The sequence below is a fragment of the Anabaena cylindrica UHCC 0172 genome (assembly GCF_034931625.1).
Classification (GTDB): domain Bacteria; phylum Cyanobacteriota; class Cyanobacteriia; order Cyanobacteriales; family Nostocaceae; genus Anabaena; species Anabaena cylindrica_A.
The window spans coordinates 1-57,671 of the sequence record NZ_JAYGGY010000094.1 but is presented as its reverse complement, the minus strand read 5'-3'; the positions used below and the strand labels follow the sequence as shown (position 1 = coordinate 57,671).

54 protein-coding genes, 1 tRNA gene and 2 pseudogenes (1 of these 57 running past the window's edge) are annotated in these 57,671 nt (G+C 36.9%); 17 read left to right on the top strand and 40 right to left on the bottom strand.

All coding sequences use genetic code 11. The features are described from left to right. Together VB713_RS21085 and VB713_RS21080 are read right to left on the bottom strand one after the other, a co-directional pair. Nucleotides 1-675 carry the 5' portion of a class I SAM-dependent methyltransferase gene (locus VB713_RS21085; RefSeq protein WP_323313461.1) on the bottom strand. The gene continues 537 nt to the left of window position 1, outside the view, so the window shows 675 of its 1,212 coding nt (coding positions 1-675); the start codon lies at nt 673-675; its stop codon lies beyond the left edge, outside the window. A 94-nt stretch (nt 676-769) separates the two neighbouring features. After that, entirely contained in the window at nt 770-2,053 is a 1,284-nt protein-coding gene (locus VB713_RS21080; RefSeq protein ID WP_323313460.1) for a dicarboxylate/amino acid:cation symporter, read from the bottom strand. 457 nt (nt 2,054-2,510) lie between these two features. On the opposite strand from VB713_RS21080, the gene VB713_RS21075 reads away from it, so the two are divergent. The 3 genes from VB713_RS21075 (at nt 2,511) to VB713_RS21065 (ending at nt 5,953) form a co-directional block, all read left to right on the top strand. Then, a complete protein-coding gene (locus VB713_RS21075; protein WP_323313459.1) occupies nt 2,511-4,052 on the top strand; it encodes an MBOAT family protein in 1,542 nt (513 codons plus the stop codon). 9 nt (nt 4,053-4,061) lie between these two features. After that, on the top strand, nt 4,062-5,060 hold the full coding sequence (locus VB713_RS21070) for a hypothetical protein (protein WP_323313458.1): 999 nt from the start codon (nt 4,062-4,064) through the stop codon (nt 5,058-5,060). Between the two features lie 119 nt (nt 5,061-5,179). After that, nucleotides 5,180-5,953, top strand: coding sequence for a phosphatase PAP2 family protein (locus VB713_RS21065; protein WP_323313457.1), 774 nt, complete (start codon nt 5,180-5,182; stop codon nt 5,951-5,953). 305 nt (nt 5,954-6,258) lie between these two features. Here VB713_RS21065 and VB713_RS21060 read toward each other — a convergent pair whose 3' ends face one another. After that, nucleotides 6,259-8,508: an AAA-like domain-containing protein gene (locus VB713_RS21060; RefSeq protein ID WP_323313456.1), complete on the bottom strand. Its 2,250-nt coding sequence runs from the start codon at nt 8,506-8,508 to the stop codon at nt 6,259-6,261. Between the two features lie 274 nt (nt 8,509-8,782). Here VB713_RS21060 and VB713_RS21055 point away from each other — a divergent pair, with 274 nt between their 5' ends. From VB713_RS21055 to VB713_RS21040, 4 genes are all read left to right on the top strand, one after another. Next, complete coding sequence (locus VB713_RS21055) at nt 8,783-9,754, top strand: sigma-70 family RNA polymerase sigma factor (protein WP_323313455.1); 972 nt, start codon at nt 8,783-8,785, stop codon at nt 9,752-9,754. A gap of 317 nt (nt 9,755-10,071) precedes the next feature. Beyond that, entirely contained in the window at nt 10,072-10,950 is an 879-nt protein-coding gene (locus VB713_RS21050; protein WP_323313454.1) for a hypothetical protein, read from the top strand. 55 nt (nt 10,951-11,005) lie between these two features. Further along, nucleotides 11,006-11,314: a hypothetical protein gene (locus tag VB713_RS21045; protein WP_323313453.1), complete on the top strand. Its 309-nt coding sequence runs from the start codon at nt 11,006-11,008 to the stop codon at nt 11,312-11,314. Continuing rightward, nucleotides 11,293-11,442 (top strand): hypothetical protein, encoded by a 150-nt coding sequence (locus tag VB713_RS21040; RefSeq protein ID WP_323313452.1) that lies wholly within the window; start codon nt 11,293-11,295, stop codon nt 11,440-11,442. Before VB713_RS21045 ends, VB713_RS21040 begins: the two co-directional genes overlap by 22 nt. 59 nt (nt 11,443-11,501) lie before the next feature. Here the strand turns inward: VB713_RS21040 and VB713_RS21035 are convergent, their stop codons facing one another. The 3 genes from VB713_RS21035 to VB713_RS21025 are packed head-to-tail and all read right to left on the bottom strand — an operon-like array spanning nt 11,502 to nt 12,140. Next, the gene (locus VB713_RS21035; protein WP_323313469.1) at nt 11,502-11,642 is read right to left on the bottom strand and encodes a hypothetical protein; all 141 of its coding nucleotides are present in this window, start codon (nt 11,640-11,642) and stop codon (nt 11,502-11,504) included. 34 nt (nt 11,643-11,676) lie between these two features. After that, the gene (locus tag VB713_RS21030; protein WP_323313451.1) at nt 11,677-11,886 is read right to left on the bottom strand and encodes a type II toxin-antitoxin system VapC family toxin; all 210 of its coding nucleotides are present in this window, start codon (nt 11,884-11,886) and stop codon (nt 11,677-11,679) included. After that, nucleotides 11,883-12,140 carry a prevent-host-death protein gene (locus VB713_RS21025; RefSeq protein WP_323313450.1) on the bottom strand — a complete coding sequence of 86 codons (258 nt, stop codon included), beginning with the start codon at nt 12,138-12,140 and terminating at the stop codon, nt 11,883-11,885. Before VB713_RS21025 ends, VB713_RS21030 begins: the two co-directional genes overlap by 4 nt. 81 nt (nt 12,141-12,221) lie before the next feature. Between VB713_RS21025 and VB713_RS21020 the strand changes: the two genes are divergently transcribed. After that, nucleotides 12,222-12,413 carry a hypothetical protein gene (locus VB713_RS21020; RefSeq protein ID WP_323313449.1) on the top strand — a complete coding sequence of 64 codons (192 nt, stop codon included), beginning with the start codon at nt 12,222-12,224 and terminating at the stop codon, nt 12,411-12,413. Nucleotides 12,414-12,435: 22 nt separating this feature from the next. On the opposite strand, the gene VB713_RS21015 is transcribed toward VB713_RS21020, so the two are convergent. The 4 genes and pseudogenes from VB713_RS21015 to VB713_RS21000 form a co-directional block, all read right to left on the bottom strand. After that, nucleotides 12,436-13,038, bottom strand: coding sequence for a hypothetical protein (locus VB713_RS21015; RefSeq protein ID WP_096666057.1), 603 nt, complete (start codon nt 13,036-13,038; stop codon nt 12,436-12,438). Nucleotides 13,039-13,254: 216 nt separating this feature from the next. Continuing rightward, nucleotides 13,255-13,518 (bottom strand): hypothetical protein, encoded by a 264-nt coding sequence (locus tag VB713_RS21010; RefSeq protein WP_323313448.1) that lies wholly within the window; start codon nt 13,516-13,518, stop codon nt 13,255-13,257. 297 nt (nt 13,519-13,815) lie between these two features. Beyond that, nucleotides 13,816-14,811 (bottom strand): annotated as a pseudogene (locus VB713_RS21005) (DUF2887 domain-containing protein). A gap of 39 nt (nt 14,812-14,850) precedes the next feature. Then, a complete protein-coding gene (locus VB713_RS21000) occupies nt 14,851-14,997 on the bottom strand; it encodes a hypothetical protein (protein ID WP_323313447.1) in 147 nt (48 codons plus the stop codon). Between the two features lie 375 nt (nt 14,998-15,372). On the opposite strand from VB713_RS21000, the gene VB713_RS20995 reads away from it, so the two are divergent. Next, the gene (locus VB713_RS20995) at nt 15,373-15,969 is read left to right on the top strand and encodes an RNA polymerase sigma factor (RefSeq protein WP_323313446.1); all 597 of its coding nucleotides are present in this window, start codon (nt 15,373-15,375) and stop codon (nt 15,967-15,969) included. A gap of 72 nt (nt 15,970-16,041) precedes the next feature. Here VB713_RS20995 and VB713_RS20990 read toward each other — a convergent pair whose 3' ends face one another. The 15 genes from VB713_RS20990 to VB713_RS20920 all read right to left on the bottom strand — a co-directional run bounded on the left by VB713_RS20990 (nt 16,042) and on the right by VB713_RS20920 (nt 37,882). After that, on the bottom strand, nt 16,042-17,457 hold the full coding sequence (locus VB713_RS20990) for an AAA-like domain-containing protein (RefSeq protein ID WP_323313445.1): 1,416 nt from the start codon (nt 17,455-17,457) through the stop codon (nt 16,042-16,044). Between the two features lie 723 nt (nt 17,458-18,180). After that, nucleotides 18,181-23,934, bottom strand: a complete 5,754-nt coding sequence (locus VB713_RS20985; protein ID WP_323313444.1) for an AAA family ATPase — start codon at nt 23,932-23,934, stop codon at nt 18,181-18,183. Between the two features lie 322 nt (nt 23,935-24,256). After that, the gene (locus VB713_RS20980) at nt 24,257-25,312 is read right to left on the bottom strand and encodes an amidohydrolase family protein (protein ID WP_323313443.1); all 1,056 of its coding nucleotides are present in this window, start codon (nt 25,310-25,312) and stop codon (nt 24,257-24,259) included. 352 nt (nt 25,313-25,664) lie between these two features. After that, a complete protein-coding gene (locus tag VB713_RS20975; protein ID WP_323313442.1) occupies nt 25,665-26,135 on the bottom strand; it encodes a hypothetical protein in 471 nt (156 codons plus the stop codon). 272 nt (nt 26,136-26,407) lie between these two features. Continuing rightward, complete coding sequence (locus tag VB713_RS20970; protein WP_323313441.1) at nt 26,408-27,481, bottom strand: hypothetical protein; 1,074 nt, start codon at nt 27,479-27,481, stop codon at nt 26,408-26,410. 28 nt (nt 27,482-27,509) lie between these two features. Further along, on the bottom strand, nt 27,510-28,595 hold the full coding sequence (locus tag VB713_RS20965; RefSeq protein WP_323313440.1) for an amidohydrolase family protein: 1,086 nt from the start codon (nt 28,593-28,595) through the stop codon (nt 27,510-27,512). Between the two features lie 622 nt (nt 28,596-29,217). After that, nucleotides 29,218-31,521 carry a TOMM precursor leader peptide-binding protein gene (locus VB713_RS20960; protein WP_323313439.1) on the bottom strand — a complete coding sequence of 768 codons (2,304 nt, stop codon included), beginning with the start codon at nt 31,519-31,521 and terminating at the stop codon, nt 29,218-29,220. A gap of 244 nt (nt 31,522-31,765) precedes the next feature. Then, a complete protein-coding gene (locus VB713_RS20955; protein ID WP_323313438.1) occupies nt 31,766-32,305 on the bottom strand; it encodes a GAF domain-containing protein in 540 nt (179 codons plus the stop codon). Between the two features lie 265 nt (nt 32,306-32,570). Further along, a complete protein-coding gene (locus VB713_RS20950) occupies nt 32,571-33,299 on the bottom strand; it encodes an ABC transporter ATP-binding protein (RefSeq protein ID WP_323313437.1) in 729 nt (242 codons plus the stop codon). Nucleotides 33,300-33,490: 191 nt separating this feature from the next. Continuing rightward, nucleotides 33,491-33,718, bottom strand: a complete 228-nt coding sequence (locus VB713_RS20945) for a ferredoxin family protein (RefSeq protein ID WP_323313436.1) — start codon at nt 33,716-33,718, stop codon at nt 33,491-33,493. A gap of 60 nt (nt 33,719-33,778) precedes the next feature. Further along, on the bottom strand, nt 33,779-34,990 hold the full coding sequence (locus VB713_RS20940) for an ATP phosphoribosyltransferase regulatory subunit (protein WP_323313435.1): 1,212 nt from the start codon (nt 34,988-34,990) through the stop codon (nt 33,779-33,781). After that, entirely contained in the window at nt 34,990-35,922 is a 933-nt protein-coding gene (locus VB713_RS20935; RefSeq protein WP_323313434.1) for a J domain-containing protein, read from the bottom strand. The genes VB713_RS20940 and VB713_RS20935 overlap by 1 nt, the downstream gene beginning before the upstream one ends. Before the next feature lie 89 nt (nt 35,923-36,011). Continuing rightward, nucleotides 36,012-36,821, bottom strand: coding sequence for an inositol monophosphatase family protein (locus tag VB713_RS20930; RefSeq protein ID WP_323313433.1), 810 nt, complete (start codon nt 36,819-36,821; stop codon nt 36,012-36,014). Nucleotides 36,822-36,918: 97 nt separating this feature from the next. Next, a complete protein-coding gene (locus VB713_RS20925; protein WP_323313432.1) occupies nt 36,919-37,524 on the bottom strand; it encodes a thermonuclease family protein in 606 nt (201 codons plus the stop codon). Next, nucleotides 37,514-37,882: a 2Fe-2S iron-sulfur cluster-binding protein gene (locus tag VB713_RS20920; RefSeq protein WP_323313431.1), complete on the bottom strand. Its 369-nt coding sequence runs from the start codon at nt 37,880-37,882 to the stop codon at nt 37,514-37,516. Before VB713_RS20920 ends, VB713_RS20925 begins: the two co-directional genes overlap by 11 nt. 105 nt (nt 37,883-37,987) lie before the next feature. Here VB713_RS20920 and VB713_RS20915 point away from each other — a divergent pair. Both VB713_RS20915 and VB713_RS20910 read left to right on the top strand, forming a co-directional pair. Continuing rightward, nucleotides 37,988-38,074 (top strand) — tRNA-Ser (locus VB713_RS20915). 223 nt (nt 38,075-38,297) lie between these two features. After that, nucleotides 38,298-38,702 (top strand): hypothetical protein, encoded by a 405-nt coding sequence (locus VB713_RS20910; RefSeq protein ID WP_323313430.1) that lies wholly within the window; start codon nt 38,298-38,300, stop codon nt 38,700-38,702. 3 nt (nt 38,703-38,705) lie between these two features. On the opposite strand, the gene VB713_RS20905 is transcribed toward VB713_RS20910, so the two are convergent. After that, on the bottom strand, nt 38,706-38,942 hold the full coding sequence (locus tag VB713_RS20905) for a hypothetical protein (RefSeq protein WP_323313429.1): 237 nt from the start codon (nt 38,940-38,942) through the stop codon (nt 38,706-38,708). A gap of 183 nt (nt 38,943-39,125) precedes the next feature. Here VB713_RS20905 and VB713_RS20900 point away from each other — a divergent pair, with 183 nt between their 5' ends. Genes VB713_RS20900 through VB713_RS20890 form a run of 3 tightly spaced genes read left to right on the top strand, consistent with a single transcriptional unit; the run spans nt 39,126 to nt 40,806 of the window. Then, nucleotides 39,126-39,377, top strand: a complete 252-nt coding sequence (locus VB713_RS20900; protein WP_323313428.1) for a DUF4365 domain-containing protein — start codon at nt 39,126-39,128, stop codon at nt 39,375-39,377. Beyond that, nucleotides 39,374-39,628: a DUF4365 domain-containing protein gene (locus VB713_RS20895; RefSeq protein WP_323313427.1), complete on the top strand. Its 255-nt coding sequence runs from the start codon at nt 39,374-39,376 to the stop codon at nt 39,626-39,628. The genes VB713_RS20900 and VB713_RS20895 overlap by 4 nt, the downstream gene beginning before the upstream one ends. Continuing rightward, nucleotides 39,625-40,806 (top strand): hypothetical protein, encoded by a 1,182-nt coding sequence (locus VB713_RS20890; RefSeq protein ID WP_323313426.1) that lies wholly within the window; start codon nt 39,625-39,627, stop codon nt 40,804-40,806. Before VB713_RS20895 ends, VB713_RS20890 begins: the two co-directional genes overlap by 4 nt. Nucleotides 40,807-40,899: 93 nt before the next feature. On the opposite strand, the gene VB713_RS20885 is transcribed toward VB713_RS20890, so the two are convergent. Beyond that, complete coding sequence (locus VB713_RS20885) at nt 40,900-42,093, bottom strand: hypothetical protein (protein ID WP_323313425.1); 1,194 nt, start codon at nt 42,091-42,093, stop codon at nt 40,900-40,902. A 148-nt stretch (nt 42,094-42,241) separates the two neighbouring features. On the opposite strand from VB713_RS20885, the gene VB713_RS20880 reads away from it, so the two are divergent. Both VB713_RS20880 and VB713_RS20875 read left to right on the top strand, forming a co-directional pair. Further along, nucleotides 42,242-42,502: a type II toxin-antitoxin system Phd/YefM family antitoxin gene (locus VB713_RS20880; RefSeq protein WP_168633850.1), complete on the top strand. Its 261-nt coding sequence runs from the start codon at nt 42,242-42,244 to the stop codon at nt 42,500-42,502. A gap of 2 nt (nt 42,503-42,504) precedes the next feature. Beyond that, nucleotides 42,505-42,927 carry a PIN domain-containing protein gene (locus VB713_RS20875; protein WP_323313424.1) on the top strand — a complete coding sequence of 141 codons (423 nt, stop codon included), beginning with the start codon at nt 42,505-42,507 and terminating at the stop codon, nt 42,925-42,927. Nucleotides 42,928-42,965: 38 nt separating this feature from the next. Here VB713_RS20875 and coaBC read toward each other — a convergent pair whose 3' ends face one another. The 8 genes from coaBC to VB713_RS20835 form a co-directional block, all read right to left on the bottom strand. Continuing rightward, a complete protein-coding gene (gene coaBC / locus VB713_RS20870) occupies nt 42,966-44,183 on the bottom strand; it encodes a bifunctional phosphopantothenoylcysteine decarboxylase/phosphopantothenate--cysteine ligase CoaBC (RefSeq protein WP_323313423.1) in 1,218 nt (405 codons plus the stop codon). A 65-nt stretch (nt 44,184-44,248) separates the two neighbouring features. Next, a complete protein-coding gene (locus VB713_RS20865; protein WP_015212616.1) occupies nt 44,249-44,461 on the bottom strand; it encodes a DUF2555 domain-containing protein in 213 nt (70 codons plus the stop codon). Between the two features lie 155 nt (nt 44,462-44,616). Next, nucleotides 44,617-45,243, bottom strand: a complete 627-nt coding sequence (locus tag VB713_RS20860; RefSeq protein ID WP_323313422.1) for an alpha/beta hydrolase — start codon at nt 45,241-45,243, stop codon at nt 44,617-44,619. Between the two features lie 102 nt (nt 45,244-45,345). After that, nucleotides 45,346-48,195: a zinc-dependent metalloprotease gene (locus VB713_RS20855; protein WP_323313421.1), complete on the bottom strand. Its 2,850-nt coding sequence runs from the start codon at nt 48,193-48,195 to the stop codon at nt 45,346-45,348. A 195-nt stretch (nt 48,196-48,390) separates the two neighbouring features. Then, the gene (nblR, locus tag VB713_RS20850; protein WP_323313420.1) at nt 48,391-49,077 is read right to left on the bottom strand and encodes a response regulator transcription factor NblR; all 687 of its coding nucleotides are present in this window, start codon (nt 49,075-49,077) and stop codon (nt 48,391-48,393) included. Nucleotides 49,078-49,534: 457 nt separating this feature from the next. Further along, nucleotides 49,535-50,452 carry an NAD(+) kinase gene (locus VB713_RS20845; RefSeq protein ID WP_323313419.1) on the bottom strand — a complete coding sequence of 306 codons (918 nt, stop codon included), beginning with the start codon at nt 50,450-50,452 and terminating at the stop codon, nt 49,535-49,537. Between the two features lie 83 nt (nt 50,453-50,535). Beyond that, a complete protein-coding gene (locus tag VB713_RS20840) occupies nt 50,536-51,534 on the bottom strand; it encodes an SDR family oxidoreductase (protein WP_323313418.1) in 999 nt (332 codons plus the stop codon). A gap of 159 nt (nt 51,535-51,693) precedes the next feature. After that, on the bottom strand, nt 51,694-51,798 hold the full coding sequence (locus VB713_RS20835; RefSeq protein WP_323313468.1) for a PetM family cytochrome b6-f complex subunit 7: 105 nt from the start codon (nt 51,796-51,798) through the stop codon (nt 51,694-51,696). A gap of 331 nt (nt 51,799-52,129) precedes the next feature. Here VB713_RS20835 and pdxA point away from each other — a divergent pair, with 331 nt between their 5' ends. Beyond that, complete coding sequence (gene pdxA / locus VB713_RS20830) at nt 52,130-53,158, top strand: 4-hydroxythreonine-4-phosphate dehydrogenase PdxA (RefSeq protein ID WP_323313417.1); 1,029 nt, start codon at nt 52,130-52,132, stop codon at nt 53,156-53,158. 37 nt (nt 53,159-53,195) lie between these two features. Here the strand turns inward: pdxA and VB713_RS20825 are convergent, their stop codons facing one another. The 5 genes and pseudogenes from VB713_RS20825 to VB713_RS20805 form a co-directional block, all read right to left on the bottom strand. Then, nucleotides 53,196-54,452 (bottom strand): restriction endonuclease subunit S, encoded by a 1,257-nt coding sequence (locus VB713_RS20825; RefSeq protein WP_323313416.1) that lies wholly within the window; start codon nt 54,450-54,452, stop codon nt 53,196-53,198. Beyond that, nucleotides 54,445-56,076, bottom strand: coding sequence for a class I SAM-dependent DNA methyltransferase (locus tag VB713_RS20820; RefSeq protein WP_323313415.1), 1,632 nt, complete (start codon nt 56,074-56,076; stop codon nt 54,445-54,447). The genes VB713_RS20825 and VB713_RS20820 overlap by 8 nt, the downstream gene beginning before the upstream one ends. Nucleotides 56,077-56,097: 21 nt before the next feature. Beyond that, entirely contained in the window at nt 56,098-56,697 is a 600-nt protein-coding gene (locus tag VB713_RS20815; protein WP_323313414.1) for a Uma2 family endonuclease, read from the bottom strand. Between the two features lie 97 nt (nt 56,698-56,794). Further along, nucleotides 56,795-57,484, bottom strand: coding sequence for a hypothetical protein (locus VB713_RS20810; RefSeq protein WP_323313413.1), 690 nt, complete (start codon nt 57,482-57,484; stop codon nt 56,795-56,797). A 42-nt stretch (nt 57,485-57,526) separates the two neighbouring features. After that, a pseudogene (locus VB713_RS20805) lies at nt 57,527-57,671 on the bottom strand (IS4 family transposase); the annotation flags it as partial.

The following is a 57,671-nucleotide window of genomic DNA, read 5'->3' as shown; positions in this document are numbered from 1 at the left end:
ATTGGCATTTAACTCAATTCCCACCAATTCCAAATATGCTGCTAACTGCGGTGTAGATAATTCCCCTAATACCTCAATAAATCCAGGCAAATCAGGCGTATTCTCCCCATTATCCTCAACAGTTACATAAATCTCCCGCAATTCCCCTGCTTCTATAGTGAACTGATGCACGGGAAAAGCATCCACTAATTCATTAGAAAAAAAGCAGCCTGTAATAGAATTAGCAGCTATTTCTTCCAAATTGAACCATTGCACAGAGAACTCCTGTAACCTTTGCTGCTGTTCTTGCCTTAAACTTGGGGACTTTTCCACAATGATGTATTTCAGCGCCGCAAACAAATCTGGATAGTTTAATTGTATGTAATTCAGAATATGGGATGCTAAAACACCTTTACCTGCTCCCATTTCTACCAAATGAAAAGGCATCGGTTGCCCTAAAATTTCCCACATTTGGCAAAACTGTACAGCCAGTAATTCGCCAAAATCACTCCCTAAACTAGAAGACGTGAAAAAATCACCGCCCCGAAACCCAATATTAACTGCATCACTGGCATAGTAGCCATGTTCTGGGTGATACAGCGCCATATCCATATAGTCTGCAAAAGTAATGCGCCGTTGAGGACTAGTTTGAATGCGTTTAGCTATAGCTGTACACAGTGCGGGATGGGAATCCATAGAATTTGAGATTTAGAGATTGGGTGTAAAAAATTAAGCGTCGATATTCTTCAGGAATGCTGAGTACGATTGTTACTTTTTTACTCAGCACTCGTTACTCACTACTCAGTACTGTTTCTGTAATTAGACGTTTCTTACCATCAAGTAGACAGCTAACAGTCATATCGCCCATGACATTTATAGCAGTGCGACAGCGATCTAAAAACCAATCCACCGTCACCAGCAAAGCTATATATTCAGTAGGCAGACCAACGGAAGTAAATACAAGAGTCATTGTCACTAAACCAGCCTCTGGTATACCCGCTGCACCAACAGAAGCAAAAATAGCTGTGACGACAACTATCAACTGCTGTGGTAGAGAAAGGTGTAAACCCAATACTTGAGCAATAAATAATGCTGACATTGCTTCATAGAGAGCAGTTCCATCATTATTAAAGTTACTGCCAACTAGCGCCCCTAAAGAAGCCGAGGATTCCCGTAAACCAATTTTGTGTAGCAACGCCTCAAAAGTGATTGGTGTGGTTGCTGTTGAGGAAGCAGTGGAAAAGGCTGTTAACAAAGCTTCTGAACCCCCAGCTAAGAAATTTTTAGGAGTTACCCAAGAACCAAATTTCACCCGCAGTAAGTAATAACAGGCTTGTATACTCAAAGCCACTAGCACCGCGATAATGAATGCACCCAGGGATTTAAACGGAGCAAAGCCTTGAAGGGCAACAGTTTTGGCAACGATACCAAAAACGGCTAATGGCACTAAAGTGATAATCCAGTGCAGGATGCGAATAACTGCCTCAAATAATATTGTAATTACTCCCTCTATTGCCTGGTAATATGTTTTGTTTTCCTCTATTTGTTGTGCTTTCAAGGCACGTAGAACTACACCAAAAGCTAAAGAAATAAAAATTAGTTGAATGACATTATTATCAACCAGAGGTCTGAGGATAGAATCTGGAACGATGTCTTGGATTAATCCCCAAGGATCGAGGGTTTTACCAACTACTTCCGTACCAGATGGAGGAGAAATACGACCCCATGAGCCTGGTTGCAGAATGTTGGCGACAAGAAGACCAATGACAATGGCTACAGTTGTATTGGTCAGCAACAGCACTGTCAGACGACGACCGGATCTACCTGGGATATCAGCAGTGAGAAAGGCGTGGAGTACGGCTAACATAATTAGTGGTGTTGCTAAAGCCCGCAGCGCCTTGAGTATTAAGTTACAGGGAATTGCTAAGTTGCTGATGAGAGCAGTATTACTTGCTGCTTGACTACTGAGTAAATTTCCTACAAGTACTGCCAAGACAATTGCCAGAGCAATCTGCAATGCTAACGGAATACGCTTCCACGAAAAAAGGTATTTTTTCTGTATTACTTGACCCATGCTTAGTTTCCCGCAGATAAAGTTTTTGGATTTGACAGAAAAAGTGTTTTTACGCACATCCTTCATTTGTTTCTCTGTTCAAATGCCAACAGTTATCTGATGGCTTACAAATGTTTACACTACACTCCAACCTTTAATTTTTCCTTTACATGGCTTACAGCATTGATTTGATTGCAAATTTACTAGGTTACGGTGTATTATTTAATAACGAAGTTAGTAAAAAGCATTTATCTAAATTCAATACCTTGTCCAAATTAGAAAAAGCCTTGATTTGTTAGGTTGGGTTGTGGAATGTGAACGTTCGCAGAGCGTGGCGTAAGCCATAACCCAACAAATGCGTTGGGTTGCGCTGTCGCTTAACCCAACCTACAGAAAATGGACAAGGTATTGTAAATCATAATCAACTTATCAAAGATACAAATAAATATACTTACCCAAGCAAAAACTGACTAGTTTTATGTTATTTAACTCTTCAATCTTTATTTTCTTATTTCTCCCCATCACACTCTTAATTTTTGCAGGTTTCAGTAGACTAAAATGGCATACAATTTCCAAAGCTTGGTTAGTCTTAACATCATTAGTATTTTATGGATATTGGAATGTATCCTACTTAAAGTTGATTATTTTTTCCATGCTTTTTAATTATACAATAGGTGTTTTAATAGGTAGACAACATCAGACTAATCCAGAAATTTCAGGACAATCATGGAAATCTCCAGCATTGCTTTTATTAGGTATATCTGTAAACTTATTAGGATTAGGATACTACAAATATTCAAGCTTTATTCTTGACAATATAAATGCTTTGATGGGAAGTAAGTTTAGTTTAGGAAATATCTTACTCCCCTTAGCTATATCATTCTTTACTTTTCAGCAGATTGCATATTTAGTTGACTCATATCGTGGTAATACACAAAATTATAATTTATTAGATTATTCATTATTTGTTATCTTTTTTCCTCAACTAATCGCTGGGCCTATTGTTCATCATGGTGATATTGTTCCTCAATTTATCGAGAAAAAAGTTGATAAATTTAATTGGGAAAATATGTCTATCGGGATAACAATTTTTGCATTAGGTTTATTTAAAAAAGTCATTTTCGCAGATACTATATCGGCTTATTCAACACCACTATTTAATGCTGCTGAAGCTGGAACTATACTTTCATTTTATGAGGTTTGGTGTGGATTATTAGCTTATACTTTGCAATTATACTTTGATTTTTCTGGATATTCTGACATGGCAGTTGGTATTGCTAGAATGTTTGGAATTATCTTACCTATTAACTTTAATTCTCCATATCAAGCTGATAGTATTATTGATTTTTGGAGACGTTGGCATATTACTTTATCTAACTTCCTGAGAGATTATCTCTATATACCTCTAGGTGGAAATCGCAAGGGTAATTTGAGAAGGTATTTTAACCTCATGATAACAATGTTGCTGGGAGGTTTATGGCATGGTGCAAACTGGACATTTGTCATCTGGGGAGGTCTACATGGATTTTATCTAGTTATTAATAATGTCTATGTTTCGAGTACAAAATCATTTTTTACACAAGAAAATCAACAAAACAATATAGTACATAAATTATTTAATCGCAGCATTACTTTTTTGGCTGTAATTGTTTCTTGGATATTTTTTCGTTCCGAGTCAATAAATGGAGCAATGAGTATTGTGAAATCAATGTTAGGATTAAATGGTATTTCTGTAAAACTTTCATTTAGCAATATATCTCCTAATAATTTGATAGATTTATCTGGAATTATTTGGTTAATATTGTTGCTATCAATAGTCTGGTTTAGCCCTAATACTCAGCAAATAATGTCAAAATATAAACCTGTTTTAAATATGGATAAATATTCTGAGAAAATTAATTCCATATTTTCATGGAAACCTAATTTGTTTTGGGCTGTTAGCTTAGGATTAATATTGTTTATGTCTCTATCAAAAGTTTTAGAAGCTAATCAATCTGAGTTTTTGTATTTTCAATTTTAATAGTTTTTTATGTATCAACCAAAATTCAAATTATACATCTTGATTTTATTTTTTTGTGTATTGCTAGGTTTATCTCTGCATATAGTATCTGGATTTTATTTAATTGGTAGAAATATTGTTGATGCAGAAAATTGGATTGCAGTTGCACAGAAGCATAAAAAGAATAAGGCTTTATCAATTTCTGGGCAGAAAATAATTATAGTGAGTGGTAGCAATTCACTTTTTGGTATCAGTGCCGAAAAAATTTCTCAATCAACAGGAATACCTACAGTAAATTTAGCAATTCATGCTGGACTTGGGGTTGAATATATTCTCAATGATGTGAAAAAAATCCTTAATAAAAGAGATATTGTTTTACTACCTTTAGAATATAATTTTTATGTGGATAAAAAACAAATAACAAGAATGTATCTTAAACATATTCTATCAAATGATACTGAATATTTCTGGAATAATCTCAATCATTTTCAACAAATCCAACATTTACTACAATTATCAAATTCAGATATATTCAACAGTTTTTTAAGTAAAAATAGTAAGAAAGAAATTTGGGCTAATTTAAAAATTAGGGCATCACAAAAAAAGTGTTACTCAGGATTTCTATTGAATGATTATGGAGATGAATTATGTAATATTAATGTCAAACCATTAAAAAATTTGAAGAATAAATTCGATTTACCTACAGATGATAAATATCAAATTGATCAAATGGGAAGTGTGAGAGATTTTATTATTTGGTGTAAAGATAGACAAATTAAGGTATTACCCTTGTATCCAGTTATGCTAGAAGATGATAAATTTTATCAATCAAAATATAGATCATTTTTCCAAAAAATTCAAAATTTTTATGAAAAAAATGGAGTTTCTATACTCGGAGATCCATATCAAGCTGCTTTATCATATAATCTCATGTTTAATACTACTTATCATCCTAATGATCAAGGTAGAAATGTCAGAACTCAACAGGTTTTATCCCTGATTAAGCCTTATATTCAGAAATCCAATTAAATTGTCTTTTATTAAGAAATCCGTATAGTTACACTTTTTTTATGGTCTATTCCCTATTCTAAAAGAAGTAGAGAATGGAAAACTTGGGTTAAAACCATATATAAATTAGACTTGTAGTTATGAATAAAGCAAAGATGTTTAAGGATAGACGCAAATCACCAATTATTTTTCTTAAAAACCTGCTGTTTTCCCATTGGCGTTCTTTGTTGCTGATGTTGATAGGTGTGTATTTACCTTTGCAGGTTGTGGAAATATTAGCAGTGAAGATTTGGCAAAATGAAAGTGGTTTTCCTTGGGATGTGCCAATTTTGATGGCAATTCATTCTACAGCTAATTCGCGACTAGATATTTTTGCAGTCGTGCTGACGAAATGGGGATCATTCTGGACTGCTTTACCTGTGTTGAGTGCGATCGCACTCCTCTTATTACGCGATCGTAGATGGAGAACCTTTGCTTACTTACTCACTACAGCTTTAGGAAGCCTCCTCATCAACCGCACAGCTAAAGAATTTATGCACCGAGTACGTCCCCAGTTATGGATATCAAAAGCACCTGAATTTGACTATGCCTTTCCCAGTGGTCATGCAATGACAAGTATGACATTGGTAGCAATTTTAGTTATTTTAACTTGGCATCGTCCTTGGCGCTGGCTGGTTCTGACTTTTGGTAGTTTGTACCTCCTAACCATTGCTTGGACGCGTCTTTATCTTGGAGTTCACTTCCCCAGCGATATTCTCGCCGGTTGGATGGTTGCGTTAGCCTGGGCTATTGGTGTCAGTCTCATTATCAAACCGAATTTGCATAAAGTCACTACTATCAATAGCAGCATACAGGTTGAAACTACCTTGCTACCTGAAGAAAAACAGTTAATCGACTCAAAAAAAGAAGAGTAATAACAGCCAGAAAATATTTAACTCAAGTTGCTAGTTATCTAGTTGAGAACGGTAATGGGTCATTGGTCATTGGTCATTAGTGAATAATTTTCTGTTTTAATCCTGTAAATCCTTAAATCCTGGATATCCTGTTCGCGTTCACGTAGTGTGACGTAGGCATAGCGTGGCGTATGACTCCTACGTCGTCACGCAAGCTAGAGCCATATCAGACATTTTCCCTAACTAGCAACTTACGTTATTTACTGTCCGTTCGCTGATTTTGAATGGACAAGCGTGTAGGGGCGGGGATGGGATGCTCCCGTTTGCTATGTCTGGATGTAAAATAATTGCCTATATAATTCACAGCTTGGTATTACTTTATTTTTTAACTGTTTGATCAGTCCCATACTACTTAATTTATAAGTCATGAGCGAATCTAATGATATTGGTTCGTGAGAATTAATAACACTATCTAATGCTTTTGCTAATTCAGGTTGTTCTTGCAATGTTGCTTGATGACGCTGCAAATGAGAGGAATAAATTCCTTTTGATGTAGCTGCTGTATCCAGGAATTGAGTAAAGCTAATGTCCCCTCGACTAAGATGATAAATAGCTATATGTACCAATGCTGGATGTCCTTCCACCATTGCCATCAGTTCTCTAGCTTCCTGGTAGTCAGTCCAGTTGAGTCCGTAAAGTTGAGCTAACTGCTGTACTTGCTCTAGATTGAAACTACTTAACTCTATTGGTAATCCTACATTAAATGGTGATTGCTTTAACTGAAGAGGGACATAAATTTCAGTTGAATGAACAATAATTAACCGTAGCTTTTGCCAAATTGGTTGTCTCTTCGCTTCTTCATACCATGAACGAAAGAGAGGTAAAACATCTTTTGCTACTTGAGGATGTTCAAAAATATAGTTGACTTCATCCACTGCTAAAACGAGAGGAGTATCTATTTGCTTTAAAAGATGATTACGAAAATAAAGGGAGCAACTAATTTTGCTACCGATATCTTCATCCCAATAGTCCTCTAACTTTTGCTCTAACTGAAGTTGACGAGTAACATTGGCGCATAACCAGCGCAAAAAACGATTCAAATCGTTCAAAATTACATCATCAATTTGTTCTAGATTTAAACTCACAGTGCGGTAGCCTTGTTGAGTGGCATAATCCAAAGTTCTCAGTAGTAAAGATGTTTTTCCCATCTCTCTAGGTGCTTTAATTCTGACTAAAGCCCCAGGTTTTCTAATTTCCTCATAAATTTGCGTTTCTACCGCATTTCGTTCTATATAAAAAGGAGAATTAAGGGGAACTGCACCATTTGGATAACAGCGAGAATTGAGAGAGTTATCTAGTTTTCCTATAGACATAGGATTATAGGGGCTAATATCGGAGACAAAGACGGTTGCAGAGATGTCTTTGAGCCTGTTCAACTCTGAATTAGAGGTTTGTATTGTCAGATTTTGATTTACCCAATCCAAGTTAAAGACTTTTGCATAGATTGGGTTCTTAACTGTTAAACTTCCTCTATATTGGGTAACAAGTCCCGACAATCGCAATTCTAGATACTCAGGGGAGTTGTAAGCAGGTATTTTTCCCTCTAGTATAATCTGCTGATATAGCTGTAATAATTGTTGGCTTCTGGGAGTGTTGCGAAGTAAGCGATCGCGAATTGTCCTTAAATGCTCTGGTTCGTCCTGACTTTCCCAATTTTTAATAATTTGATTCTCTACAATTTTCTCCACCCACTGCGATTCTTCGCCCTCTGGAGAAGAATAAAATTCTGTGCTGTTATTGCAGCAATTTACAATTAACCAACACAGTTTTTGAGTTAAAAAAGGTTGTCCGTTAGTCCAAGATAGAACCTCTTTTAAAACTGCTTCTGGGTTGCTGATTTTTCCTATCAATCCCTTGAGTAAAGGCTGACTATCCTGGAGTTTAAATCCTCGAAGTTCAATAGCTCTACCGATATTAAAAGGTGTGGAATAGTGTTTATCTTGAATCAATTCTGAAGGCGTAGCTACTCCCAATAAAGCAAAAGATAATCGCCTATAAGCTGGCTTGACAGATCGACTTTCATAGCAGTGGCGAATCAGGGCGAAAAATTCGTCAGTGGAAAACTTTAAACCCAGGACATTATCAATTTCATCAATAAAAATAACAACTTTTTCTTGAATCTGCGTTAGTAATACCGTTTCGATAAATTCATTTAAGCATTGGATGGGAGATAGATCATCCCGTTCTTTTAACCAACTACGCCGATTTATTTGGAGCTTAAAACCGCTTACCAGTTCTTGAATAATTCCCCCATACCATTGGGAAGCCGTAATTTGTTGGCTACCAATACCGCTTAATTCAATTTCTGTACAAGCAAATCCTTGATTTTGCAATTTATCCATTATCCGCACTCTTAAGCTAGATTTCCCCATCTGTCTAGCGTTGAGGACATAGCAGTACTCAAGTGCTAATAACCCTTCGTAAAGTTCTGTGTCAGCCTGTCGCACCACATAAGTAGGGTCATCAGGTAGCAGACTACCACCTGCTTGATAGGTAGCGTTGAGTTTGGTAAACATTGGGATTTTCAGAGGCTTAAAACCTGGATATGGATTAATTATCACATGGTTTGAGGTTTTTGAATGACTGAATTTAACTGAATTGGCTGAATTTAACCGATTTTTAAGATTCCTGAATTTAACTGAAATACTAATTTGAGAAACCAAGCATTATATGAATCAGATAATACTTACCTCCAAACTGGTCAGTCATGAACTCATCTCCAAGTAGGTGAAAGAGTGATTCTGAGACTGTTTTGTATTAAATTCATCAATTTATGAGTGCATTTTTAAGATGACTATTATTTTTGATTATCAAATAGATTCTGGCGATCGCACGGAAAACACAAGTGTATTTTTCTGGCAGCAATGGCAACTTTATCGAGATAATCTTTATCGTTGCTGCGTCAAATGGATGGGTGGAAACCCAATTGATGCTGAAGATGCGCTCAGTCGGGCGATGCTGAAAGCTTGGGAGAAAGCGCAAAAGTATGAGGGAGAAATTACTAATTTTAAGGCTTGGCTGATGACGCTGACTCATAATCTTTGCGTGGATATTCATCGAGAACGCAGTCGGGGCGCGAATCGAGTTGAGGATATAGAAGGTTACGCATCTAGTGAGGAGCAAGAACTGGTTGCTTTTGAGGATACACCAGAAAGTGCAATGGAGACTGACGAGAAAAAGATTGTGATTCGTCGTGCTATTGATAACTTACCGACAAGGTTGCGCGAGACGTTTATTCTGCACTTTTATCAAGAACTTTCTTATCAAGAAATTGCCCAACTGCAAGATATTTCCTATCAGAATGTCTGCAAGCGGATTTCCCAGGCGCGGAAGATTTTGCAAGAGGAGTTAAAGGGATATTTTATCGGAGAGGAGGAAACGGATAGGTATAAATTTGTTCCAGCGACGGCAACGGAGTCGGAAATAGGGGAAATGTCCGAGGGAAATGGGGGAGTTGAAGAGGAAGCAGGGAATACGGTACTTGCAGTTGCGGTGGAGGAAGTGGAGATTGTTGTGGATGAGGAAGCGCGTGATGTGCAGCAGTCTGAGTGGGTGATGATTGCGGTGACTTCTGAGGGGAAGTTAGAGGTAAAGAGCGATGATGGTTGGTGTGTTGAGGCGGTGTTGTGTAAAAGTCTGATTACAAAAGTTTCAGCTAATACACAATTAGATGAAGAGACTAAATGTCGGATGAATTTATTTCTTATGATAACGCTTTCAAGCGCATCTCCCAAGGACGGAAAATTTTGCGCGAAGACTTGAAAGGGCATTTTTTGGGGGAGGATGGGACTGATACAAACTTATCGGTTACATCAACTTTGCCTGCTAATACAGTGCATTCAGGAGTTAGGAAAAAAATTAACTCAAAAAATTCAAGAATTGGCGATGCTAATCGTCTTAAAGATGGAAAGACGAAAAAGAAAAAGACATCTAATCTCGTCTAACCGCTAAATTACAACTTGACGATTTTATTACATCAGAATCAGGTAAATTATGTCTGAATAAATTATCAAGAATTAGCGACTGGAATCGTCAATAGACTGTAACAAACATCATAATATACCAAGGAGAAAGATATAATGAACACAAAAAAAATAACACAAGAAGAGTTCGAGAAAATTTTGGACACGATGGAAACTTATGCTATTTCCTGTGCTCAAACATGGGGACACCGAAATTTAAAGAATCGTAATCGCTATCAATATATTTTGCCTTCAGATATCAAAGAAAATGCAAAAAATGAAGAAGTTCCTCAAATGGTGAAAGATATTTTTGATGTAGAAGAGTCACAAATGAATGCCGATGATTCTGAAGAAGAAGCAATGTTAACGAAGGTGAGTTATGATTTCATTGAAAGTCCCGCCCCAGATATTGCTAAGTTCAATTGTGAACTTGATGCGGCTGATGAAAAGGCAATAGCAAATTACTCTCAACGTAGAAAACAACGAACAGAAAGGCTTAAGGAAGCAGGTAGAGAGCATCCTCATGCTCGTCATGCAATTGTAGAAGCTAATCGTAAGGTAGACTCTTTCGTGGACAAAATTTCGCACTATCTCGATAATTTTGTAAATACTCTTGCAAATTCTATTACCACATGGGTTTCCTCGGCATTCTTAAAAATTGCTAATACATTTAAGGATGCAGCAAATCAAGTGGTTAACTTCTTCGGGGGTCTTTTTTCTACTACTAGTCTAGTCCTAAAAAATGAGAAAAAGATCCTTTTTGAAAATCCAAATGAGAATTGCTGGGTTTCTCTCTTAGGGATGAGCTTCAATAACTTTACCCTTCAACCAGAGTCTGCTACAAGCAGAAAAGTAAGTTATGTAGCCAATACAGCCACTTGTCTACAAGCAACCTTTGATTATCAAGAACAATGCTATTTGGCTATCAACAGCATTAGTGATTTGAGTAATATAACAAAAATTACTCTCACGGATGTTAAAATAGTCTATTCTTGATCTATATCGGTGTTGCCTGAATGCAGGATGAATTAGCTACTGAAACTATTAATATTTGATTCAAAATCAAGCAAAATCATCCTTAAAAGTCAAGCGATCGCTTTCCTGGTTGCACCCAATAGCCACGCGATCGCATTTCTTCATAGCGACTGTCTTAATTGTCAAGCGATCTCATCATTGTAGGGAGAAGTGCGTAGGCGTAGCCCGTCGTAGACATCACTTTGGGGGTGTAGGAAGTGCGATCGCGAAGCGTGTGCCTTGCACTCAGCGCTCCGTAGGAATCGCTTTTCTTTTTTGGGGATGCGATCGCTTTTTAGTTGAACTTGAGTTGGAGAGGAAAAGGTGCGATCGCCTGATCTTGTAGCGACTGTCTTAATTGTCAAGCGATCGCTTTCCTGGTTGCACATAAAGCCACGCGATCGCTTTTTGGTTGAGATGGAGATGAAGGGGTGCGATCGCCCTACTTATCCCAAAGTGCGATCGCTTTTCTGATTTGTGGAAGGCGATAGCGAAGCGCTCCGTAGGAATCGCTTTTTAGCAGACAAAATAAACTACCATTCAACTTGAACTGAGTAATTAGCAAAAACAGAATCACAACTGATCAGCACAGCATTTTCTCTATTAGCTTGAGCAATCAATAACCGATCAAAAGGATCTTTATGATACAGGGGTAAACTATCTAAAGCTAAAATATGAGCAACAGTAACTGGTAATATTTCGATGTAATTATTTTGTTGAAATAAGAATAATTTCTTCTAAAGTTTTATTTAATGTTAGTTTACCTAACTGCTGTTTAATTTGTATTTCCCAGAGACTAACAACACTCAATAATCTAAGATTATCTTTATTCGTCAATAGCTCTAAGGCTCTTTGAGACAGTTTTGATGGCTGACTATCCCAAAAAATAAAAGTATGTGTATCTAACAGTAATTTCATGGATTTTGCAACCAAAATTCATCGGATAAAGGTTGATCAAAATCATCACTCATGACCATTGCACCTAAATTTAATCCTGGACGTGGAGTCTTTTCCGATTCCCAAACATTTGGCTCAATAGAATTAAGTAGAGTTAATCTAGCAATGGGAGTATTCCCATTAGTAATTACTATTTCTTGGTCATTTTTAATCAAGGAGAGTAATTGACTAACGCTGATTTGTAATTGTTGAATATCCAGTGTTTTGGTTGACATAGTTGTTACTTTGAACATTATATTTGTCTATTATAGCTTCATCTTTCCAAAGCGTAACTTACTTTTCAGATTAAAAGTAGCTTGCTTCCCTGTAGGGATACGGCGATCGCCCTACTTATCCCCAAGAGCGATCGCTTATCTTTCATCAAAGTCATTTTACCGGAATGGGATCGCTTTTCTGATTTGCGGAAGGCGATTCCTGCGGAGCGCTTCGCTATCGCCCCACTTATCCATCAAGCGGTATTTTACCGGAAAGCGATCGCTACTTCCTAACCCAACAACCCCAACGCCTACCTCAGCCATTCTGGGACATCCAAATCAGAAAGCTCAAAATTTGATCAACTGGTGGTACTGGATAATCATTCAAGTCAATGGTTACTGTTTGTCCTTCTAGTTGGAGAAACCGCCAAACCGTACCACTTGTCACCGTTCCGTAAATTGTGGAAATCGGCTGCTGCTTCTGTTGATTAAAGCGTTGTGCTGCTACCATTTCGGCTAAACATTGTCCCAGTCCTGGTTTTAGGTCTTCTTTCTTCGCTTCCACCAAAACCACTGCCGGGGCTTTAATATACAATTGCTCTGGAGAGCGACTAATCAGAAAATCAACATAACCCGTCAAATCAACTTCTGGCTGCACGTTGAACTCTTCGCCGGAAAAGACACTAATTTGTCCATGAAGCTGACGTTTGACTTCTAGTAAAACGGGATTGATAATGCCTTCAGAACGCGCTTTTTCACTACCTACTGCAACTGCCCAAGGTATCGTTTCTTTCAATGTATCTTTGAGCAAAGAACTCGGATTAAATGGGGAAATCTCTGGTAGAAAGCGATCACCTTCAACAATTGTCAGTTGAAAATCATCTACAGCTTTACTCAACGTAAATTTACTATAAGGCATAAAAGTTTTCTCTATAATTGGCAATATTTTGATGTAATTATTTTGTTGAATAAGAATTCAAACAACTAGACTATGATTACGGAAGAAAAAAGTAACCGCTCAATAATCCGGGGTAAATCCTTCGATGACAAGCTTCAAATGGCGTAAGATCGTTCCCCAACAGGTAGTCCGCTCCCATTTATTGAGCGGATACAGAAAAAAGATAAAATATTTGTGTCAATCAACGCTGGCTTCATCACTTCTTCTTCCTAAAAATGCTTGCTGGCGACGGGCGATTATTTCTTCATTGAAGTTAGCAAATCCTTCATCTGACATATCATTCCAACATCCAGCAAACTGCATATTTTTATTAAATGAAGGTTGAGATACTTCTATACCTAAGCGAAAATAATGAATAAAATTATATAATTCTTCTAATTTCTCTGGGGGAACAAGATTTATTTCTGTAATAACTTTTGTGCGTAGGTTTAAAGCATCCATAACAAGTTAATATAGATTGATTGAGTGACAAATAAATTATATCTCACATTCCATTTATTTACAGGATGGCAACGGTCAAATGAACACTTTGTTGCGATCGCTGATCTTTCATCAAAGCCATTTTACCGGAATGCGATAGCGCAAGCGCTGACTTGTCAGTTCTCTTTTTTATGAGGAGAAGTGCAATCGCTTTTTAGTTGAACTTGAGATGAAGGAGTGCGATCGCGGTTGGTAGAGTTTGGGGATGAAGGAGCGATCGCTTTTTTATGAGGAAAAGGTGCGATCGCAAGAGGTTTACTAAATATTTTCCCGATTTAACCAAGCTTGTAAATCAACCAGGCTGCTAAAATCAAGTAATGCTTCACCAAGATTTTCCAACTGTTCCAAAGGCAAAGCTTCAACCTGTTGACGAATATCCTGTGGTAATTCCCCCACCCGTCGATTTAGCAGACGAAGAATAAGAGATTTTTCTCCTTCCTCACGTCCTCGTTGTTCTCCCTCTTGTATCCCCTCTTCCTTAATTTCCCGATAAACCCGCGTTTCTTGAAGTGTAATTCCTAACATCTCTTCTACCTCTATACGAGTTTTATTTTCAAACTTGTACACCATTATCGTTGTGATTAACTCTATTATGGCGCTATTTCCTGCTTGAGATTCTTCTTGTTGATTCGTCGCTAACAAATACCTTGCTTCCTGGGTTGCTTGTTCATCCTCTAGGGTAGTTAACACCATCAAGCCTACCCATACAGGTAATTGGCGAATATTACCCAACTCATCCAAATATATGCGATTTACCTGGGAACTATTGAGTAGATTTTCATAAGGAAGAGTATCACTTTGCTCAATCTTACGGGATGGGTAAATTATCACTAAGTAGGTGGGCATAAATATTTATCGTTGAGACAAGGCAGGAGGCAGAAGGCAGAAGGCAGGAGGGAAGAGGTTTTGAGGCAACTTTACGTTTCGTTACATACTTCTGTTTTTTTTCGCCTACCTACTTAATTGCAAATTACTAAATCTGGCACGATTCCGGTAAAAATATAAGTAAGATTCTGCAAATACCCTTTCATAAAGTAGCTCGTCTTTCTGGAACTGCACTTCACAGAAATAAACAACCCCAGGATTTTTAGTTGTGGGTGGCAGAAATACCCCGTCAATTTCAAATTTTGGTTCTTTCACAGCTACCGAATCAAATCGATATGCATCTGCATTTTCTGGTGGGTTTGTCAACAATTCAAACAATAAATTTGGATATTGTTGAAATAGTTTATAAAAAATCGAATCTCGACGCATGGACGTTTTTACTTGAGGGTTGATTGCACCTCATCAATTTTAAGCTTTTACTGTCTTGATGATCGCGCGATCGCTTGGTTGCACCCAAAGCCACGCGATCGTATCATTGTAGGGAGAAGTGCGTAGGCGTAGCCCGTCGTAGACATCACTTTGGGGATGTAGGAAGTGCGATAGCCGAAGGCTCAAGCTTTGCTTATCGCATTTTTGTGGGGAGAAGGGCGATCGCGCAAAAGCCTGGCAAGTTTCTATTCTTGATTCAGAACTCTGATATCAATTCTGTGTAAAGTTGCGCCAAATAAATACCGTAGAGCGGTTTCATGTCAATCTATACCTGAATTTAACTAAATTAGCTCATTTTAAATGAGTATTATTAATACTGAATTAAACTGAAATACTGATTTTAAAGACAAAGTAGAATATGAATTATGTGAACTTGATATCCAGAAAAGTAAATCATTAACTAATATTCAATTAGTTGAGAAATGATTTTTCATACTGTTTGAGAGAGGGTAGCTTTTATTAGATTTATCAATTTTAAAATGTTTTATCAAGATAAAAGTTATGTTTAATTATCCAGTAGATACTAGATTATTTTTTGGCGATCGTACTGAAAATATAAGTGCATTTTTTTGGTATTTATGGCGACAGAATCAAGATTATCTATATCGTTGCTGTCTCAGGTGGATGAATGGCAATCCTAGTGATGCTGAGGAAGCTTTGAACCGGGCGATGTTCAGAGCGTGGGAAAAGTTACAAAAATACGCAGGGGAAATTACTAATTTTAAGGCTTGGTTGACGCGACTGACTCATAATCTATGTGTAGACATTCATCGAGAGCGAAATCGCGACGTTAATAGAGTTGAGAATATAGAAATTTACGCTGCACTAGAAGAAAAAAATCAGGTTTTTTATTTCAATATATCAGAAAGTGCTTTGGAGACAGAGGAGAAAATGGTTGTAATTCGTGAAGCTATTTATAACTTACCAATCAGATTACGGGAGACTTTTATCCTGCATTTTTATCAGGAATTATCCTATCAAGAGATTGCCCAACAGCAAAATATATCCTATCAAAATGTCTGCAAGCGTATTTCGCAAGCAAGAGCAATTTTACGAGACGAACTGAAGGAATATTTTATTGAGGACACTTTGAACTAAACAGAAGAGATTATCTGTGTGTTGAAGCGCAAATTATGAAAGGCAATCTGCACCGATTTATTTGGAATCGACTTATAATTTATCATTTACCTGATTCCTCATCACATCACTAAAATAACGCCGATATAATTGGCAACGCGGCTCTACTTCGTTGCCAGCAAACTTCACCAAACCCATACTCTGTAACTGATAAGCTGATATCGTTTCTAATCTCGCTGGCTCAGTAGAAGAAATCACTGCTTGAAATGCTGCCATTAATTTTGTTTCCTGTTGCAAACTCAACCAATATTCCCTTAAATGATGACGATAGATACCTGCATCTGTTATGGCTTCTGCTAACAACTGATCAAGGGTAACATTGGGATAACTTTTGATATGAGAAAATGCCTGTTCCAACAGATAAGGATGACCACCTACTAATTGCATTAAAGGGTCTATTAAGAATTCGTCTCCAGCTAATCCATATTGTCGAGCAAATTCCTGTACCTGCTCTCTTGTTAATTCTGGCAGTTCAATGGGCAATCCCACGTTAAAAGGAGATTGATTAATATTCAGGCGGATATAAACATCGGTAGAATGTGCGATCGCTAATCGCAACTTTTTCCAATTGACACGGCTTCTGGCTTTCTCATACCAAGAGCGCAACAACCCAAAAAAGTCTTCGTAAACTTCAGGATAGGGGAAAAGTGCATCCACATCGTCTAAGTAGAGAACGAGAGGATTGTCATTAGCAGCCAAGAGGTACTCTTCTAAATAAGTTGTGCAACTTACCTTCGCACCCATGCCTTCTTCATCCCAACATTCATCTAACTGATTAGGTAGCTTGAGTTCTCGGCTAAGATTGAGGCAGAACCAGCGTAAAAATTTATTTAGATTGGTGAGATGAGTTTTTCGATCCGCCATCTTTAAACTTAAACTAACTGTACGATAGCCCTGCCTTGTCACTTTAGCCAATACCCGTTCCATGAGTGAGGTTTTACCCATTAACTTAGGTGCTTTAATCCGAATCAGGGAACCTGGTTGCAACAGAGTTTCATGGCAAAGAAATTCAATTGAAGATCGCTCCACATACAATTCAGAAGGCGGAAAATCTTGTTTAACTTGATAGGTCGGAGATGGTAATTCTTTTAGTCTACTATTGTGATGTTTACCGTTAGTAGCCATTAATTCGGGTTTTGATAAAAAAGATTCAGATGCAAATTGTTTATTCCAACATTGCTTTTCCCAATGTCGTTTTAATGCTTCTTTAAAATTACTTTTTCTGACTTTTTCGCCTAAGGCATCTGTGAGCAGTTTCCAAAGCTTGGGAGCAATATCTTGACTAATATAACTGGTTGCATACTGGTTTTTGGCTGCAATTTGATCATATTCTTCTCGTTCCCAAGCTCCTTTAATGACAATTATTTCAACATCAGTTAAGTTTCTATAAAATGTTTTTAAAACAGCTTGATTAGCGATTTTTATGGCATCATCTAAATTAAAATTCATAACAATATGGCGTAAAAGCTTTTATTTATGCATATTTATTCGATTAAATTTTATCCTGATCCAATACTTGTCGGTTAAGCTCAAAAAAATGAAATTACATAGGTTGGGTTGTTTGCGTTAGCGTTGCATATTCGCAAAGCTTGCTGCAAGCATACACATAGTGTGCCAGAGTCATAACCCAACATTTACAAGCATTTGTTGGGTTGAGGAACGAAACCTCACCTCACCTACAAAAATTCTTAACCCAATATTGTATCCTGATCCGACTTGCAGAGAGATTTCTCCAAACAAGGTTGAGTTTGTATTAGACCTCTTGTCAAGTTAGATTATTTATTACTACGCCCTTGCTCTTAGAGAATATCATGATATGACGAATATTTAGGTGAATTACCTATACTGACTTGGAGTACCAAGTTCAATATCAGCTTCTGTACTCACAGGCAAATGCCGCAGCGTAATAGTTAAATAAAGTAAATTTTGTCTATACTAAGCAAGATGTCAATAAATCTTATTGATAATATTTTTGTGAATAGCTTGAATTTTTGGACAGCGAATATTTCCACCCTACTACTCATTGAATAAATGGGGTGAGTGACGCTTCAAAAAGCGACTAATGTATTCACAAACTAAATCAAGTTTAATTTAATTTAATTTAAAAAGCTTTGTACTAAAACAAAAGCTACTATAAATGCTGAAAAGCAACCTATTTAAATCAAAAACCTATCATATATTTTGTAAAATCCAACTATTATCAAAAACAACTTCATAAATCCGGTTATGGATTTTTAGATAACTCTCTTCTTTAACTAATAACCCTGATAATATCAATTCTCGCTCAATTGGACTATCCGCTGCTTTCACCTTTCCATGTTCTAAAACTTGTCGATAGAGTTCTAGCATTGAAGTAGCTGGTTGTTCACCTTTGAGGATGCGATCGCGAATCGTCCTTAAATGCTCTGGTTCGTCTTGAGCTTCCCAATCGTCTATAATACTAGTGCGGATTAAATTCTCAACCCAGGCTTTTTCACTTTTTTCAGATATAGAAGATGAGGAATTGCGAACCATCTGGCAAATCTTTTGGGTTAAAAAAGGCTGGCCGTTAGTCCAGAACAATACTTCTCTAAGTACCGCTTGCGGGTTGCTAACCTTGTCTGAAAACCCATGTAGTAGAGGTTGAGCTTCGTGTAATTGGAAGCCTTGCAGTTGAATAGCCTGACCAATATTAAAAGGCGTTCGGCGATAATCTGTAATTAAATCACTAGGTGTAGCAACTCCCAATAAAACAAAGCACAATCGCTTATACTCTGGATTAATACCTCGCTGATTATAGCAAGAGCGAACTAAAGTAAAGAAGTCATTGACTGAAAATTCCAAACCTAAAATACAATCAATTTCATCTAAAAAGATAACTATTTTTGGTGCAGGAGTACCATCTGATAATTTAACTTCATTTAACAAAACTTCTTCAAAAAATCTACTCAATCTCTGCACAGGAGAAAGTTCGATATTTTCTTGCCACCAAGCTTTTAAATTCACCTTTCCGAACAGGTCAAAACCCTGCCATAACTCTACAGCTAATCCTTTGTACCATTGATCTGGGGTAATGTTTTCACTACCAATTCGAGTCATATCAATAGCAGCACAGCAAAAACCTTCTTGTTGTAAATAGTGCATCATCCGCACCATCAAACTTGATTTACCCATTTGTCGGGTATTGAGAATATAACAAAATTCTCCACTTCTTAATGCTTTATAGAGATAACGATCAGCAGAACGCACTACATAAGTAGGAGCATCAATTGGCAAACTACCGCCAACTTGATAATTATAACTTGAAGCTTCTTCGTCACTTTTTAATAGGGCATTTTCAAATTCTAATTTAGCTTGAGTAGCTTTGAGAATATCTAGAGTTTGTGATAGTTCTTGAGTACGTTCTTCTACTTTTTGCTCTAAGGTTGTGTAGAGGCGAGAATTTTCAATTGAGATAGCAGCTTGACTAGAAAGAATATTTAAAACTTCAACTCGCTCTGGTGTAAATGCTCCCGTTGTGAGATTATTTTCTAAATATAAAATACCGCTCAATTTCCTTTGATTGAGTAAGGGAGTGCAGAGAATTGATTTCGGTAGAGTAGCGATAATATAAGAATCACGGGTAAATTGTCCCTCATTAGCGGCATCATTGAGAACTACATTTTCCTGGGTGCGAGCGACATAATTGATGATAGCAGATGAGAGTAACGGGTCATGGGTGGAGGCATCTGGTGAGTCTACTGGGATAGATTGTAGTATGTTAACGTCATCAGAATCTATTGATCCCACAGCTTCAATCACCCAGTTATCATCAGAATCTAGAAGCAAAAAACCTTTTTGAGCGCCTGCATTCTCAATCACAATTTTCATTAATTTTGCCAACAAATTACCCAGAACGATTTCCCCTGCTAGGACTTGAGATGCTTTAATAACTGTTGTTAAATCGAGGAATGTTCCATCATTACCACTAGTAGAAATAGTGGGACTGAGGCTTTTAGCCTTGCCTTTGTTTGTAGTTCCTATAAAATATTGTGGATATTCATGTTCTAATTGTTTGACTTTGGCTTTAGCTCCCCAATGTGTATAACAATGGTGGGCATTTCTCAGATATAACTGACCAATTTCTTCCCTACCTAGTTGCAGATAAAATTCTGCTGCTCGTTCATAAGCTAAAGCTTCTTCATGGATAAATTCATATTTCTTAGCACCTTGAATAGCTTTTTCATATAATTCTTCTGCTTGCCAATTTTGTCCTAAAACTCTTGCTTTTTCAGCAGCAACTAAATCATATTTATTTTGATAATTGACTAAGGCATTTTCTGCCCATTTTTTCATTTGCTTTTGATTTAATGAGACTTTTTTGAGAAACTGTTCACGCTGATTATTATCACTATTTTGAGCTAAAGCTAACATAGTTAAAGATTGATAAAAATTGTGTTGAGCGGTTAACTGACTTCCCACACCACAATTTTTGTATTTTTCACATAAATTACTTTTTTCCAAAGCTGAAGCATAATCTTTTAAGAAATACAAGTACATATATTTAAAAAATATTCCAAAAAATACTAAAACATAGGCACTATTTTCTATATAAAAATTGACTTCATTATCATCATTGTCTATATATGTATTTACAATTATTTTATTGGCTTCAGTTTTGATTAAATTTGAGCAAAATTTTCCACAAAAATCTAAAAGCTCATATCCATATTTATCATTATACTTAGCAAATAAATCTATATATTTATTAACTTCTTGTTCAATATATGGCAAAGTTTTGCCAGTAAAAAACAATAGATTATAACAATAGCTTGCAGATGCATAGCTACTATATACTATCTCTCCATATTCAATTCCAATTTGAATAGCCTCAACTAATGATTCGAGTTCTTTATTGGCATCATCCTTCCAGTGCTTAATAAAACTGTGAAAGGAGTGTAAAATTATTGATCTCAATCCTTGGACATTAAATTTATCCAATATCTGCAAAGATAATTGACCAAATCTATAGCCAGAATCAACATCTCCCAATATTCCCGATAAATAAGAACCATAATAAACATAAGCAATAGAAGCTAGAGCAGAATTTCCATATTCAATACAGATATGGTTCATGCTCAGAATTACGAAATAATATAATTGTGGATTAGTTGAAAATGCAGGAGATATAATAGTTGATAGAATATTTATAGTTGCAAGTTGATATGAGTCAGTCATTGGTGGTAGGTTAACTAAATCTTCAACCTCATTTTTTTTCAGGAGATATTTGATCTGAAGATGTTTAGTTAAAATTATCTGCCTGCTTGGTTGTTTGGGTAAGACTAACCCCAATAAATTGAGAATTTCCAGTCCGGTATCTATTGCTAACTCCAACTGAAGTTGCGCTCTATATGACTGGATTCTTAACTCATACACTTTGACTTTATCGAGGGTTATTCTAGCGTTCTGCAAAACAAAATCAGCCAATTTTTCAGCTTGCTCAAATTTGCTATTTAAGTAGAGAAATTCCAATATTTCGATATGAATTTCTAGCGTCAATTCATAGAAACTCTCCCAGCTATTTACTGCTAATAATTCTAGACCAGATTCTAAATATCTCAAAGCAGGTTCATAGGCTGTTGATGCTTTTGCTTTTTTAGCTGCTTGCAAATTTAATTTAGCTAATTCATCTTTTTCGGATTGTACTGTAATTAATTTAGATCCTTTATTTAGTTGGTTGACAATTTCAAAAATATTTTTTTCCAATTCATCTACTTGAATATTTTTTAGCATCAGCCTACCTACTTGCAGATGAACTGCCTGTTTTTCCTCTTCTGGAATCAAAATATATGCTGCTTGTTGAACTCGGTCATGCAAAAATTTGTATTGTATAGAATTGGAAACCTGGAGAAGAAAATCATCAGATATTTCAGAATTATTAATATATATTTCTTCCTGACTCGAAAGCATGGGAATTTTGTATTCTGCGCTGAGAGATAGGATTAATCCTTCCCTAATTGCTATCTGTAGTATATGTGCTGTAGCTGTTGGAGACTTACCAGTAACGACAGAGAGAATATCTAAATTAAATTGATTGCCAATACAGGCGGCTAATTTAAGAACATTCTGAGTGTCATGATTCAGGTTCTCAATTTTTTTCACCATTAAGTCAACTACATTATCAGTAATTCCTACTTTTTTAATGTAATCAATTTCCCAATACCAACATTTTTTATTATTGTCAAATAATAAAAATTTTTCTCTATAAAGAGATTGGAGTAATTGATTTAAAAAGAAAGGATTGCCATTAGTTTTACTGGTGATTAATTCTGCTAGAGGTTGTGATTTTTCGGTTGTGCATCTGAGAGTTTCAGAAAGTAATTGTTTTACATAGTTTATTGCTAATGGTTTAAGAATAATGTGAGTTATCGTTGTTTTTACCTGATTAATTTTTTCTAATGTGAACATTAAAGGATGAGTAGGACTGACTTCATTATCTCGATAAGCCCCAATGATCAATAAATATTGACTTTCAGTATCCTTCATTAATAATTCAATTAGATTCAGAGACGGTAAATCTGCCCACTGTAAATCATCGAGAAAAATAACTAGAGGGTGTTCTTTTTTTCTGAAAACTCCAATAAATCTTTGGAAAAATAATTTAAATCTGTTTTGAGCCTCAGCAGATCCTAGTGGTTCAACAGATGACTGTTTACCAATAATATTTTCAAGTTCAGGAATGACATCAATGATGATTTGACCATTGCTTCCCAAAGCTTCTAAAATTTTTTCTTTCCAGGTTTTTAGTGTTGTTTCAGGTTCACTTAAGAGTTGACGTATTAGGTTTTGAAAAGCCTGAGTGATTGCTGCGTAGGGAATATCCCTCTGCAACTGGTCAAATTTGCCACTAATAAAGTATCCCCTTTCGCGTGTAATAGGTTTGTAAATTTCATTGACTAAAGCAGATTTACCGATGCCTGAATAACCATAAACCAAAATCATCTCTGTATGACCTTGAGTCACTCTTTCAAAAGTAGTTAATAGTTGAGTTATTTCCTGTTCTCGACCGTAGAGTTTCTGAGGAATATAAAACTTATCAATAATATCCTGACTCGCTAAAGGGAACTGAGAAATTTGTCCCAAAGTCTTCAATTGTTGAAGACAGCTTTCTAAATCAGCTTTAATTCCCCAAGCACTTTGATACCTTTCTTCTGGGGTTTTAGCTAATAATTTTATGACTATATTTGATACTGTTAAAGGAAGAGAGGAAATTAGTTCATCAGGTCTTTTGGGATTTTGAGCGAGATGACAATGTACTAGTTCTACTGGGTCATTCGTTTCAAAGGGGAGTTGATAGGTCAACATTTCATATAAGGTTACACCAAGAGAATAAAAATCACTGCGGTAATCTATCCCCCGATTCATTCTACCGCTTTGTTCTGGGGCAATATACGCTAATGTTCCTTCTAATTTATTAATATTAAAGATTGTCTGATTTTCTTGAGATAGACGGCTAGAAATTCCAAAGTCAATTATTTTCAGTTGTTTGGTTTCAGGATTATAGACAATATTGGCAGGGTTAATATCTTTGTGAATAATATTAGCATTATGAATATCTCCTAAACTCTCAGTAATTTTAATAGCAATTGTCAGAGATTCTTCTAAGCTCAATTGGTGCTTGGACATTAACAATTTTAAAGATTGTCCACCAAAATCTTCTAAAAGTATGACTAAACTATTTTTATATCTTTGTAGATTATATGCTTTAATAACTCCCTGAACATTTAGGGAATGAATAATTTCATATTCTTGCTTATATCTGAACAGTTCATCAGCATCAGGATAGTCATCTTTGAGAATTTTGAGAATAACAGGTTGATGATCTGGTTGGATGGTAGCTTTATAGACTAATGAGTTATCACTTTCATAAATTTTGACTAAAATTTCGTATTCAGTATTAGAACTCATAATTAATTGGCTGATATGTAGATAAAGTTAATAAAATGTAGATTAGCTCTCTTCTATGAGTCTAGGTAATGTAAAATCTAAAACCTTTATTGGATAAATTTTTTATTGCTTTATTACTAACAAGTTATTTCAAAATATTTTATTAGTAATAAAATGTTGAAATTCTTAGTTTAGTAATGTATTTAGAAATTAGGAAATTAATTTTTGATTCCCAGTTTCACCGAAGAGGGATATGAGGCTTATAAAGTAGTATATCTTTTAGCTAATGTCGTCGCTTTTTCAGAAATTATCAAGTTAAGAGTAAAGATAAATACAGCTTAATTCATGATTCTATTCCGTAAAAGCGAACAGAATTATCCCAAAGGATTTTTTTCACAACTTCTGTAGATAGCTGTTCCTCTAATGCCACTGCTTTTTTAACAACATCGGGATCATAATCCAAATGGGGATAGTCAGAACCAAAAATTAAGTTATCTTCACCAATGCAAGAAATAACTTGAGAAATATTAGGTTCAGAAGGTTCTATTTCAATAAAACACTGGCGACGAAAATATTCAGAAGGTTTCATTTTCACATTATCTTTAACCTCCCAGTACAGTTCTTCGTACTCTTGATCTAACCGCCATAACCAATAGGGTAGCCAACCACAACCAGACTCTAGAAAAGCTACCCTGAGTTTGGGATGTCGCTCTAATACTCCACCTTCAATTAATGCTAAGAGTGCCATCATTTGTTCCATAGGATGCGAACAGGCGTGGATAGAAAAATGGGTATCAAACCGATCTGCTCCAGTTGTTGGTAAGCGGCTATGAGCTAAGGTATGCAGACCAATGGCTATTCCTAAGTTCTCGCACTCTGTCCAAAATGGTTCGTAGGCTGGGTTACTCAGTATTCGTCCTTTAACTGGGTTAGGTAGTAAACATACAGCTTTCCAACCAAACTTCGCTATCCGCTTTAACTCGGACACCATATCATCAGGATGATGAAGATTAATTACTCCTACTCCTCTAAGTATTTGTGGATTATAGCTACAAAAATCGTGCAGCCAATTATTATAAGCCAGAACAAATTCCTGTACAAGTCTGGGTTTCATCGTATCAATTGCCAAAAGCCATAATCCATAACTTGGGTAAATGAATGATAAATCAATACCCATTTTCTGCATTGCTCTGATTTGAGACTCTGAATCAAAGTTATTAGCTAAAGATACTTTTCTACTAACTCGATTAGGAATTTTATGATAAATATTCTCACCTTTAATTTTTAAGTCCGGTGAAGGTGCAAATTCTTGAAAGGCTGGATTTAGATATTGTTTCCAGATGTCAACTGGTTCAATAGTATGGGCATCTGCATCAAGAATTTTATATCCATTTAGCATAGAAAAACTCTGTTATATTTATGTATTTTACTTTACTATTCATACCTTAATACACAATTAAAATTAAAAACTACTTACTCAAAAGCAGGTAATTAATTTGGTGGCGTAAATTGTCAAGATTGATTTTAGCTTTAAAATAACTGAAGGAGTGACAATTTAGACTTAACAAGTTGACAGTATTAGAATTTTAAACAAATGACTACAGTTCATTGTATTGAGCTTGTTGATAATTTTATTAATTAACTCAGACATTGATCTGTACTATTGAATGTTTTTCTAAATAAAGCTTGCATTGTCTAGTTTTGTTATTATTTTTATCACTCCGTCAGCATGATTTAACTATGTTTTGAGCTTAGAAAGTAGCGGGAATATATGGAGCAGTAGGAGTAATATGTTCATCATCATGATCATCAACCCATGCCTGAATTTGCTCATCTTTGAGGTTAAAATCTGAGGGACGTGGAGGATATGCTACTACTAAATTCAAACTACCACTGGTTGTTTCTTGTAACTTGCCAACAAAGTCATTCCACACAACCACAATATTCACTTTTCCTATAGTTTCGGAGATAGCCACACCGTTCTCTTCAAAAAGTTGGTTTATCTGCTCAGAATTTCCATGTAGTAATACTTGTCTAATCTCTTCTCCTCCGGGAAGCCATGATTTGGCAATTATCTGAGACATTTTTTTATTTAATTTCTGTAACTCAGTTATGCTGGTTTCAGAGTTATATTGTACTGCGTTAGATTTTGCTGTACCTAATAATAAGTTACTGGCTTCTAGCAGTCGCTCATGTATGCGATCGTGTAATACACTCAACATAAATTGTTCTCCCGATTCATCAAAAATACTGAACTTTATGTACTCTATCATGCCTTAAGACTTCAAACAAGTGATACTGAAAACAAAATTAAAAATTATTATTTATTTAAGTAGGGTTTGTTGAAAAGTTAATTCTAGCCTTTTTACAAATTCCTATTTTGAGGTAAATGGGTGTAAATAATAATTGCAGATTGTTATTGCGAGGAATAAGAAAATATTAGTCCTGCAATAACATCTTAATGTTGATTTTTACCTACTTATCCCCAATTTTTCTAAGTAGAAGTTAGAGGCAGATAGGGATATGGAGGCGTGACATAATTTACATCTATTGAATATTTTCCATCTTCTGTTTTGGAATAAAATGGAAAATCTTCTCCTTCATCGTCAGCTTCAGCCCATTTTTTAATATGTTCGGGAGGGAGGTTGATTTCGGAAGGTATAGGAGGATAAGGAATAATAGCTTGGAAAGCAGTAGAAGAACCTCCTGGAGTTATACGCAATTCTTTGATCTTGCCTTCATAGCCATGCCACTCTACTACTATTCCATACCTATTCACTATTTCACCTGTACTTAAAATGGGTTGAGAAATTTGGTGATAGTATGTTTTGTCACTTTTTTTAATCTCTCGATATGCCTGTCCTGCCATTAAAAGACTTAAAGCAATTCCCTGCCACGCGTTACTATTGGGCAAAATCATAAATTTTGGTTCTGCACTAGCTTTATCTATATCCTTTAGTGGATAATAGATATCAACATTTTCTGGGTCAATATCGGATGGTAAACTGCTTTGATCAGCAAGGAAAATCTCTCTAGCTATGAGTGCATTTAACATTTCAGCATCAATTTCATCCCATTTACCATACACAAAATTATTCCAAACATTTGTTTTTCTTGCCTCTATATAAGAGTACCATGTTGTAGCAATTAGCTGGGATATTTTGCGGCTTTGAAGTAGATTCCGGGTTGATTCATAAAAATTGTTGATCTCCCCAATGCGTTGATTTTGTGAAGAATTGCTTGGGAATACCGCATCCACAAAACCTTCTGCTAAAACTACTCCAGGTGAGGGTAAATAAGAGCCTATACTATTACCAATATCCTCCGGGCTTTCACAATAGGGTTTGAGCCTTTCTTGAGTTGCTGGATCAATTAAATATTGGTCGAATTCTCCCTTGGGTTTAGCTACTATTGTAGTTTTTATATATTTCCCTTCTGTTCTCTTTTCAGAGGGGGTAACTGAGAGGATTTGATAATATGTTTGAGGACTATACCACTGTCCTGAACCCATTTTATCTTGTTTGATTAATGGAGTCTTGGAGGCTAATTCTTTTTGATTTATGATCATAGTGCATCCTTAATTTAATGTTCAATGTTCAAGCCAAACTGTAAAAACGACTGGGATTATCCCAAACAATCTTTTGTACCATTTCTTGAGATAACTGTGTCTCAAGCTCTATAACTGTGTTCACGATGTTTTGTTTATGATCCATGTGAGGGTAATCAGAGCCGAAGATTAAGTTATCAGAACCGATATATTCAATAATTTGAGGTAAATAAGGTTCGGACGGTTCGATACCTACAAAGCACTGACGATGGAAGTACTCTGATGGCTTCATTTTGACATGATCTTTGACCTCCCAATGTAAATTATCATACTCTTCGTCCATGCGCCAGAGCCAATAGGGAAGCCAACCACAACCAGACTCTAGAAAGCCCACTTTTAAGAGGGGGTGACGTTCTAATACTCCTCCTTCAATCAATGCCAACAAGGCCATCATCTGTTCCATTGGGTGGGAACAAGCGTGGAGGGCAAAACGAGTATTAAACCGATCTGCGCCTGTGGTTGGTAAGCGGCTATGGGTTCCTTCATGTATTGCTACTGCAATGTCTAACTCTTCGCAGGCTGTCCAAAATGGCTCATAAGTGCGATCGCTCAAAATTCGACCTTTGACCGGATTAGGACGTAAAACAACAGCCCTCCAGCCAAAATCGGCTATGCGATGTAATTCTGATACCATTTGCTCTGGGGCATGAAGATTTATAGCTCCTACCCCTTTTAATCTATCTGGAGCATAGCTACAAAATTCTTCATATAACCACGTATTGTAAGCATGGGTAAAAGCTCCTACTACTTCAGCGGGCATAGTATCGATGGCAAAGAGCCACAATCCATAAGTTGGATAAATAAACGCTATATCAACTCCCATTTGCACCATTGCTTGGACGTGAGATTCTGGATTATAGCGATGCAGATAAGCATGGGGATGAGCCTGCATCATCTCCTGATTGCCCATTTCTCGCATTTGTGGGGATATCTTTTCCACAATTTCTTCCCCTTTAATTTTCATGTCTGGAGAAGGTGCAAAATCCTTAAATTCCGGGGCTAGGTACTTAGACCATATCTGCGGAGGCTCAATCACATGGGAATCAGCATCAATAATTTTATATCCGTTCTGCATAAAACTAGGGAAATTACATACAACTATCAGTATAAATTATCTTGTGTAAAATTTGAAGCAAACATCATTCATCTGACTAGGGACTTCCAAGAAATCAATGTATCCAATCCTGTGGGATGAGCTTCTAGCCTCTCTGGGTTTAAGGGCTGGCAAGATGCCTATTCCACAAAAATTAATTGAATATTTTTTATTTGGAAGTCCCCTACCTGTCTAACCTCTCTACGGCATACTACGTAAAGATGATAGCCAAAATTTAGTATAAATATAAGTAAGTGGAAAGAATTAATTACATAGGATCTGAATATGCAATCTTTGAATGATAAAGAATTGACAAAAAAATCAATATGTAATTAATTCTATCCTAGTACTAGTACAGCAATCCTAAATGAAATGTGAACAAACTTTAGGAATAGTTTCCATTAGTTAATTCAGAAGTCAAATCCGGACTTGCTATAGTATCTTTGGTTTTTCATCTCAAGAGTTGAGTTAAATTCAGGAATATTACAGATTAGTGAAATTCAGTTAAATTCAGTTAAATTCAGGTATGGCAGATTAATGAGGTACAGAATCAAAATTGAAACCTAGACCCCAAGCCAGTTTTACTCCTGACTCCTGCTGTAAATTACATCCACATCGGATAGGGGTTTAATTGGTCTTCTGTTAAAGACTGTTTCAACCAACCCATTGTAATAGGAATTTCATAAAGTCGTCCTGTGCCTAAGCGTTTCCACATATGTCTCATTCCTGGCACAATTACCTTAGCTACTCTCAGACCAATATCGGCACGAGTTTGATCTAGAACTAGCATTTCCAGACCATTTTTTTCCACGATTTGTTGACAAAGCCTAATATCTTCTAGAAGATCATCACTGGCTAGTTGGGGATAATCTGCAAAAATTTTCGGGAGACTCTGATGATCTGGAAGCAAATAAGGTTGATTTGCTACAGTTGCAGATTTCCACCATTCTATTGCCAGGGGATCTGCTGATGGGGGATATTGGGTAGTGCCATCTGCTTGAGACGATAAAACATTAGGTAGTATTTGGTTAACTTCAGTTAAAGCTCGACTAATGGCAATCTGAGGGTCAAAATGGGTTCCATACCCTAAGATAATATCTTCTACTTCTTGATCTGTGCGGCGGCTAATAGCAGCGAAAGCAGGAATATTGAGATCACTAGTAATATCTAAAACCCAAATTTCTCTGTTGATAGCTTGATAATATTTCTTTAGTTCTTGGAAATAAGGCTGATCGAAACTATCTAAATCTACTTGAGGTTTTTGGAGACGGTTATACCACCACAACGCTACACTATCACGTTCAACTAATTCCATAAATCCTTGGAGAATAGCTTCTTCGAGTGTATTACCTGCCGCACATCCATTGGAATCTGACCAACAGTCAGGTTTATGGGATTGGGAATAACCATAATAGCAATAAGCTGTTGGTAAATATTTGAATTCTTGGTTAGTTAAAGACCAAACTGGTGTCCAATCAATTTCTTTTTCTGTATCAAAGGGTTCAGGAACTTTTTGAAACCAACCTTTATTTTTAGTATTCAATTGTTCCCGATGCTGATATTGCTGTTCACTGAAATTCATGCAGATATTGGGATGAATAGCTTTGTTTCCCATTTGTTGGTAACTGCCTTTGTGTCTGATTTCATCTCCCTGAAATACTCCAGAATACCTTTCAATAGCTTCACAAAAACCGCTTACCCTGGCTTGAATGTCAGTTCTACCTTTTCCTGCACTTCTACCTCCAATATTTTGGCGTAAGCTGTCTACATCATCAAAGACGCTGAGAAAATGATGCTTTGCTATATATGTATGGTTTAACACATGACCTGGTATCTTTTGCAGTTCTCGAACAACCCCTGTAATAGGACTAATATGATGTTGATATTTTCTGAAAGTTTCTTGTGGTGAACAATAACGATGTCCTCCATCTTTAGTAAAGTTTTTCTGACGGTGTCCTAAAATAATGGGTAGGGGTTGGTTGTTTTGTTCATTGGCTATTTCTCCACAATCAGAACATTGAGGACGCTTAACGAAGATATGTTTTTGAGTTTGGAGAGTAAGGGTATCGTAGGTTAATAAAGTCCCTTCTAATTGTTGATTTCCGCCTTGGATTATCCACTTAAAAACTTCTGTTGCTGCCATTCCTAATGCTGTTTGCACTGTAGAAGCTAGGAATCCTAGTGGAGGAGATAAGGAAATTTGTTTATGTTTTTGGATAAAGTTTGCAACTGGTCTATTATCCCTTAATCTCTGGGCTAGACATTCCCAACATCCGGTTGTGTGGTGATTAAATATAGGACCTATCCAGAGGGTTGTTCCTAAGGGATTGACTAGCATCCAGGGTGATTGAGAATTTAAGGCTTGTTGATTAAATTCTGTTAGTTGAGGGTGTAGGTAGTCATCAGTCAAGACTACTGTGAAATCTCCAGCATCAGCTACTTGAATATGCAGAGATTTCAAGATGGTTATCAAGTCTTCGCTAGGCAAAGAACCAAAGGTTTTGACTGCTATTTTCGCTGATTGTAGTCGTTGAGCAGCGACTATGGGAGTAATATTGAGATGATGACAGAAGATGGCTAAGTGAGAGGGGAGTGAGTCATCTTGTTCTACCAAATAGCCGTTTTGTTCCATTTGGAATAGGGCGTATTGGGTTTTAATACTGATATTGAGAATACTTTGAAAAAAGTCGTTAGTTTCTTGAGTAGGTTTCTGTTCTGGCAGTAGTTCTAGTTGAATGATATCAAGAATTTCATCAACGCTATAATCGTGTTCTTGTAGTAAAGAAGCTATGCGATAGGAAAGGCGATCGCTCAAACAGACTGTCTCTCTGTCGGATAAGAGAAATACTTGGTCTGGTTCTACGGTTTCAACGGAGTAACAATCTTTGAAATGAGGTTTGTTGATCATTGTTTGTATTTGTATTAATTAAAGTGTAAGTTATTTGGTTCACTAAAATTGAACTGTACAGGACGGGTTAAATAACTATAAAATGTAGAGGTTTTAATTGGTATCTACATCTATGACTTCAGTCTGATTCTGTGCGATGAATAAGACGAAGAATATCAATAGTGTTAAGTCAGATGCAATATAATCGAGGGCGGGGAAACCCCACCCCTACAGGTTTTGTGATTTACTGACTGTATATCAGGGACTAGCTCTCTAAGATATTGGGATCTGTTTCTAGAGTATGGGCTGCTGTTTGCATAAGTTCAATATCTGCCGGCAACCAATAACGAAGTGCTTGACAATGGTGTGCGGCTAATAGACCCCATAAACCTTTTGGTGTCACAATCGGTACTACTAGGTTAGAACGAACTTGGATGCTGCGAAGAAAATCTCGGTGACAAGTTTCGATAGGTTCTGTTTCTATATTAGCGATCGCTCTTACTCTTCCTCCTAAGTACAAAGCAGCATACTCATTGGTAAAACAATCATCTGCTCCAGTTGAACCCAAAATCGAGAATTCATCAGCACTTAAAGATTCAAATGTTACCTGTCCTTGCCATTGCTCATAAAAGTAATACAAAACTACACGATCAACCTGGAGTGATTCTCTAAGTTGATTCATGGTTTGTCGGACTAACTCATCCCGCTGCATTTTGTTGACAAGGCGCTTGAGCAATCTTCGCAAACCCTGTTCAATATGCCGATTTGGGATATATTCAAATTCTGAGTGAGAATGAATTTGCACAGGTTTAAAATAACGACTGAGTAAATTGCTTTGGTTTCATATAATAACTGATTAGACCGATAAGAGACTTGCAACTAAAAAAATATCCCGTCGTTGTGACGGCAGAGGGGCAGGGGGCAGGGAGCAGGGGGAAGAAAAGTCGCTTTGATTTGGTGAAATTGGATAGCGTATCCTACGGAAAGCAAGCTACGCGGAGCGTCCCGGAGGGAACTGGCGCTGCTGCAAGCAGTACATCTTTTTTGTGGAGTTCTCTAAGCAGAGGATTTTAATGTCTCTTCCCTGCACCCAAATACAATTCTCCTACTTTGGGATCGTGTAACAATTCTAATCCTGGCCCAGTAATAGCATCCCGTCCCGATTCTAATACACAACCACGATCTGCCATTTCTAAAGCTTTACGAGCATTTTGTTCTACTAAGACGATGGCTGTACCTGATTGGTTGATTTGTTTAATCTGCTCAAATACTTGCGTTACTAAGATGGGAGATAAAGCCGCAGAAGGTTCATCTAACAACAGTAAACTGGGTTCTAACATTAAAGCTTTTCCCATTGCTAACATCTGCCTTTCCCCACCGGAGAGAGTTCCTGCACGTTGACGACGGCGATCGCTCAATCTTGGGAACATGGTAAATATTTTATCCTTCAAAGGTTTCAGGGGAATATTCCGTACAAACGCCCCCATTTCTAGATTTTCTTCAATCGTCAAGGAAGGGAAAACGTTGGCTATTTGAGGAACGTAGCACATCCCCCGTTGCACGATTTGATTGGATTTCAAACCAGTAATATTTTCTCCTTTGAAGGTAATTGTGCCTGTATGGGGTGTCAAAAGTCCAAAAATTGTTTTGGCTAAAGTGGATTTACCAGCACCGTTGGGACCAATTACTGTGACTAATTCTCCTGCTTCAACGCGGAAATTTATACCTTGCAAGATATCTACATCTTTAATATATCCAGCATGGACATTTTCAACTTCTAATAAATAATTAATTGTCATAAATTATAAGGAGGCAGGAGGCAGGAGGCAGGAGGCAGGAGGCAGGAGGCAGGAGGCAGGAGGCAGAAGGCAGAAGGCAGAAGGCAGGAGGCAGAAGGCAGAAGGCAGAAGGCAGAAAAAAGATAAACATTTTCCCAGTCCCCAGTCCCCAGTCCCCAGTCCCCAGTCCCCAGTCCCCAGTCCCCAGTCGCCTAATCCGCTATTTTTTGCAATTCTGGTCTTTCTTCTGCCAAAATTGCTTCTTCCACTGGGCAAACTTGTAAACAGATGCCACAGTCGATGCAGGTTGCAAAGTCAATCCAGTACCAAGCGGTGCCTTTGACGTTTTTATCTGGGCCTTCATGAATGCAAGCTACAGGACAGGCTGCTACACAATCAGCTACACCTTCACAAACGTCAGTCACAATTGTATGTGGCATTTTCTCGATTCCCTCTCTTTAATGAATCAGCAGTTTCTAGGGTAACAATTTGTAAATCTGTTAACTTACTGCTTCAATTGTGGGTGAACCATCGGCTTTAATCCAGGCGATTTGAGCGATCGCTCTTTCTTTGGCATATTGACGAATGGCCTCTGTATCCCTTCCCCCCAAGTCCATTTCTACCCGCACTAAGTCACTAGATTCTCGCAGTTTTTGGGCATAGGCAAAGGCCGCAGCATCAGCACTCTTGCTTTCTGGAACTACTAACCAGTTACTCGCTGGGGTACTTTGTGGTAATTGCTGAGTAGATGATAGAACTTGGTATAAAATATCAATGTTTAGTTCAAACCCAATTCCGGGTATATTTTCGCCTTGCGGATGATACAGCCCTAACAACTGATCATAACGACCACCACGCCCTAAAACTTGAGCTTGTCCATCGGTATCACTGACTACTTCAAACACAATTCCTGTGTAATAGTCAATAGTTTGAATTAGGCTCAAGTCGAGAATTAAAGGGAAGTTGCTTTCTGATTCTAGTAGTTCTACCAAGGATTTGAGGTTATTTACTGCCTCTTGTTGGTCTGGATCTAGATGTAAACTACTGACTTTTTGCAAGACATCTGCACTATTACCGCGTAAATCGAGCATGATTTTAGCGCGTTCATGCAGTTCATCTCCAAGGGGCAAGGTATCTAGAGTTACACGATCAAGATGAGCGATCGCACTCCGCACTTTACTTTTCAGATGAGTGGGAAAAGCATCAAGGAGGGATTTGGTAATTCCCGCTTCACCTAAGATTAAATGCCATCCCTGCAAATCCAAAGCTTCTAAACAATTGGCTACTAACAGCAGCACTTCTGCATTTGCCAGCAACCCACCTGATCCTAGTAACTCTACCCCAGCTTGATAATACTCTTGCTGACGATTATGCCGCTTTTCCCAGTTACGGCGAAATACATTAGCATTGTAATAAAGCCTTTGGGGATAGGTAACATCTGCCATGCGAGTTACAACTGTCCGCGCAATGGAAGCTGTGAGTTCTGGACGTAAACCCAATTCTTCATCTTGTCCATTTTGCAATTGAATCACCATTTGGCGCTGAATTGCTTCACCAGCCATCAGGGTATCCATTCGTTCCAAGGTTGAGGTGATAATCCTGTGATATCCCCAACGATGAAAAACCTGTTGTAACCTATCTTCAATCCAGCGTTTTTGAGCCACATCTAAGGGCAATAAATCCCTAGCTCCCGCTGCTGGTTGATACACCATTATTTTTTCTTCCCACCAAACAAACCACCAAACATACCACCATTTCCAGACTTATCTGGTTGATTATCTCCTTTATTTGGAGATGACTCCACTTGATCAGTACCGGATTTTATCCCCATAGCTTGGTCTACTTTAGGTTTCCATTCCAAAGCAATTTTGTCTTGGGGATTTAATCTCAATGCGTTTCCAAAGTGAATTTTTGCCATTTTTAGCTGATTTTGCCGTAAATAGATGATTGCCATCAAGCTATGGCAGCGACTATTTTTTGGCTCCAGCTTCAAGGCATCCTGTAATTCTACTTTGGCTTGGGTAAATTGGTTTTTCTCAATTAGAAGTTGAGCGCGACGGAGATATTGTTCTACGGGTGAGTCTTCTTTAGGTGGGGGAGGTGGAGGAGGTGGTGGTGTACTGGATTTACTTGTAGATTGGGGAGTTTGAGGAGTTGTCATTAACCGCCCGGCACGCCGCATTAGGTACACTAAGTTCAATTCACTAATTTGGCTAATAAATTGGGATACTTGTTGCAACTCATCAAATTGAGTTTCAGCAATTTTAGCAAGTTCACTTTTGTACAATAAGTCTATATTCGGTGCGATCGCTAATTGTTTAGCTATATCAGTAATGAGTTCGATAGATGTTGACTCTTGTGCTAAACGCTTGCCTATCTGCGACAAAACTAAATTATATTCGGCGCGATTGCGTTCCACAGATAGTTTTTCATAAGCCGGATTAACCAGCTTAGATAATAATTGATTCGCTATATCTTTATCAGAACTTTTGGTAACAATAGTACTATCTGGGTGCAAGCGACGGGCTATTTTGAGATAGCGTTTGCGAACTTCTTTAGCATCTGCATCAACTGGAACACACAGAATTGCGTGATAATCTATGAAATCATATTTAAATAGTCCACCATCTATTTTTAAGGACATAATATTTAAGCGTTGCACCCAAGCAGCAATTTTCTATAGTTTACCCTGCCTGTAATATTTAATGGTCAGTTGTCAGCAATTTTTCTGTCTCACCTATTAGGGAGAGGAGTGACTTGCATGAGTTCCTGACTGAGATTGTTGTGAATATAACCATTCGTAGCGAGAATTCTCGCAGATTCAATTTTAAAATTAGTACCATCATAGGCTGTGACTTTGCCACCAGCCTCTTGTAATAAAATTATACCAGCGGCAATATCCCAAGGTGCAATACCTCTTTCCCAGTAACCATCAACACGACCACAAGCAACATAAGCCAAATCTAGCGCAGCTGAACCACCACGCCTCACTCCCTGGGTAAGATGGGTGAGATGACAAAATTCTGCATAGTTGTTATCAGTCGTTTCCCGGCGATCATAAGCAAATCCCGTTGTCAACAAACTTTTATTCAGTTCAGCAGTTTGAGAAACTTTGATAGGACGACGGTTGCGTGTTGCACCCAAACCCGCAGCAGCCCGGAATAGTTCATCACGGAAAGGGTCATAAATGACACCAATTTGCGGTACCCCATGAATAAATAAGCCAATGGAAACGGCAAAACAGGGATATTGATGGGCGTAGTTGGTTGTACCATCTAAAGGATCAATTGCCCAAAGGTATTCATTATCCTGGTTTCCCAGTTTTCCTGATTCTTCGGCGAGGATGGAATGTTGAGGAAAGTGACGACGCAAAATTTCTAGAATGACTTTTTCTGAAGCTTTATCAGCTACGGTGACTAAATCACCAGGTCGTCCTTTTTCTGTAATTGCGTCTTCTACTTTACCTAAATAATCTTGCAAAATTACACCAGCGGCTAAAGCTGCTTCGGTAGCAATATCTAGAAAAATTTGTAAGTTGGTCATTGGTTAGAAGAAGGAGTTCAGGAGTTCAGGAGTTCAGGAGTCAGGAGTTTAGGAAAAAGATATAAATAATCATCCTCTCCAATCACCAATCCTCGTTTTAACGATATAAACGGCGAAATTCACCGGGAGTTAAACGCATGGGTTTTTCTGGGTTCCAAATTCCCTGTCCCATGAGTCTAGCCCATTGTTGGGCGCGTTCTAGGCGCTTGTCGTATTTGTGATTGGGCGATCGCGCTACAAATAGAGCATACCCTTGTTTGAGTACTTGTTCGTTCAACAAAACCTGATCTTTCCACGCATAAACCAAAGTTCTGTCAAATTTATCTTTGGCTTCTAAGTCAAGCTCTAACTTGATTGATTTTTCTGCATCACCAAGCAAGTTATTTAACAGTTCTTTAGCATCATCTCCCCAAGGAAGCTGGCCTAAATCTGGTGCATCTACACCAATTAAGCGCACTTGGGAAATTAAATTGGGTTGTTCTCCCATACCTAGCACTTCTAAGGTTTGTCCACTAACAACCCGCACTACTTTTATTTCTGAGGGAATATTCTGAGGCTGAATTTTGGCTTGACAACCCACTAAAAGTAACAAACAAAGGATGAAGCCTATTTTTCGACTCAAGAGCTTTAGTAGCTTCTCTAAAGCCCCTAGTTCCAAATTTAAATATCTGCACCCTGTCTTCAGCCTTGTACTAGTCTTCATCTAAAGGTAAACCTGCTTTAACTTTACCTTTACCAAAAAAGCGCCCAAACTGGAGTTCATAGACTTCATCTTCGTCTTGTGTTTCTACTTCCAAGTCGGAACGAGCATAACTTACACATAGTAAAGCGTAACCTTTGCGGCGTAAATCAGGAGATAGTCCAATAGCTTCTGGTTGATAAAGGTCTCCTGAGAGAACTCTAACAGCGCAAGTTGTACAAGCTCCATTGCGGCAAGAAAAGGGCAGTTCTATTCCTTGGTGTTCGGCTGTGTGTAGAATATAACGGTCTTCTGGCACTTGCAGGCTATATGATGTGCCGGTAGCGCGATCGTGAACTCTAATTGTGTGGGTCTGAACCATCTTGTTTTGCTTAAAAATGTGGAGTCTGAGATTTATTTTAGAAAAGTATTCTCTTAATATTGCATTTTTTGCATTTTTGTTTTAATATGATGATTCGTGACCCCTGGAGAGGTGGCCGAGTGGTTGAAGGCGCAGACCTGGAAAGTCTGTTATGCAGTAATGTATACGAGGGTTCGAATCCCTCCCTCTCCGTTTAGAATATTACATCATTGCTAATCATAATGCCTTAAGCTTTACAATCGTTTCCTGAAACGGAAGCAGTGCAGTTTTTGCTTGAGCGATCGCACCAACAATCGGAGTAAGTCTCACGTAAGGGAGGAGAGCGATCGCTAATATCGAGGTCTTATGAGTTAATATTAAGTAATTTCTAGGTAAAATACTTAGTACTCGAAATTAAATTTATACACTTACAGTCATGAAATCACTTTTATCAATTACTTTGAGTACAGCAATTTCTTTCGCTCCCACATTAGCGATCGCTCAATCTAATTTCCAATATCCTCAACCAAACAAACAAGGTGACTACACATCAATTTTGAGTAAGTTTCCGAATGGGAAACAATATCCACATTTGGTGTGGAGGGTTGTCAGTAACAAGGTTAATTGCCGCGCACAAGCTGGAGAAAATTATCGTGTAGTGCGATCGCTTTTAAAAGGCAACAATATCAATATTGTAGGAACGCCAAAAATTTATCGAGATAAACGAGGTAAACCGTGGTTATATGTTGCCAAGGAAGGTAGTGCAGAAGATATAAAAATTCGATGTTTTGTGCGTGCAAATACCCAGTTTATTAAACCAATTCCTTATTCGATTAGTTAGTCATTAAACTCTAAAATTTCTATCTCTGCGACTGGCAAGTTCCTTTTCTATTTCCTCTTCATTTAATACAGGCTTACCAGCAGCAACAATTCTAGTCCGAATTTGTCGCAAACGTTCCCCCAATGGAGGTTTATTTGCAGAGTTTTTGAAGTGAAGAAATTCCACAAACTCTATAACTTCCTCTTGTTTGTCTTGTGCTAGGGAACGCCACTTTGTTAATAACTCTTGTTCTAAACTCATTAGTATTTACCTGTTATTATCACTACTTGTATTTTATTTTATAAGCGATTTCAGTAGATTCAAAGAAGGACTAGAAAAAGCTCAAATATTAAGGGTAGAATAAACGACTGTGCAGAAAATTACACAGAACTTAGTCATTATCTTTTTAACAGCCCAAAATCCTGATTATTTCGTTGAATTTCCATGTATATTAGTAATCGTCAAGAGCAATTTAGTATAGCTTATATTCGTGCTGTAACGGCAGTTGCGGGATATGATCTTTCCGCACCGGGAGTAGATGATGATAGTATTGACTTAGTTATTTCAGCCAGAGGACCTATTGGAACTTATCGCTCTCCCCGTTTAGAATTACAGGTAAAAGCGCCTTTTCAAAGGAATGTAGTTAATGCTAAGAGTATGAGTTATTGCTTAAATAAAAAAACTATGATGATTTGAGATATACTGATGTTTATGTTCCGCGTATTTTAGTTGTTGTTATCTTGGCTGACGATATAAATAGCTGGTTATACCAATCCGAAGAAGAATTAGTTATGAAACATTGTGCTTACTGGATATCACTACGAGGAAAACAGGAATTACCTACTGGACAAGAAAGTAAGTCAGTGCGCTTATCAAGAGACAAAATATTCAATGTAGAAGCTCTAGAAAGTTTGATGAAAATAATCTCAAATGGGGGCGCTCCATGAAAGTAACTATACAAGATATTGATATTCTTAAATCTATAAATCCCTTGGAAGTTGCTGGCTATTTAAGAACTCAAGGTTGGCAACAGCAAAGCCAAATAAACAATATTGCATCAATTTGGAGATTAGAAGTAGGTGAGGGAGAAAGTGTTGAAATTTTCTTACCTCTAAATCCTGATTTTCGAGATTTTCCTGCTCGCATGAGTGAAGTTTTACAAAATCTGGAAATTGTAGAACATCGTTCTCAGTTAGAAATAATAAATAATCTTAAAAATCCATTATCCGAAATTATACAAATTTCAGTGAATCATGCAGAAATTATAAATGGTAGTATTCCTATATCTCAAGGAGTTCAATTATTTGAATCAGCGAGAAAGCTGATGTGGTCTGCTGCTTCATCTGCGGTAGAACCTAGGCCTTACTTTAAAGGTTCATTTAGTGAAGTAACTGACTATATGCAAAAATTGCGTCTGGGTCATACTAAAGAAGGAAGTTATGTTCTAACTATTATTTCTCCATTACAAGTAGAAAATTATCAATCCGAAGATTGCTTTGAAAGAAAAGTTACTAAAACTCTATTTCAAGCTTTGAATATTATTAGTTTAGCTCCCGAACAAAAACTTTCTGAAAGAGAAAATATTTTAGATGAAGCAATAGAAGAAGGAGTCAGTGCTAATTTATGTGATGCGTTATCACATATGATAAATACTGCGGCCGAACCAAATTTGAGTTTTAATTTAACAGGTTCTAAAATAATAGAAAGTACATCTAATTTCCCTTTAGAGATAAAATTAAATAAACACATTTTACCTGTTATTACAGAGGTTAAGAACAAACTGAAGTCTCGCACAGCTAATTTGAGTAGAAACAAAAAAATTATCCAACAAGATACGATTATATTACCTTTATCTTCTCAGAAATTACTATTCCGTTCAACAATTACAGGGCTAGTAATTAAGCTTGAATGGTTTGGTGGGGATGAAAAAGCAAAAGTTATTGTTATAACGATGATAGAAAATAAAGAAGAAGAGGTTATTATTGAAGTTAATCGTCAAGATTATCTAATAGCAATTCAAGCTAATTTAGATCAACTTCCAATAATATGTAATGGTAGTTTGATTGAAGAAAATGAACAATTAATTGTGAGGGAAGTACAGAAATTTTCTATATTAAGAAAATAAAGTATTTGAAACCCACGTAGGTAAGTTTTACCTGTGTAGCCGCGTTCGCGTAGCGTGCTGGAGGCATCTTTCTAATCGCTCGAATGATTCACTTTAATAACTAACTGTTCCTAAACAATCTTTGATAAAATCAATGATTATCTTAAAATCAACAAAATCCTCAGCCTGTCTTCTTTCTTCACAAATCCATTTACAAAATTTCATTTTTTGAAATTCTTGAATTTGGTTTTCTTCTCCATAATCACCATATTTAGTTTTTGGTAAATAAAATTCTTCTGTAAATAAATGATCAGGAAATAGATTTTCAATTCCTTTTTTGACTTTTCGATTCTTTTGTTGAGGTATTTTTCTGATTTTTAATTGTTCATGATTTTCGTCAGATTTATCAGTGTCACAGTCATAGAGCAGTAATACTTTTCTGTCACCTAAGAATTTAGGGTTAGAAATAAGAACATCTCTGGTATTTTTCAATCCACTATCACCAGTATTTATACTTTTTCCTTTACCTAGAGAAACTCCTACCCATTCAATATCAACTTGTGCTAAAATTTCCCCTTCTCCTAGTAATTCTAAAGCAGTTTTAATATAAATTGGGTCAGTTTCTCCTTCTGTTAAAACTAAAGGTTTAGTACCTTTTTCGACAGTAGCTTGGACTTCATCTTTGACTGCGTTAATTTTCTTGCAATAGTCGTAAAACATTATTTGTCCATATCCAGACATGAGATAACTACAATAATCTTCCCACACCTGAACTGACCAATGATCCAGTGTTTCTCGAAGATACTGATAATTAGGATTCTTTTGTCCATAACGATTATATAAAAACTGTTCAGGAGAACTAGCTCTTGTACAAGCAGGTATATTATAGAGTGCCATTTTTATTAATAAATTAATTATTGTATTATCCGGGATTCTCAGGTGTTCAATTATATAAGATAAATGAGCAGGATTAGAAGAATCTGCAACAACAATAATACAAAGTGCTAAGTATAAAGGGTTATTATGTTCTACATCAAGACAATCTCCAAAGGCATTGAAAATACTTTTTGCAAGAACTGTTGCTTGATTTTTTTCATGAGAACTATCAATCCACCAATCAGCAATTTCTATATTATCAAATCCCTCTCCACAAATAACCCAAAAGCTACCAACAATGTTTTGAGGATACTCTTCAAGTAATGACATTGATCTCAAGCAAGTAGTCGCACCAATATAAGGTAAAAGCACTGTCATTTTTAAAAGTTCTGGTAAAAAACGTGATTTTATTCCATTAAACAACAAAATCAAACAAATAATGCGCCATTTCCAACTTAGAACAAGCTGGAATTTCTAACTCTCTTCCTGACTTATCTAAAAACACCGCTTGATTATTATCAATAACCCAAAGTTTATGTTATAGTGTACTTAAGTGTACACAATTTGTCAATTCACTATTATGGACATCCAATCTGTAGGAATTAAAGAATTTCGTGCTAATTTACATAAGTACACACAACAAACATCTGAACCAATCGCAATTACTTCTCATGGAGTGCCAATAGGTTACTACATACCAACACAACCTACTCCTCAAAAACAAGATTTAATGGCTTTACAAGCAGCAGTCCAAAAAATCCAACAATTGCTGGAAACAAGAGGTATTAGTGAAGATGAATTATTTGCAGATTTCCAGAATGCTAAAGAAAGTACAATATAACGATGAGAAAGTTAATTGTTCTGGATACTAATATTCTGATTCGAGCAATATTAGCAGAACGTGTACCCAATTTATTAGACAAATACAATTATAACTGTAGTTTTGTTACTCCCGCTTCCTGCTATGATGAGTTAAATGAGCATTTACCTAAGATTTTACAAAAACGGAATCTTCCTTTAGATCCATTCTTGGATGCTATTGAGAAACTAACAAAGGTAGTCATACCCATAGCCGACGAAATTTATAGTGAATATGAGTATAATGCTAAACAACGAATACAAGAAAGAGATATAAAAGACTGGACAATAGTTGCTCTTTCTTTGTCTTTAAATTGTCCAATATGGACGGAAGATCAAGATTTTTTTGGAATTGGGATTGCTACATGGAATACTCGAAACGTAGAGATTTATCTAAGTAGTAATTAATTCTGTAGTGGTTGGCATAACGATAGAATTTCATCCCATTAAATAACAAAATCAAATAAATAATGCGCCATTTCCAACTTAGAACAAGCTGGAATTTCTACCTCTCTTCCTGACTTATCTAAGAACACTGCTTGATTATTATCACTCCCAAAACCACTATCAACTTTATCAATAGGATTTGCGACAATTGCATCTAATTTCTTTCTTTGCAATTTTTCCCGCGCTGGAGTAATAATATCCCCGGTTTGTGCTGCAAAACCAATTAAATATTGATGGGGTTGTTTGCGATTTCCTAATTCAGCGACAATATCCGGTACTGGTGCCAGAGGTAGATTTTCTGGAAGCGATCGCTTGGGCAATTTTTCGGTACTATATTCTTTAGGCTTTACATCGGCAACTGCGGCAGACATAATAATGATATCTGCATTGGCTAAACGCTCTAACATCACTTGCTGCATTTCGTCTGCACTCACAACCGCAATTGCTTCCACTCCCAAAGGTACATCCCAACTGGCTGGACAATGGACTAATGTTACCTTTGCGCCTCGGTGCAGTCCTGCCTGTGCCAATGCTAAACCCATTTTACCCGTTGAGGGATTACCAATAAATCGCACCGGATCTAAATATTCCCGCGTTCCCCCAGCACTGATTAAAACCTGTTTCCCGGCTAAATCTCTGGTTCCTTGGGTGTGTAATAACGACTGAATATAAACAAATATTTCTGCGGGTTCTGCCATTCTACCAGCACCAATGCGATCGCACGCCAATAACCCAGAGCCAGTTTGCATACCATAAAATCTAACGTCTGTCAATAGCTGTAGCCAATTCCTTTGCACTGCCACCTGTTCCCACATATCCGTATTCATCGCAGGTGCTAACAACACGGGACAAGTAGAAGCCAAAACAGTATTTGTTAGCAAATTATCCGCCATACCATAAGCTAACTTAGCCAAAGTATTAGCAGTTAAAGGCGCAATCACAATTAAATCAGCCCATTCACCTAACTCAATATGCAAAGGACGGGAATAAATTGGTTGCCAGAAATCATCATCAGTATAAGCGCGATGACGAGATAGAGTCGCTAAAGTCAAAGGTGTAATAAATTCTTGGGCAGATTTAGTGAGAATAACCCGCACTTCTACCCCAGATTTAAACAGAGTGGAAACCAATTCACAGACTTTATAGGCGGCTATACCGCCGCCTACAGCAATCAGAACCCGCTTAGTGGATGATTTTAGATTTTTAGATAATAGCATTTTGGCTATAACTTGCAATTATCTTTGATTTTAGCCACTCAAACCCAATCTAAAATCTAAAATCTCTAGGCTTCGTCGTAGGCTTCTAAATCTAAAAGATGGATAAAGGGTTCAACTAATTCTGGACGCTGGAACGCGATTGCTCGCAGTAGATGCCAATCATTTAAACCCTCAAAAGCATTGCTGTAATTATCCAATTCCAGACGCGTAGCCAAATCTTGTACTTCTGTTGCTGTCATAGCAGCAATATCTTTTCTGGAAATGCTTAGAGTTGTCATAATGCTTGCCCCTCCCTTTTGCAGCGTTCGCATTCAGCTTGAGGTGGATTTGCACTAAACGCTTCCACCCAATCTATATTACTCATTAGTGGGCAACAAAATTGTTAAAATTTGGCTGATTTCTCACCCAATTTGTAAAATATTTGTAACTTTAGCTAACCAATTGTCTTGATTACAAAAGTTCGTAGTACTTCTAACATTTGTAAATTAATTTCATGCCCCATGTCAAATTCATGATATTCTACTTCGACTCCTAGGGATTGGGCTACTTCTCTAGCCTTGATTGCAGCTTGTAAAGGTACAACTTGATCTTGTCTGCCATGCATGATTAATGTGGGTGGAAAGCTGGTTTTATTCAGAGTTTCTACCCCAGGATGTAAATACCCACTCATTACCACTAAACCAGCTAAGGGTAAGGTTAATCCGACATCTAAAGTCATCGCCCCACCTTGAGAAAACCCACTCAAAATAGTCCGCGATAACGGCACACCTGTAGTACTCTCTAAAGATTGTAACCAATCTATTAATAATTTCCGACTTTCTATCAATCCTGCATACATATTTTCATCTCGCAAGTCATACCACGCTCTGCCGGTGGGAGAATGAGGATATGGATAAGGGGCATTGGGAAGTAAAAATTCATAATCAGGTAAGTTGATATAAGGGACTAAATCTTCAACATCCTGAGCATTTGCACCCCAACCATGTAAGGTGACAATTAAAGCGGTGGGTGCTGGCTCTGTTTTTGGGGAAAATTTGATGAAATCTAATGCTTGAGTCATGATTTATAAGGCAATATGATTGATTGAGAAGGCAGGAGAAATCCCTAGCGTCTATTTATTGTATCGAGATGAAACTGTTAGCTGGTAAGGGAATTGTGATTGTTAATTTCCCTGCAATGGTGCATTTAAAGTTTTTCCGATGCGATCGCTAGTTTCTAGTAAATGTGCTTTAGTATATTCATCCTGAGATTTTACCCGCTGGAGTTGACGATTTAACTGTTTTAGTTTATACCAAGCTAATGTGCGAGCATCTTCTGGTACGTCTACTTTCCGTAATACCATCGCTGTTAAAAAGTTCACATATTGTCGTTGTAAACCCCTTCGCAAACTAGAAATTTCTAATTTACCTTTCGGTTGTAAAACCTCTGTCCAAATCCCGGTTTGTAAGGTATCAAATAACTCAGGTAAAGCCAGTGCTTCTCCTTTTGCGCTTTTGAGTTCAATATCCTTAAGACGTGATAAGCGATCGCTTGAAAGTAAATCACTTAACACTACACTCTGCACAAACAAAACTAAATCATGTACTGGATAATCTAAACGTCCCATCTTCGGACTACTACCCCAATGATACCAACGAGAAGGTGCCAATTTATTTAGTAATTCTGGTGAAAATTTCAGTGCATCTTCAGCAAAAACATACTCTTGCAGCGTTGCTAATGCCTGTCTTTGTTGCTCTACAGGTACTGATACAAATGGTAAGCGTTTTTTGCTGTCTCCAGGATGAACACGGTAAAAAGACTGTCCCCCAATATATTTACTCGTGTAATATAATTGCTGTAAATAATTGCCAAATATAGTGCTAAATTTTTCACTTAAATCACTGTAACTATCTCCCTCAATTGAATAACCGTTATTTAATTTTTCCCACATAAAACGAGAATTATTCAACTGCCATTGTGAATAAACTAGCACATTACTACTATTATCCCAAGGAGCAGATGTAGGATCAATACTAGATACATCCTCATCTGGAGAATAACTCAACTCTGGGTTTTCTGATTGTTTAGCAATTTGTTCTAAAAATGGTTTCTCTGCAATGGGAGTTTTGGCTTGAGTAGGAGTATAACCATAATAAATTGCCCATTGATCATAGCTTCCCACCATATTAGGAAAATAATCTCCTTGTGGAGTACCATGAGGGGCTATATTTGGTGGAACATAATCCATTACCGAAGCTGTTAAACCTTTACTGCGGGTGATTTCACGGTTATTCATCTCTTCTGGTGGTAAGAGAGTACTACCACGAAAATTATGCCGCAGACCTAAAGTATGACCAACTTCATGAGCAATAATTAAACGTAAATATTGATGAATATAATCCTGTACCTGTTGTTTAGTAGGAGCGATATTTGGTAACAGAGACATTGCTAAAGAACCAAAAGCAAATTGATTAGCAGCTTCTATTCCGTAGCATAAATCATACTCTCCTGCTAGTTTGGATAAATTACCTCTTAATCCCTTGGTAGTTTTATCACTTTTTCCACAAAGTAGTCCATTTTCCATCAATGCTGATAAGGAAGTACTAGTTTGTGTTTTATTGGGTAAAACAATTTGACGATATTCGTTTTTTAATACCCGCACAAAACTCGCATCAACGATAATATCTGCATCTAAAATTTCTCCAGTTAATGGATTAACACGAGATGGACCCATAGCAAAATATCCATCTATTGTATTAATCCAGCGAATTGTATTGTAACGAATATCCGCAGCATCCCATGTAGGATTATCGGGCATTTGTCGGACTTCAATTGCATCTTTAAATCCTGCTTTCAAAAAGGCTTGATTCCACATTAATACGCCTTCTTTAATAGCATCACGATATTCAAACGGTACAGCGTTATCAATCCAGAAAACAATCGGCTTTTTAGGTGGAGAAATTGCGGCTGTAGGATCTTGTTTTTCTAAATTCCAGCGGTTAATGTAACGCACAAAAGGATCATTACGATCATCTATAGATAAATCTTGATGTGCAGTGATAAAATATCCCACCCGATCATCTGCTAATCTGGGTATATAATCATTATTAGGTAGTTGGGAAAGGCTATAGTGAACCCGCACAGTAAAACCCCGATTATCAGGTAAAACTTCAAAATCTTCGCTTTCATTTTTGCCACCACTATTATTAGAGAAGTTAAAAATTGATTCAATTTCTAGATTGTGGGGAAAAGCTTTGGCATTACCAAAATAAGTTTGATCTGGGTTAGAAGCTAATTCTAAACTTGCAGATAATCCTGCCAAGTCTGTCAGCAATAAATCACTTAAATCAATGAGGATAGTTTTGCTTTCAGAATTAATACTTTTAATGGGAATAGTGTAGAGAACAGAGTCACTAAAAGAACGAGCAAGCGATCGCGCTTGGGGATCTCCTTGACGAGTACGAAAATTAACATTACGAACTACAAAATGTAAGTTATTATCTACTCGTTGGAAATAAAACAAAAAATCTTGCAATGGCATACCACTATAAATACCCTTTTCACCAATACCAGATTCCAAAGTGGCTGTAGCTAAGAAGTTTTTTTGTAGTTGCTCTGGCTTAATTTCTAAATATATTTGATTTTTCTGTTTTTGGCGATAGAGAGTAAATAGCCCTTCTAGCTTTTGACTATCTTTCACTACTTCATCAAACGATTCTAACCCATCCTCTTGAGATGGCTTGGTGAAGCTTCTTGGTTTTTTGGGAGTTTTAGCCGCTTGCAAAAATGGTTGCTGTCTGGTTTGATGTGGATCTTGAACTACCCACATAAAAGGTTGTTTTTGTAATTTTTTATCCTGATCAATTACCCATATTTGTGATGGTGGTAATGTACTTTCAGCCGCTTTTCCTAGCTTGTTCCCTGCTTCTGTCACCGGTTTAAGTCGATTGATTGGTAGTGACTGAGCGTTAGTACTCCCCATTCCTAAAAACAAACTTTGTAACAAAACAATATAAAAAGTTATTTTGTTCATCCTACATCCCCAATAACTATTTTTCGCAAAATCAGGCAGCAATGCTGGATAAAAGCTACTTTTTGTGGATACTTTCTAGTTATTTCTGCCCTGTTGTACTAGTTAATCATCAAATCAGTAAACAGGGAATAGGGAACGGGGAAAGGGAAAACAATCTATGTATTAATTCTGTTGGGGTAGTTAGACCTGTTGCTCTCAGGATTCTCTTAATACGTATCCTACACCCCTAACTGTTTGAATGAGGCGCTTTTGACCTTCTTCTTCGATTTTTAGACGCAAATAACGAATATATACTTCAATTACATTTGACTCACCCATAAAGTCGTAACCCCAAACATTTTCTAAAATTTGTTCACGGGTTAATACCTCGCGGGGATGTTCCATAAAAAACTTTAATAATTCAAATTCCTTCATTGTTAAGTCTATTGGTCTACCATTATGGATAGCGCGACGAGTACCAATATCTAAAACTAGATCGCCAAAGCGCAATTGTTCGTTAGTATCAACATCAGGTTTGAGATATAAACGAATCAGTTTCAAAAAATCTTCCGAGCGATAAGGCTTGAGGATGTAATCATCTGCACCAGCTTCGAGACAAGCTACACGATCATCAACTGTATCTCTGGCCATTAAAATCAATATCGGGGCGCGATTACCAATAGTACGGAGATTTCTGCACAAAGAAAGTCCTGATTCTCCTGTCAGCATCCGGTCTACAACAATTAAAGCAGGACTGACTTCCCGGCAGTTTTGCAATCCACCAGCTGCATCATTAGCCACAACTGCCTCATAGCCAGCTTCTTGCAAATCAAAAGCCAGTTGATGGGCTAGACTATCATCGGGTTCAATCACCAGAACACAGGGATTGTGAGCAACTATCATATTAATTTTTGGGATATTGGATTTGGAATTGGGGATTGTATGACGCTGGAAATGTAATAAGGGTTTTTGATGTTGGTACAAGTTTGATTGAGAATTTTGCTATACCAGCTTGGGATGTTAGGTAATTAGTGATTGGGAAAAAATTATTACCTATGAACCTGTGACAAAAATTCCAACTAAGTAGAAAGGCGCAAAACAACAGAAGTATGTAACGAAACGTAAAATTGCCTCAAAACCTCTTCCCTCCTGCCTTCTGCCCCTTGCCTTGTCATAACGACAATTTTTAACGCCGACCTACTTATACTACTTATATCAATCTAGTCTCAACGATGTTTTAACACGTTTAGATATCAATCATCGACATTTCCAAGGTGCGATTTTAATTACTCATTCCAAATACAATTCCCTAACCAGCAATTCTGGAAGGAAACAATTTACCCCCTCAGCCCTTTGATAATTAAGGCAGTTCTACAGAATTGGGTTTAGCAATATGTGGTAGACCCCAACCTAATTTTTCCCGTAAAATGCGGAAAAACTCTGGTGATTGTAAGCGAATGAATTTGGCACTGTATGGCGATCGCTCTAAATATACTCGATCTTCTGGTAGAACATAACATCCACCATTGCCATCTACCACCATTACCATGCGAGGAACATTGACTGGATAGATATTAACTGGTTCACTATCGGGAAACACCAACGCCCTAGAAGCCAGGGAATGGGGGCAAATTGGTACTAATTGTAAAACAGATACACCAGGGGTAATCACTGGACCACCGGCGCTTAAGGCATAAGCAGTCGAACCTGTTGGGGTAGAAACTATCACACCATCGGCGGCAATATCCACTGCGGCATGATGACCTATTTCGATTTCAAAATGGCACATCGAAGTTAATGGTTCCCGATGTAGCACCATTTCATTTAAACAGAGAGCTTCCCATAATACCGAATCCCCACGCAGAACTTTGACAGTGAGCATGACTCGTTCTTCGATTTCATACTGACCTGTCATTACCTGTTCCATTGCTTGGGGCAATTGGTTAAGATAAGCTTCTGTCAAAAATCCCATATGACCAGTATTCACTGTCAATAGTGGGATACCACAGGGGGCAACTTGACGCGATGCTGCTAAAACAGTGCCGTCTCCCCCCAGCACCACTGCAAATTCCATGTCTGAGTCAAACCCAGGGGGATTTAGACCTTCTATTGGCGTGTGGCATACAGGACTATCTGGATTACAGTAGCCCAATATACCACCAATACTCGTTGTCACACACACATCCCAACCAGCTACGGTTAGCTGATCTTTCAGTTCAATAGCGACTCGACACGCTATCGGTTTAATGTCGTTGTAGATAATGCCTGCTTTCGGCACACTCAAATATCCAAGTTTAGGCGACGCTTGATCTCTAGTAATCGTTACACATTTTTGGCTAATGTAGTCATTAGTCTGGAATTTTATTGACTATTAACTTTGGAAGACTGTTTAAAAGGGGTTTTTTTATCTTTTTGTTTTTTGTTCTTAGTTTTTTCGTAGTCTAACTCTTTCAGCTTTTTCATAATTCGGCTGAAGTACTCTTGCAGGTAGGTTTCTACAGTAGCTGTTTGTTGTTTGTCTAAGCCAAATACTGTATATACTTCATCCATTGGCGCATTTAATGGTTTACCACTAGCTAGGACTTCTGTAAAGGCTAGTCTGTCAGCCACATTCCATCCCCACTGAAAGAACCGCAGTAAACTCTGTACACTCCGCAGTAAGCCAATTGGCATCCGCGTGACTCTGGCATCTTTCCCAGATAAGCGTTCACAAATGTTAATTATTTCTTCTGCACTCCAAGCACGAGTACCAACTACAGGGAAAGCTTGATTTTGGGTTTCTGGCACATTTAAAGCGCGGATAGCAAATTTAGCAATATCTTGAGTATCCATATAAGCAACTGGTGAAGATGCACCTGTCACCCACACTGGTTGGTTTTCCAAAATGGGGATGCCATATTGACCAATTAACCCTTGCATAAAACCAGCTAACCGTAAAACGGTGTAGTTCAAGCCGGATTCAGCTAAAAATAATTCTGTACACCGCTTAATTTCCATGAGCGGTACTTTGGGATATTTTTCGGCATCAAGAATGGAAAAGAAGATAAAACGTTCTACATTGGCAGCTTTGGCAGCTTGAATTAATGCTACTTTGCCATCCCAATCTACTTGTTTAATAGTTAGTGAGTCTGTGGGACGAGATGTCGAAGCATCAATAACTACGGTGACACCTGCTAATGCTGCCTCTAGAGTCTGGGGATAACACAAGTCTCCTCTGACGAGTTCTGCGCCCCATTCTCTCAGGAAAGCAGCTTTTTTGTTACTGCGGACTAAACAGCGTACTTTATAACCCTCATCGATAGCACGACGAGCCACTTGTCTTCCTAAGGTGCCAGTGGCACCGACGATTAATATTGTCATCAGGGTCTTTATAAATTTTAATGTTTTATGAAAAGAATCTTAACAGAATTATCGATATAAATAAAACTTTACATAATTTTAATGAAGGGAGGTGACAGGTAATAGAATAGATTATTTTTCTCTCCTCTGCTCCCTGCCCCCTGCTCCCCTGCCCCCTGCTTATTCTTCTGCGCCTTGAATTTTTAGCAATAATGCGCCTAAAGCCCAACCTACGAAGATTAAGCCGAAAGACAATATAGCTGCATTTAAGATTTCGCCGCCCATTTGCTGTGATTCTCCTTTGTGAAGTGAATGGTTTGTTGATATTTCCAGTTTATGAGACTGCTTAATTTGACTTGATGAATCAAATCTCATTTTTGCTAGTCTGACAACTGAGGCTAACTAGGTTTAATCCCAGCACTGCGATCGCTACTATTGGATTAGACCTTTGAGAATAATTCTAGACCAGTTTAGCAGCTATGGTGGTGTAACCCAACGATACTCAGGAGTATAGACCTGGTGGAAAATAATTGTTGATGGGTAATAATAATTTAAGCAAGGCTAATGTCACGGATTATTTAGAGCAAAATTAATAATAATGTGACACAGAAATTTTATGTATCAAATCAATAAACGTCCACGTTTAGCATTGACACTGGGAGATCCAGCAGGAATCGGCACAGAGGTGATTTTGAAAGCTTTGGCAGATATGGAAGTTAGCCAAAGCTGTGATCTGGTGGTGGTAGGTAGCCGGGATTTACTATTCCAGAATTATGAGAACTTAACTAAAAATTCGATATCTTTGGCAAATCCATCTGAGTTATCCGTGATTGATGTACCTATAACTGGTGAAATTATCACAGGTGTAGGTAATGCAGCTAGTGGTGCAGCGAGTTTTGCTTATATGGAATATGCCATATCTCAAACTTTGGCGGGTGAGTTCGATGGTATTGTAACCGCACCTATCGCTAAATCAGCTTGGAAGGCAGCGGGATATAATTATCCAGGACAAACGGAGCTTTTAGCCCAAAAAGCTGGTGTTGACCGTTTTGGGATGTTATTTGTCGGGCGATCGCCTTTTACCAGTTGGACACTCCGGGCTTTGCTGGCTACCACACATATTCCTTTGCGTCAAGTAGCTGACACTTTAACACCGACGTTATTAACTCAGAAACTAGATTTATTGGTGGAGTGTTTAGAGAGAGATTTCGGGATTAAAAATGGGAGAATTGCGATCGCAGGTTTGAATCCCCACAGCGGTGAAATGGGACAACTAGGAACCGAAGAAATAGATTGGCTAATTCCCTGGATTGAGTCAGAAAGGTGCAAGCGTCCAAATATGCAGCTAGAGGGGCCAATACCACCAGATACGATGTGGGTAAAACCGGGTCAAGCTTGGTATGGTAATTCTGACATCAAAAATCCTGCTGATGCTTACTTGGCACTTTATCACGACCAAGGCTTAATTCCAGTGAAATTAATGGCTTTTGACAGGGCTGTAAATACCACTATTGGTTTACCGTTTGTGCGAACTTCCCCAGATCATGGAACAGCTTTTGATATTGCGGGTAAGGGAATTGCAGATGCTACGAGTATGAAAGCAGCGATACAGTTAGCGGTGGAGTTGGTAAAGCAAAAAACATAAGAAAAGATTAAAATTATTACTGTTTATAGTTATTGATTTATTTAACGGTAATTTGTCCGTTCATTAGCATGGGAAGTAACCAATCTCTTAATTGGGTTAGTTGTTGATTTTCTTGAGATTTAATAGAAATTAATTCGCTAATTTCTTTAAATTTTGGAGATACTTTTTCCAAAATAAGTTTTGCAGGTAAAGCAATTTTTAGATTTTTAATGTAATCCGTTTTTAAATTTTTAAATATACTGCCACTTCCAAAAGAAACTACTCGTCGTTGTTCAAAAGAGAAATAATGATACATAAACTCTTGTGTTAAACCCTTTTTATAATTCATAATAATCAACCATCCATCATGAACTCCGGCAGAAATTTTGACAATACGTGGTAATCCAGGGGTTGCACTATTTGATAAGATGAGTGTATCAGGTGGAATATGTCTTGTATAAGGAATACCTTCTTCAAGAATGAATTGTTTAGTTTCAAAAATAAATCTATTATTTGAAGATGTTGCATCTGATATTTTAATCCAAGGCAAGCCATTATCAGATAAAAAATTATCTATAGGTCTTGGTGAAGAACCTCTAACTATTGTTAAAACTTCTCCCAATAATTTAACTTCCCAAACCGCAGGAATTTCTCTTTTAAGATCCTGATCATACACCATTTTACCGCCAGAGGATTTGTAAGGCTTGCCGTTTTCATCGGGAAAATCAAACTGCACAAACCAATAATCATATATTGTTTTAGCTAGATTCTCTAATTCTGAATTGATGCGATTATTAAGTTCTATCTTGTCATCAAGAGAAGAAAGAATAGAGGCTATTTTATCTTGATTATTATTTAATGGAATATCTAAGTTTTTAAGGAGTGGAATTCTTAAATTACTAACTATAGATCCAGTATTATTACTTTGCTTAATTTGCTTTTGTGTATATTCACAAAGCAAAGCATATAAAAGATACTTGTTATTGATTTTATTTAGATTTGGTTTAATTAATACTAAACGTTGACCTAAACAGCACTCAACACCATCTGGAATAATACAAACCTCACCCATTGGTGCTTCTCTTGTGATAATTAGATCGCCAGGATAAGGTTGATTTCTAGAAATACGCTCTTGATAAGCATCTTCATCAGTATATGAAACTTCATCAAGTAATAGCTTACCATTCTTAATATTAAAATTTCTAATTACTATCTTACCTTCATTAGTCCATTTTGGTGTTGAATGATGACAGTCAGTGATTGATTCACATAAATCAATCAATTTACTTGTTTTACCTTTATAAAATTTACTCATAACTCAAACTCTCTAACTGCTTCTTAATCTCATTTTCTAACTTCCTAGACTCACTAAAAAGACTATTCAAATTATTAGTAAACTTCTGAATTTTATCCCCAAACTCCTCTGGAGTAATATCTGTATACTCAATCTTCACATCAAAATATTGCCCCGCACTGAGAGAATAACTTTTTTCGGCAATTTGATCATAACTCACCACCACAGAGAAATCATCAATGGCTTTCTTATCATTAAAACTTGTAATAATTTGATTTTCTTCCGCTGCGGTTAAAACCGTTTTTTGATTTTTCCCATCTTTCACAGTTTCACCTAAATTAGAAGCATCAATCAAAACTACATCATCTTTATTTCCCTTATCAATAAACAAAATAGAAACATTCGTTCCCGTCGTGGCAAAAATATTACTCGGCATGGATACCACACCTGCTAACATTTTTTCATCTACTAACTTTGTCCGAATAGCTTTATCAATACCCGACTGTGCGGTAATAAACCCCGTAGGAACAACTACAGCGGCCTTACCCTGTTCATTGAGAGAATAAATAATATGTTGTAAAAACAGCGTATAAATAGCCATTTTATCTGTAGCTTTGTTAGGAATTTTAGAAATACCTGCAAAAAAACGCTCTTTATTGGCTTTTGTATCTAAATCATTACGATAATCACTAAAATCCATTTTAAAAGGTGGATTAGAAACTATATAATCAAACTTCATTAATCCTGAACCTTGTTTATGATAAGGATGCAATAAAGTATTACCTTGGATAATATTAGGAATGGAATGGACGAGATTATTTAAAATCAAATTTAACCGTAATAAACTAGATGCCTTTTGAGAAATATCCTGAGAATAAATAGTACAGTTATCTTCACCAATAGCATGGGCAATATTCATTAACAAAGTTCCTGAACCCGCAGAAGGATCATAAACTGTGACATTCTGTACCTTATCCTTTACCAAAATCGCCGCCATAATTTTAGCTACGGCATGGGGTGTATAATATTCTGCATATTTACCACCATTATCTTTATTGTAATCCTTAATTAAATATTCAAATAAAGTGGCAAAAAAATCATATTTCTGTGTAAAAATATGTTCAGCACTAAATTTAACCAACTGGTTAATCATTGCTTTGCAAAAAGCATCTCGTTTATAAGTATCTGTGATAAATTCACTGACTCTATCAAAAAGAGGAATTTTTGTATCACCTTCAGTTTTGACTGAGAAAATATCACTATTTTGAATGGCAATATCTCGCAAAGTATCATCAAATAACTTAGCAAAATTATCATCATTCTGTTTTTCAAATAAAGTGGAAATAAAATGATCTGGTTTTAACTTGGCTGTATTAGCAGGTAATTGATATAATATAAATTCATATTCGTCTTCAGTCTTATTTTTTAATACCTGTTCCCATTTTTCAGCTTGAGCAATTTCTTCATCAATATTTTTTACTTCATAAGCAAATTTATCATTAGTGAATTTATAAAGAAAAACTTGAGTAATAATTTTAAACTCATTACCATCATTACCCAAACCATAAGAAGCACAAATGGCTTTAAGACTATCAATTAATTCTTTAATTTTAGTAGCAAAATCTAAACTGTCTAAATGCTGCATAGTTGAAAATATATATCTAATCTAAAAAGATAATTCTTGAAATAACTCTATCAAAGGCAAATTAAAATTAGGAATAACATCTTCTCCATTAAGACTATCTTCCAATTGTAAAAGCTGTGATGGTTTAGGTTTACGATAAACTAATACACATTCTTCATCTGGCAAAATCACCCATGCTAAACGAGTTCCGTTTTCAAAATACTCTACTAATTTATTATGAATTTCTTCAAAAGTGTTATTAGGAGAAATAATTTCTACAGCTAAATCAGGAGAACCATCAAAAAACCCCTTGGGTAATCGCTTTAAACCTTGTAACCTTTCCCTGGCAATAAAAGCAAGATCAGGTGATCTTTTGTTACCAGTTTTCATTTTAAAAGCAGTGCTAGAATCACAAGTTATACCTAGTTTATGTTCACGCACAAAACCTGTTAAAAAATATCCAAGAGTTAGAGCTAAGTAGCCATGTTCTACACCTGAATTTGCCACAATAATTAGCTCTCCGTCCACATATTCATAAAGATTATCATTTTCTTTCAATAACATGAATTGCTCATCTGTCAAAGCCTGATGATTAGCTGAAGGTTGAATTAATTCTAAATTTGTGGTTGTAATTTGTGTCATTAGATTTAACTCCACAGATGAAACTAATTAAGGTTTTTAACCTACGAAGGTAGGTTTTGTTTGTGTAGATGTGGTTTCTAACCGCCGATTTCACTATTTATGCACTAATTCTATTGTACTCGTTGATATATTCCTTAACGATTAAACTATTGATGTATTTAGACATTTCTGTATTAATATCAATTCTCTGCTGATTCTTAAATTGGTCAATGAGTAATCTTATCATCTGTTGACTAAAATAACTCTCATTATTCAGAATCTTTGTGTTTTGTAAAATCAGATCATCTGCTTTAGTCTTTAAACCACGCAATGCTTCATAAATTTTTCGTTCTGTGACAGAAAATTTTTTTGACTCTAACAGACGCTTATGAATACGAACATATTTAACATCATGATCATATTTAGCTCTTAATAGATTATTTTGACGATTAAGTTCTTGAATTTGCTCATGAATTTTATTTAAACTACTAATATTTTTATTCATTTCCTCTTGCTTGACTTCACTTAACTTTTTCTGTTTAAATAATCTTTCTAACTCTTCTTTTAAACTTATGAATTGTGGATCTGTTTGATCAAAGTTATTAACTAAAGCCTCACGAGTCCGATGTAATGTATTTTTAAGCTCATCTGCTAATACAAGTTCTTCTTCACCAACTTTGACAAAGGAAAAAATTACATCTTCTAATGCTGCATTCAATAAGTTTATCGTATCTGTACCACTTTCTAAATTCTTTTTGAGATTTAATATATCTAAGCGATTACTAGCTTCTCTATATAACTGATTCAATTTGTGAAAATCTACCTTTTCTCTTAACGGGTGACAAGGTGGTTAAACAGCTTGTTTCATAAGGGATAGAGCCTGAAAGCCACGCTGAAAAAAGAGGCGTTTATGAGGCTTGAGCTCGATTAAGTTTAGAGCTAAATCAGCCCATAATTCCATGCCATAAATCCATAGTTGTCCGTAGAGAGAAAAG

Coding starts and splice junctions, on each gene's coding strand:
- VB713_RS21080 (WP_323313460.1), bottom strand. CDS start 2,053: ATGGGTCAAGTAATACAGAAAAAATACCTTTTTTCGTGGAAGCGTATT.
- VB713_RS21075 (WP_323313459.1), top strand. CDS start 2,511: ATGTTATTTAACTCTTCAATCTTTATTTTCTTATTTCTCCCCATCACA.
- VB713_RS21070 (WP_323313458.1), top strand. CDS start 4,062: ATGTATCAACCAAAATTCAAATTATACATCTTGATTTTATTTTTTTGT.
- VB713_RS21065 (WP_323313457.1), top strand. CDS start 5,180: ATGAATAAAGCAAAGATGTTTAAGGATAGACGCAAATCACCAATTATT.
- VB713_RS21060 (WP_323313456.1), bottom strand. CDS start 8,508: ATGTTTACCAAACTCAACGCTACCTATCAAGCAGGTGGTAGTCTGCTA.
- VB713_RS21055 (WP_323313455.1), top strand. CDS start 8,783: ATGACTATTATTTTTGATTATCAAATAGATTCTGGCGATCGCACGGAA.
- VB713_RS21050 (WP_323313454.1), top strand. CDS start 10,072: ATGAACACAAAAAAAATAACACAAGAAGAGTTCGAGAAAATTTTGGAC.
- VB713_RS21030 (WP_323313451.1), bottom strand. CDS start 11,886: ATGAAATTACTGTTAGATACACATACTTTTATTTTTTGGGATAGTCAG.
- VB713_RS21025 (WP_323313450.1), bottom strand. CDS start 12,140: ATGTCAACCAAAACACTGGATATTCAACAATTACAAATCAGCGTTAGT.
- VB713_RS21015 (WP_096666057.1), bottom strand. CDS start 13,038: ATGCCTTATAGTAAATTTACGTTGAGTAAAGCTGTAGATGATTTTCAA.
- VB713_RS21010 (WP_323313448.1), bottom strand. CDS start 13,518: ATGGATGCTTTAAACCTACGCACAAAAGTTATTACAGAAATAAATCTT.
- VB713_RS20995 (WP_323313446.1), top strand. CDS start 15,373: ATGTTTAATTATCCAGTAGATACTAGATTATTTTTTGGCGATCGTACT.
- VB713_RS20990 (WP_323313445.1), bottom strand. CDS start 17,457: ATGAATTTTAATTTAGATGATGCCATAAAAATCGCTAATCAAGCTGTT.
- VB713_RS20985 (WP_323313444.1), bottom strand. CDS start 23,934: ATGAGTTCTAATACTGAATACGAAATTTTAGTCAAAATTTATGAAAGT.
- VB713_RS20980 (WP_323313443.1), bottom strand. CDS start 25,312: ATGCTAAATGGATATAAAATTCTTGATGCAGATGCCCATACTATTGAA.
- VB713_RS20975 (WP_323313442.1), bottom strand. CDS start 26,135: ATGTTGAGTGTATTACACGATCGCATACATGAGCGACTGCTAGAAGCC.
- VB713_RS20970 (WP_323313441.1), bottom strand. CDS start 27,481: ATGATCATAAATCAAAAAGAATTAGCCTCCAAGACTCCATTAATCAAA.
- VB713_RS20965 (WP_323313440.1), bottom strand. CDS start 28,595: ATGCAGAACGGATATAAAATTATTGATGCTGATTCCCATGTGATTGAG.
- VB713_RS20960 (WP_323313439.1), bottom strand. CDS start 31,521: ATGATCAACAAACCTCATTTCAAAGATTGTTACTCCGTTGAAACCGTA.
- VB713_RS20950 (WP_323313437.1), bottom strand. CDS start 33,299: ATGACAATTAATTATTTATTAGAAGTTGAAAATGTCCATGCTGGATAT.
- VB713_RS20945 (WP_323313436.1), bottom strand. CDS start 33,718: ATGCCACATACAATTGTGACTGACGTTTGTGAAGGTGTAGCTGATTGT.
- VB713_RS20940 (WP_323313435.1), bottom strand. CDS start 34,990: ATGGTGTATCAACCAGCAGCGGGAGCTAGGGATTTATTGCCCTTAGAT.
- VB713_RS20935 (WP_323313434.1), bottom strand. CDS start 35,922: ATGTCCTTAAAAATAGATGGTGGACTATTTAAATATGATTTCATAGAT.
- VB713_RS20930 (WP_323313433.1), bottom strand. CDS start 36,821: ATGACCAACTTACAAATTTTTCTAGATATTGCTACCGAAGCAGCTTTA.
- VB713_RS20925 (WP_323313432.1), bottom strand. CDS start 37,524: ATGAAGACTAGTACAAGGCTGAAGACAGGGTGCAGATATTTAAATTTG.
- VB713_RS20920 (WP_323313431.1), bottom strand. CDS start 37,882: ATGGTTCAGACCCACACAATTAGAGTTCACGATCGCGCTACCGGCACA.
- VB713_RS20910 (WP_323313430.1), top strand. CDS start 38,298: ATGAAATCACTTTTATCAATTACTTTGAGTACAGCAATTTCTTTCGCT.
- VB713_RS20905 (WP_323313429.1), bottom strand. CDS start 38,942: ATGAGTTTAGAACAAGAGTTATTAACAAAGTGGCGTTCCCTAGCACAA.
- VB713_RS20900 (WP_323313428.1), top strand. CDS start 39,126: ATGTATATTAGTAATCGTCAAGAGCAATTTAGTATAGCTTATATTCGT.
- VB713_RS20890 (WP_323313426.1), top strand. CDS start 39,625: ATGAAAGTAACTATACAAGATATTGATATTCTTAAATCTATAAATCCC.
- VB713_RS20880 (WP_168633850.1), top strand. CDS start 42,242: ATGGACATCCAATCTGTAGGAATTAAAGAATTTCGTGCTAATTTACAT.
- VB713_RS20875 (WP_323313424.1), top strand. CDS start 42,505: ATGAGAAAGTTAATTGTTCTGGATACTAATATTCTGATTCGAGCAATA.
- coaBC (WP_323313423.1), bottom strand. CDS start 44,183: ATGCTATTATCTAAAAATCTAAAATCATCCACTAAGCGGGTTCTGATT.
- VB713_RS20865 (WP_015212616.1), bottom strand. CDS start 44,461: ATGACAACTCTAAGCATTTCCAGAAAAGATATTGCTGCTATGACAGCA.
- VB713_RS20860 (WP_323313422.1), bottom strand. CDS start 45,243: ATGACTCAAGCATTAGATTTCATCAAATTTTCCCCAAAAACAGAGCCA.
- VB713_RS20855 (WP_323313421.1), bottom strand. CDS start 48,195: ATGAACAAAATAACTTTTTATATTGTTTTGTTACAAAGTTTGTTTTTA.
- nblR (WP_323313420.1), bottom strand. CDS start 49,077: ATGATAGTTGCTCACAATCCCTGTGTTCTGGTGATTGAACCCGATGAT.
- VB713_RS20840 (WP_323313418.1), bottom strand. CDS start 51,534: ATGACAATATTAATCGTCGGTGCCACTGGCACCTTAGGAAGACAAGTG.
- VB713_RS20835 (WP_323313468.1), bottom strand. CDS start 51,798: ATGGGCGGCGAAATCTTAAATGCAGCTATATTGTCTTTCGGCTTAATC.
- pdxA (WP_323313417.1), top strand. CDS start 52,130: ATGTATCAAATCAATAAACGTCCACGTTTAGCATTGACACTGGGAGAT.
- VB713_RS20825 (WP_323313416.1), bottom strand. CDS start 54,452: ATGAGTAAATTTTATAAAGGTAAAACAAGTAAATTGATTGATTTATGT.
- VB713_RS20820 (WP_323313415.1), bottom strand. CDS start 56,076: ATGCAGCATTTAGACAGTTTAGATTTTGCTACTAAAATTAAAGAATTA.
- VB713_RS20815 (WP_323313414.1), bottom strand. CDS start 56,697: ATGACACAAATTACAACCACAAATTTAGAATTAATTCAACCTTCAGCT.